The 57,671-nt window shown below is 44.6% G+C and carries 39 protein-coding genes and 1 pseudogene (1 of these 40 cut by a window edge); 33 read left to right on the top strand and 7 right to left on the bottom strand.

Annotation, left to right across the window (positions count from 1 at the left end):
- Both GL182_RS07315 and GL182_RS07310 read left to right on the top strand, forming a co-directional pair.
- On the top strand, positions 1 to 95 hold the final stretch of the coding sequence (locus tag GL182_RS07315) for a glycosylase (protein ID WP_205603599.1). 958 nt of this gene lie to the left of the window's left edge; only the last 95 of its 1,053 coding nucleotides appear in the window; the start codon falls outside the window, past its left edge; it ends in the stop codon at positions 93 to 95.
- A gap of 6 nt (positions 96 to 101) precedes the next feature.
- Complete coding sequence (locus tag GL182_RS07310) at positions 102 to 1,649, top strand: sulfatase family protein (RefSeq protein WP_163378980.1); 1,548 nt, start codon at positions 102 to 104, stop codon at positions 1,647 to 1,649.
- Between the two features lie 752 nt (positions 1,650 to 2,401).
- On the opposite strand, the gene GL182_RS07305 is transcribed toward GL182_RS07310, so the two are convergent.
- A complete protein-coding gene (locus GL182_RS07305; protein ID WP_163378979.1) occupies positions 2,402 to 3,481 on the bottom strand; it encodes a serine hydrolase domain-containing protein in 1,080 nt (359 codons plus the stop codon).
- A gap of 310 nt (positions 3,482 to 3,791) precedes the next feature.
- On the opposite strand from GL182_RS07305, the gene GL182_RS07300 reads away from it, so the two are divergent.
- Positions 3,792 to 4,049, top strand: a complete 258-nt coding sequence (locus GL182_RS07300) for a hypothetical protein (protein WP_163378978.1) — start codon at positions 3,792 to 3,794, stop codon at positions 4,047 to 4,049.
- Positions 4,050 to 4,081: 32 nt separating this feature from the next.
- On the opposite strand, the gene GL182_RS07295 is transcribed toward GL182_RS07300, so the two are convergent.
- On the bottom strand, positions 4,082 to 7,042 hold the full coding sequence (locus GL182_RS07295; RefSeq protein ID WP_163378977.1) for a DNA polymerase III subunit alpha: 2,961 nt from the start codon (positions 7,040 to 7,042) through the stop codon (positions 4,082 to 4,084).
- A 638-nt stretch (positions 7,043 to 7,680) separates the two neighbouring features.
- Here GL182_RS07295 and GL182_RS07290 point away from each other — a divergent pair.
- The 7 genes from GL182_RS07290 to GL182_RS07260 all read left to right on the top strand — a co-directional run bounded on the left by GL182_RS07290 (position 7,681) and on the right by GL182_RS07260 (position 16,567).
- The gene (locus tag GL182_RS07290; RefSeq protein ID WP_163378976.1) at positions 7,681 to 10,794 is read left to right on the top strand and encodes a SusC/RagA family TonB-linked outer membrane protein; all 3,114 of its coding nucleotides are present in this window, start codon (positions 7,681 to 7,683) and stop codon (positions 10,792 to 10,794) included.
- A 17-nt stretch (positions 10,795 to 10,811) separates the two neighbouring features.
- Positions 10,812 to 12,347, top strand: a complete 1,536-nt coding sequence (locus GL182_RS07285) for a RagB/SusD family nutrient uptake outer membrane protein (protein WP_163378975.1) — start codon at positions 10,812 to 10,814, stop codon at positions 12,345 to 12,347.
- A 94-nt stretch (positions 12,348 to 12,441) separates the two neighbouring features.
- Positions 12,442 to 12,864 carry a VOC family protein gene (locus tag GL182_RS07280; RefSeq protein ID WP_163378974.1) on the top strand — a complete coding sequence of 141 codons (423 nt, stop codon included), beginning with the start codon at positions 12,442 to 12,444 and terminating at the stop codon, positions 12,862 to 12,864.
- Between the two features lie 12 nt (positions 12,865 to 12,876).
- On the top strand, positions 12,877 to 14,130 hold the full coding sequence (locus GL182_RS07275) for an ectonucleotide pyrophosphatase/phosphodiesterase (RefSeq protein ID WP_163378973.1): 1,254 nt from the start codon (positions 12,877 to 12,879) through the stop codon (positions 14,128 to 14,130).
- A 90-nt stretch (positions 14,131 to 14,220) separates the two neighbouring features.
- Positions 14,221 to 14,607, top strand: coding sequence for an antitoxin Xre/MbcA/ParS toxin-binding domain-containing protein (locus GL182_RS07270; RefSeq protein ID WP_163378972.1), 387 nt, complete (start codon positions 14,221 to 14,223; stop codon positions 14,605 to 14,607).
- Positions 14,608 to 14,610: 3 nt separating this feature from the next.
- Entirely contained in the window at positions 14,611 to 15,054 is a 444-nt protein-coding gene (locus GL182_RS07265) for an RES family NAD+ phosphorylase (protein WP_163378971.1), read from the top strand.
- Positions 15,055 to 15,529: 475 nt separating this feature from the next.
- Complete coding sequence (locus GL182_RS07260; RefSeq protein ID WP_163378970.1) at positions 15,530 to 16,567, top strand: ThuA domain-containing protein; 1,038 nt, start codon at positions 15,530 to 15,532, stop codon at positions 16,565 to 16,567.
- 92 nt (positions 16,568 to 16,659) lie between these two features.
- Here GL182_RS07260 and GL182_RS07255 read toward each other — a convergent pair whose 3' ends face one another.
- Positions 16,660 to 17,805, bottom strand: a complete 1,146-nt coding sequence (locus tag GL182_RS07255) for an amidohydrolase family protein (RefSeq protein WP_240469720.1) — start codon at positions 17,803 to 17,805, stop codon at positions 16,660 to 16,662.
- 405 nt (positions 17,806 to 18,210) lie between these two features.
- Between GL182_RS07255 and GL182_RS07250 the strand changes: the two genes are divergently transcribed.
- The 9 genes from GL182_RS07250 to GL182_RS07210 all read left to right on the top strand — a co-directional run bounded on the left by GL182_RS07250 (position 18,211) and on the right by GL182_RS07210 (position 36,488).
- Positions 18,211 to 18,810, top strand: coding sequence for an RNA polymerase sigma factor (locus GL182_RS07250; protein WP_163378969.1), 600 nt, complete (start codon positions 18,211 to 18,213; stop codon positions 18,808 to 18,810).
- Between the two features lie 571 nt (positions 18,811 to 19,381).
- On the top strand, positions 19,382 to 20,491 hold the full coding sequence (locus GL182_RS07245; protein ID WP_163378968.1) for a FecR family protein: 1,110 nt from the start codon (positions 19,382 to 19,384) through the stop codon (positions 20,489 to 20,491).
- Between the two features lie 147 nt (positions 20,492 to 20,638).
- On the top strand, positions 20,639 to 23,962 hold the full coding sequence (locus GL182_RS07240; RefSeq protein ID WP_163378967.1) for a SusC/RagA family TonB-linked outer membrane protein: 3,324 nt from the start codon (positions 20,639 to 20,641) through the stop codon (positions 23,960 to 23,962).
- A gap of 32 nt (positions 23,963 to 23,994) precedes the next feature.
- Complete coding sequence (locus GL182_RS07235; RefSeq protein ID WP_163378966.1) at positions 23,995 to 25,797, top strand: RagB/SusD family nutrient uptake outer membrane protein; 1,803 nt, start codon at positions 23,995 to 23,997, stop codon at positions 25,795 to 25,797.
- A gap of 777 nt (positions 25,798 to 26,574) precedes the next feature.
- Positions 26,575 to 27,987, top strand: a complete 1,413-nt coding sequence (locus GL182_RS07230) for a sulfatase (protein WP_163378965.1) — start codon at positions 26,575 to 26,577, stop codon at positions 27,985 to 27,987.
- Between the two features lie 439 nt (positions 27,988 to 28,426).
- Positions 28,427 to 31,609, top strand: a complete 3,183-nt coding sequence (locus GL182_RS07225; RefSeq protein ID WP_163378964.1) for a SusC/RagA family TonB-linked outer membrane protein — start codon at positions 28,427 to 28,429, stop codon at positions 31,607 to 31,609.
- Positions 31,610 to 31,712: 103 nt separating this feature from the next.
- Positions 31,713 to 33,158, top strand: a complete 1,446-nt coding sequence (locus GL182_RS07220) for a RagB/SusD family nutrient uptake outer membrane protein (RefSeq protein WP_163378963.1) — start codon at positions 31,713 to 31,715, stop codon at positions 33,156 to 33,158.
- A 144-nt stretch (positions 33,159 to 33,302) separates the two neighbouring features.
- Positions 33,303 to 34,928, top strand: a complete 1,626-nt coding sequence (locus GL182_RS07215) for a sulfatase (RefSeq protein ID WP_163378962.1) — start codon at positions 33,303 to 33,305, stop codon at positions 34,926 to 34,928.
- A 15-nt stretch (positions 34,929 to 34,943) separates the two neighbouring features.
- Entirely contained in the window at positions 34,944 to 36,488 is a 1,545-nt protein-coding gene (locus GL182_RS07210) for a sulfatase (protein WP_240469718.1), read from the top strand.
- A 244-nt stretch (positions 36,489 to 36,732) separates the two neighbouring features.
- On the opposite strand, the gene GL182_RS07205 is transcribed toward GL182_RS07210, so the two are convergent.
- Positions 36,733 to 37,260, bottom strand: coding sequence for an aldo/keto reductase (locus GL182_RS07205; RefSeq protein WP_163378961.1), 528 nt, complete (start codon positions 37,258 to 37,260; stop codon positions 36,733 to 36,735).
- Between the two features lie 271 nt (positions 37,261 to 37,531).
- On the opposite strand from GL182_RS07205, the gene GL182_RS24445 reads away from it, so the two are divergent.
- Together GL182_RS24445 and GL182_RS07195 are read left to right on the top strand one after the other, a co-directional pair.
- Positions 37,532 to 37,831: a hypothetical protein gene (locus GL182_RS24445; RefSeq protein ID WP_205603598.1), complete on the top strand. Its 300-nt coding sequence runs from the start codon at positions 37,532 to 37,534 to the stop codon at positions 37,829 to 37,831.
- Positions 37,788 to 38,192: a hypothetical protein gene (locus tag GL182_RS07195; protein WP_163378960.1), complete on the top strand. Its 405-nt coding sequence runs from the start codon at positions 37,788 to 37,790 to the stop codon at positions 38,190 to 38,192. The genes GL182_RS24445 and GL182_RS07195 overlap by 44 nt, the downstream gene beginning before the upstream one ends.
- Here GL182_RS07195 and GL182_RS07190 read toward each other — a convergent pair.
- A complete protein-coding gene (locus GL182_RS07190; RefSeq protein WP_163378959.1) occupies positions 38,189 to 38,794 on the bottom strand; it encodes a DUF2459 domain-containing protein in 606 nt (201 codons plus the stop codon). The two genes, GL182_RS07195 and GL182_RS07190, sit on opposite strands and share 4 nt — an antisense overlap.
- Positions 38,795 to 39,125: 331 nt before the next feature.
- On the opposite strand from GL182_RS07190, the gene GL182_RS07185 reads away from it, so the two are divergent.
- The 12 genes from GL182_RS07185 (at position 39,126) to GL182_RS07130 (ending at position 56,473) form a co-directional block, all read left to right on the top strand.
- Entirely contained in the window at positions 39,126 to 39,434 is a 309-nt protein-coding gene (locus GL182_RS07185; RefSeq protein WP_163378958.1) for a sulfatase-like hydrolase/transferase, read from the top strand.
- A 642-nt stretch (positions 39,435 to 40,076) separates the two neighbouring features.
- The gene (locus GL182_RS07180; protein WP_163378957.1) at positions 40,077 to 41,429 is read left to right on the top strand and encodes a Gfo/Idh/MocA family protein; all 1,353 of its coding nucleotides are present in this window, start codon (positions 40,077 to 40,079) and stop codon (positions 41,427 to 41,429) included.
- A 209-nt stretch (positions 41,430 to 41,638) separates the two neighbouring features.
- Positions 41,639 to 42,343, top strand: coding sequence for a sulfatase-like hydrolase/transferase (locus tag GL182_RS07175; protein WP_163378956.1), 705 nt, complete (start codon positions 41,639 to 41,641; stop codon positions 42,341 to 42,343).
- A gap of 557 nt (positions 42,344 to 42,900) precedes the next feature.
- Positions 42,901 to 43,908, top strand: coding sequence for an amidohydrolase family protein (locus GL182_RS07170; RefSeq protein WP_163378955.1), 1,008 nt, complete (start codon positions 42,901 to 42,903; stop codon positions 43,906 to 43,908).
- Between the two features lie 831 nt (positions 43,909 to 44,739).
- Positions 44,740 to 45,372, top strand: coding sequence for an RNA polymerase sigma factor (locus GL182_RS07165; RefSeq protein ID WP_163378954.1), 633 nt, complete (start codon positions 44,740 to 44,742; stop codon positions 45,370 to 45,372).
- A 40-nt stretch (positions 45,373 to 45,412) separates the two neighbouring features.
- Positions 45,413 to 46,444 (top strand): FecR family protein, encoded by a 1,032-nt coding sequence (locus GL182_RS07160; RefSeq protein ID WP_163378953.1) that lies wholly within the window; start codon positions 45,413 to 45,415, stop codon positions 46,442 to 46,444.
- Between the two features lie 147 nt (positions 46,445 to 46,591).
- Positions 46,592 to 49,906 (top strand): SusC/RagA family TonB-linked outer membrane protein, encoded by a 3,315-nt coding sequence (locus GL182_RS07155; RefSeq protein ID WP_240469716.1) that lies wholly within the window; start codon positions 46,592 to 46,594, stop codon positions 49,904 to 49,906.
- Between the two features lie 18 nt (positions 49,907 to 49,924).
- Positions 49,925 to 51,634 (top strand): RagB/SusD family nutrient uptake outer membrane protein, encoded by a 1,710-nt coding sequence (locus tag GL182_RS07150; RefSeq protein WP_163378952.1) that lies wholly within the window; start codon positions 49,925 to 49,927, stop codon positions 51,632 to 51,634.
- Between the two features lie 103 nt (positions 51,635 to 51,737).
- Positions 51,738 to 53,372: a sulfatase gene (locus GL182_RS07145; RefSeq protein WP_163378951.1), complete on the top strand. Its 1,635-nt coding sequence runs from the start codon at positions 51,738 to 51,740 to the stop codon at positions 53,370 to 53,372.
- Positions 53,369 to 55,294, top strand: a complete 1,926-nt coding sequence (locus tag GL182_RS07140) for a sulfatase (RefSeq protein ID WP_163378950.1) — start codon at positions 53,369 to 53,371, stop codon at positions 55,292 to 55,294. Before GL182_RS07145 ends, GL182_RS07140 begins: the two co-directional genes overlap by 4 nt.
- Positions 55,295 to 55,478: 184 nt before the next feature.
- Positions 55,479 to 56,087 carry a Uma2 family endonuclease gene (locus tag GL182_RS07135; protein ID WP_163378949.1) on the top strand — a complete coding sequence of 203 codons (609 nt, stop codon included), beginning with the start codon at positions 55,479 to 55,481 and terminating at the stop codon, positions 56,085 to 56,087.
- Between the two features lie 152 nt (positions 56,088 to 56,239).
- Positions 56,240 to 56,473, top strand: coding sequence for an antitoxin (locus tag GL182_RS07130; RefSeq protein WP_163378948.1), 234 nt, complete (start codon positions 56,240 to 56,242; stop codon positions 56,471 to 56,473).
- 215 nt (positions 56,474 to 56,688) lie between these two features.
- On the opposite strand, the gene GL182_RS07125 is transcribed toward GL182_RS07130, so the two are convergent.
- Together GL182_RS07125 and GL182_RS24480 are read right to left on the bottom strand one after the other, a co-directional pair.
- A complete protein-coding gene (locus tag GL182_RS07125; protein ID WP_163378947.1) occupies positions 56,689 to 57,279 on the bottom strand; it encodes a hypothetical protein in 591 nt (196 codons plus the stop codon).
- Positions 57,280 to 57,320: 41 nt separating this feature from the next.
- Positions 57,321 to 57,458 (bottom strand): annotated as a pseudogene (locus GL182_RS24480) (T9SS type A sorting domain-containing protein); the annotation flags it as partial.
- Between the last annotated feature and the right edge of the window lie 213 nt (positions 57,459 to 57,671).

The following is a 57,671-nucleotide window of genomic DNA, read 5'->3' as shown; positions in this document are numbered from 1 at the left end:
TAATTCGTTGGGAGGGAGTTACCTATCATTTTTACAATGCAGTCGGAGACCAGGGCCGGGTGATTGCACTCGCCACCTCCGTTCCTTTAAATTGAGAACCCATGAAAAATTTGTTGAATGTAAGTCTGCTCATCTGCCTGTTGGTTTATCCGGATATGGTAAGCCAGGGACAGGGGTTGGATGCGAAGGGGAATCCCCCCAATATTGTCATCATCTTTGCCGACGATATGGGTTACGGGGACATCAAGGGCCTGAACCCCTTATCCAAAATTGAAACTCCCGCCCTGGATGAAATGGTTGCGGAAGGCATTACCTTTTCCAATGCCCATGCGAGTGCCTCGGTGTGTACGCCTTCTCGTTTCGGCTTACTTACTGGGGAATACGCCTTTCGAACGCCAGCTGCGGCCCGGGGAATCGGAGGGTTTGAACCCCCTGTAATGGATAAAAATCGCCTTTCAATGGCCGCTTTTCTTAGAAATGCCGGTTACCAAACCGGAATAGTAGGGAAGTGGCACCTGGGTTTGGAATGGGTCACCAAAGATGGCAAACCTGCGGTGTTGGATGCCGAGAGTGGGTATTCTAATGTGGATTACGGCCAGCCAATTGGAATAGGACCGAGTGATTTTGGTTTTGACTATTCCTTTATCCACCCGGCATCGCTGGATATTCCACCCTATGTATTTTTGGAAAACCATAGGGTGTTGGACCCGGGGGTGATCTTGACCACGGAGGTGTACCCTACCCGAAAGGAAAACACGGAATTTTCCTGGGATAAGAAACACAGCAACGAGCAGGCCGTGTACTGGGAAAAAGGCGTGTGGTGGAGACAGGGAGAAATGGCACCTACTTTCCGGGTGGAAGATTGCCTGGATGAAATCACCGGGCAGGGCCTGGCCTTTATCGAACGTCAATCGGCTGATACTCCTTTTTTTCTATACCTGCCGCTGACTGGCCCCCATACCCCCTGGCTACCTTCGGAGGAGCATACAGGTAAATCGGGAGCGGGGCTGTACGGAGATTTTGTCATGGATATCGATCAGGTGGTCGCGCGCATTAAGGAGCAGCTCCAGGCGCAGGGTTTGCTGGAAAATACCTTATTGGTTTTTGCCAGCGACAACGGGGCCTATTGGCCGGAAGAAGAGATTTTGCTATATGGTCACGATTCAAATAGGGGTGTGCGGGGCCAAAAAGGGGATGTGTGGGACGGAGGCCACCGGGTTCCTTTGATTGTTTCCTGGCCGGAAGGCATAAAGGAACAAGCAGCCTACCCGGGACTGGTCAGCCTGACCGATCTTTTCGCAACGCTTGCCGGCTTGCTGGATCAAACCATACCGGAAGGTGCGGCGATGGACAGCTACAGTTTTTTACCGGTATTGCAGGGAGATACGGATTTCGTGTTCCGTACGGAGATGGTGCACCATTCCTCCTCCGGCATGTTTGCCATCCGGACGCCGGAATGGAAATACATCGACGGGCTGGGTTCGGGAGGCTTTAGCGCTCCGAATCGCTTGCAGCCCGAGAAAGGTGGGCCCAAGGGGCAGCTGTACCGAATCCGGGAAGACCCCGAGGAAAGAGACAACCTTTTTTCGAATTATCCACGGGTGGTAGAGCAGCTTAAATCCCAACTAGAAGGGATAATTAATCGGTAACTTGTTTTTTTCATTAAAACATTGGGATTTCTGCCCCCGACTGGGTGTAGAACCTTCAGCCCCTATTATTCTTAACCTATTTTAAAGTTGGAATCCATCACATGCCATTTGCAATGGATCACTAAAGAATTTCTTGGTAAACAAGTGTCCAAAACTTTAAACAGTGTCTGGCTTGGGTTTGAAAAAGTACACATGAAAACCATGCCATTGAAATTTATCGAACTGAAATGATCGAAAATAGCATGCTTTACATTCATGAGAATCGGGTAAGGGCAGGAATCGTAGAGAAATCGGAAGCTAGTAGGTGTTCAAGTGCAAAGAATGATGCTGGATTGGTAGGTTTGAAAGCGGTAGATTGTTGGTGATTCCGTCCAATTTCCAATTACAAATTGGTATTGATAGAAGGGTGTAGTTGCCTACACCTAGAGGGGAATAAAATAAACCTAAAATTGAAATACCAATAGCCGGAAGAAATCAAATTCTAATAGGAATTCGCTAACTTTATAGAGCAAAAAGAAAATACCAATGGACACAGGTAAGATACGGGAAGAAATAAACCAATACCTGCAACATGCAGATCACCGGGTGTTAAAACTTATTTTAGTACCTATCAGCACCCTTCCAAAAAACCGAAAAGGAATAAATAGCAACCCTTCAATCTAAAAATGCATTTCTCAGAACTAAGCTGTTTCATATGTTTATAATTGTCTTTACGTAACTCGGCTCGTTTTAGAATGTCCTCAAGCATTTACCTAATCACTGAGTACTTCCCATATGGCGTCTAAAAACCGGAAAGGGATCAGGCTTTGATCCGGATTTTCGCCTAGCCGCACCAATACCAGCTTTTCAGAAGGAACCACACACAGGAATTGCCCATCTCTACCCATGCCACAAACCATATCCGAGGGGCCATTGGGAATAAAACTTCCCGGAAGGGGATTTTGAATCCCGGGAAGCATATAGCTTTCCTGGCCATTCAGCCACCAAAGGTAGCCGTAGCTTTCGTTCAAAGCTTGAGAGGGAGTCACCATGGCCTGAAGGTAGTGCTGGTCGCCGATGATTTCTTTGTTTTCCCATTTTCCTTTGGCCAGTATCATCAGGCCAAAACGGGCCATGGAGCGGGCATCGCTGAAAAAGACGCGGTTATGGCCTATTTCCTGCCAAAACCCGGTCATGGCTATTTTTGATCCTATCTTTTGTTGAAAGTAGGTGGCTATATCCGATCCGGTAGCTCCTTTAAGGACCTTGTCTAAAATAGTATAAGGCGCATTGTGATAGGCCCAGCGCTGTCCGGGATCAGCCAGGTAGTGCAGGTTTTGGGCAGAATAATCATCGGGGTTACTTACCCCTTCATCCAGCCCGGTAGTCATGCTCAGGTGGTGCCGTATTTGGATCCGGTTTTCTTGTTCCGGTGTCAGGCTGCTCCATCCGGGTCCCAGGATTTCCGAGGTGGGCTGGTCCAGGGAAAGGTGCCCTTCCTCCTGAGCGATGCCCACCAATGTTGCGGTAAGTGTTTTTCCCGCCGAAGCCCAGTACCAAAAAGCGCTTTGCTGAAACGGTAAGTTGGATGCCAGCCGGGTTCCGGCATAAAACTCCAGGGCAATTTTTCCCTCTTTCAATAGAATAAAGGCTCGTGTACCGTTTTCGGCCAGCAGCTTCTCCAGATTTTGAACCTTTTCTTCCTCCAGGTTTAAAGAAGTGGTTTCCCAATGCTCCGAATTGAGGGGAGGAAAGTAAAGGTCAATAGCGGGAATAGGTGTCGGTGATGGTGCCTCTTGGCAACTACAGAAAGCAATGGCAGAAAAAATGAACAAGAATAGATAATATTTCATATCAAACTCAAATTTTTCCCATAAAAGTAAGGACTTTTTGTGGAATTGATATCATGGAACAAAGACAGGGGATAGGCAGGTCAGCCGAAGAGGGGCGGATATAAAATTCCGGGGGAAGGTAAGGCAACATTGGTTTGGTAGTGGATGCAGGAGCAGGGTTAACGAAGCGGACTTGAAGAGTTATTTTGCCGGAACAAAATTATTCACTATTTAATCTTGAAAAAACCTGTTATAATACTTATTTTCAGCTTCAAATAGTAAACAAACCAAAATTGAAATCGATAAAATTTATCATAAAAATCCAGATTTTTTGAATTTTACCTTGGATGATTTACCTTATATCATTGTTGAAAAAAATTCCGATATTGTAGAGGCAGTTAGTTTAATCGGGTCTTTTTCCATAAGTGAAATGGAGAAAGGAATGTTAATTCAAAATGTTTTTTGCAGTAAGTTCATTAAAAGCCAGCGCGTCCAAATTGACCAGCTATGGGTTTTGGCGAGAGGCCGGGGATGGTATGGACGTTTCTTCTGCCAAAACGGCGGATCTGCATTTTTTTCCCAGGCTTGAAACCCCGGGCATTAGACCTGCCTTGCTCTTGGTCAATCATCGGCATTCCAATACGCCATTCGCTCGCAGCTGCTGACTTCCACACTATAGAAGCCGAATTCCTCCGTGACTTTTCCCTTGATCAGGTAGATGCCGCGGCCCTTGAAGGGTGTTTTTTTCACCACCGGAGGGAAATGCACCGTATCGATCCAGTGCCCTTCCCGGTCGATAAAGGTACCGAAGTTCATCACCTCCCCCTTCACCGTCCGGGTGTACTTGACCGTCACCAGGTAACCGACCAGCTGCACCCGTCTGCCCAGAAACTGCGCCATTTCCCTGGCTGCAATGCCACGGACCTGCTGTTCCTTTACCAATAGAAAAGGGGATTCCATCGGAAATTCCAGGATTTCGATCTGGTCAATGATCTCCTGCCTCACATCCGCCGCTTCCAGAACAGGAGGCTGCAGCTCCCGGAAGCCCGCCTGTGCAAACAGCCGCTGACTTCCTCCGGCCGGTTTTTTTTTGCGGTGCAGGATAAAATGCGCCTCCCAGAGTGTCTCCTGCTTGCTCTTGCCGGTGAAGCGAAAGCAGCCTATCCGTACCAGGATGAGCAATTGCTCCAGGCTGATGTCTACGCGGGAGACAAAGTCCACCAGGCTGGTATACATCCCTCCCTGTTGCCTTTCCTGCAGGATTTTGTCCACGCTTTCTTTTTGCAGGAACTTCATGTGGACAAAGCCCAGGTAGACGGTTTTGCCCCGGATGCAGGTCAGGTTTTCGCTTTCATTGATGTGCGGAGCTTGTACATCGGCGCCATTCATCCGGAGTTCGTGAATGTAAAACTCGGTAGGATAAAATCCTCCGAAATTATTGATGACCCCCACCATAAATTCCAGGGGGTAATGGGCCTTTAAATAAAGACTTTGGTAGCTCTCCACGGCAAAGGAAGCGGAATGGCCCTTGGCAAAGGAGTAACCGGCAAAGCTTTCAATCTGATGCCAGACCTCTCCTGTCACATTTGGCTCATGTCCTTTTTTTCTGCAGTTGGCAAAAAAGCTGTCCTTTACCCGCTGGAATTCGTCTTTGGAGCGGGACTTGCCGCTCATGCCCCTTCGCAGTACGTCGGCCTCGCTCAGGGAAAGGCTGGCAAAGTAATGGGCTACCTTGATCACGTCTTCCTGGTACACCATGATGCCATACGTTTCGGGCATGATGTCCCGGAGTACCGGGTGGGCCATTTCCCTTCTGGATGGATCTACATGCCGCAGGATGTACTCCCGCATCATGCCGGAGCGGGCCACACCCGGCCGGATAATGGAACTGGCAGCTACCAGTTCCAGGTACTCCTCCGCTTTCAGTTTTGCCAGAAGCATGCGCATGGCCGGAGATTCTACGTAGAAGGCACCAATGGTACGTCCCTCCCGCAGGTGCCGCTTGATTTTGGAATCTTTCTTGAAGGCGTCCACCTGGCGGATGTTCACTTCCTTGCCCTGATTTTGTTGGATGATTTCCAGGGTGCTTTTGATATGTCCCAGGCCCCTTTGGCTGAGGATATCAAACTTGTGCAGGCCTATGTCCTCCGCCACATGCATGTCGAATTGGGAAATGGCGAAGCCTTTAGGCGGCAACTCAGTGGCGGTATAGTAATGAATGGGTTTGTGGGAGATCAACACCCCTCCCGCATGGATGCTTAGGTGGGAGGGCATGTCCCGGATCACCTGGCTGTAGCCGTAGATCAGCTTGCCGTACTGGTCTGGCCGATAGTTGCTGCTTTCCAGCTTGTCACCATGGTAGATCAGGGACTCTATTTCAGACTTGGGCAGGCCAAAGACCTTGCCCAACTCCCGTAGCACAGAGTTGTACTGGAAGGTATTGAAGGTGGCCAGCAGGCAGACATGTTTGCTTTCGGGACGGTTGTATTTTTTGAAAATATAATCGGTGATTTCGTCCCGGTCTTTCCAGGAGAAGTCCAGGTCGAAGTCGGGGGGATTTTCCCGGTACAGGTTGATAAAGCGCTCAAAGTACAGGTCCAGCTCGATGGGGTCCACATCGGTGATGCAAAGGCTGTAGGCCACGATGCTGTTGGCCCCGCTGCCCCGTCCCACATAGAAGAAGTTCTTGTGCCGGGCAAAGTTAACGATGTCATAATTGATGAGGAAATAGGAGACAAATCCCTTTTGCTGGATCATCTCCAGTTCCTTGAGGATACGTTTTTCTTTGGTTTCATCCAGGCTCCCATAGCGCAACAGGGCACCTTTAAAGGTTTCCTGCCGCAGGTAGTCGAAGTCCTCCCAGTCGGATCCCAGAATGTCCCGCCTGTTTTTAACGGCCTGAAAGTAGAAGGAAAACTGGCACTGTTCGAGCAATTTCTGTGCATTGTAGATCAGGTAGCTGTGCCCTGCGCTGCGGTCCACCATATCTGCATAACTGTAAAAACGATCGGATGGATCTCCCTGCTCCGATACAGGTAATTTGCTCAGCAGGGTGTTGCGATCCATACAGCGGAGCAGGCGGTGGGCGTTGAACCCGGTTTTACCGGCAAAACTTACCGGCTGCAACAGGACCAGCCGGTCTTTATGCCTGGCCCAGGGGCTGTAGGGCAGTTTCTTCAGTTGGGAGGGGTGTAGGCCGATGTACTCGTTTTCCCGAAGGGGAAACTGGTTTTCGGAAAAGGGGTAAATGAAGAAGACATGGTCCATGGCCGGAGCCCGATCGGGGAAAGGCTGCTGGTGCACCAGGTGATGGGAGAGGTGGAGGTTCAGCGCATAGAAGCCATCCTGGTTTTGTGCCAGGCCGATGTACTGCTGATTGATGCCATTGCGGAAGTCAATGCCGATCACGGGGTGGATGCCATTTTTCTGGGCTTCCCGAATAAAGGGGAAGACCCCGGAAGTACTGTTGATGTCGGTTAAGGCCAGGGCATCGAGTTTGTGCTTTTTGGCTTCCGCCACCAGGGCTTCCACCGAAAGCGTACCGTACTTAAAACTGTAGTGACTGTGGCAGTTGAGGTACATTTTGTTTATTTAATTAACATTAATTGGTTAATAATATAAACATTAAAAAGTATTATTATGGATTGGAAAGCTATTTTTTTGGTAAGGGTAAAGTTGGGTGATCTGCTATCGGTAGATTTAAAACTGATCAATTGACAATAATAGGACAACAGAAATCCATGTTCGGAAAGACCTGATGTTTTAAAATTAATATACAGGATAGCCCTTTAATAGGTAATAAAAATATTTTTTTAAATGGATAAAGTATTATTTTTAGTATTTTATATTTAAAATAACAAAATAATATTACCATTTAAGTAGGTTGTTTTATAATACATAACAAATAAAATATTTAATTCTGTTTTATAGTTTAAGTTCATTATAAAAGGTTATATTAATGGTTATAATATTTGTTAAATTTTATTTACATTAATAGACCAGAATAAAGTAAATTCTGATCAAACCTATTCAGGTGGGATTTATTAAGGACCAACAGCTTCATTTTTCCCACTGCCACTTATAATGTTCCAGGCAAATGATGAGGACTTTCGATGGAAAGATCTGCTGCTAGTTTCTTTGGGTCTTTTTAGTATTCTTCAGCTTTGTGGAGCATTAGTTAGTATTTCAAAAATTAACATCAACTTAAACCCACAAAAATTATGCATGTATTTGTATTCAGGCGGTTAGATCCGCTTTTGAAAATGCTGTCCTTACTGCTGCTGCTTCAATTGGTTTTTATTGGGGGCACATGGGCTCATGAGACAATCTCTTCGGCAAAATTTGATCCAAGCATGGATATTGCGGTTTCAGGCACCGTTACTGACGCCAACGAGGTGCCCTTGCCGGGGGTAACCGTTACAGTCCTGGGTACCAATAGGGGTACTGTTACCAATCTGGATGGTAGGTATTCCATAACGGTCCCGGACAATGCTGAGTTGGTATTTTCCTTCATTGGTTTTACTTCGCAAACCATACAGGTAGGCAACCAGAGTACCATTAATGTGGTATTGGCAGAAGACCTGGCCTCCCTGGACGAAGTGGTAGTGGTCGGCTATGGTACCCAGAAGAAAGCCAACATGACCGGATCAGTAGCTACGGTGGGTGCAGATGAAATCATCAAGCGACCATTGACCAATGTGGCCGGGCTCCTGCAGGGAAAAGTAGCCGGTTTGCAGGTTTCTTCCCATTCCGGAAAACCAGGAAGCGAAAATAATTCCCTAAGAATTAGAGGTTTAGGTACATTCAGTTCTGCCGGTAGTGAGCCTTTGGTCCTCATCAATGGTATCGCCGGCGACATGACGAATTTAGATCCCAATGATGTAGAATCGGTCTCTGTGCTGAAAGATGCTGCATCAAGTGCCATATATGGCGCCAGAGCTGCCAATGGTGTCATTCTGATTACAACCAAAAGAGGTACTGAAGGTGCGCTCAGCATCGATATCCACAGTAATGTGCAGGTGCATCAGCCGACCAGGTTGCCCAGGTTGCTGAGCAATTCTGCCGATTACATGATGTATTGGAACCAGGGAAGACAAAGGGCCGGAGGTCAGGCACCCTATTTCAGTCAGGAGGAGATCGATGCTTTCAGAAACAATCCAAACGATCCCATCAATTATCCCAATTTTGATTGGATAGATCATTCTTTCAATACTGCCGTGGCCAATATGCAATCAGTACGGGTCAGTGGTGGTACTGAAAAAACCACCGTTGGGTTATCCTTAGGTTATTTTGACCAGCCAGGTTTGACCAGTCTCTATGAGTTCAAAAAATACAATGCACGGTTGACCGTGGATTCCAAAATTAACGATTGGTTAACGGTGGGCGGAGACATACAGCTGGTGAACAAAGATATCCAACGCAGCAATTGGGATAATGGAAACGTTGATTACCAGATCCTGGCCATCTATGGGGCGGGTCCCAATTATACACCTACCATGACCCTGCCCGATGGATCTACCGGTCACGTGGCAAGATACAGCTCCAATATTGGAGAATGGACGGTAAGAAATCCGGATGCTCAGGATGCCAGTGGCATCCAAACCGATATCAATTACAACGTTTTGCCCCAATTCTATGTGGAGATCAAACCTACCGAGCACCTGACCTGGTATACCAAAGGAGCTGTATCTTACGACAACCGGGCGCTGAAAAACCATGAAACGCCGGTGGATAATTATTTTTTCAAGGATGGCTCCTATGCCCACAATAACTCTACCTGGCAATTGGGAGTCAGGGAAACCTGGAATACCGGCATGTGGACCACTTTTTATTCCACATTGAATTACAGGCGCTTGTTTAATGATACCCATAATGTCAATATCCTGGCAGGGTACAACCAGGAGTATAGTTTAAATAGGCAGTTGAGAGGGTCAAGGGTTCATTTTCCAACCAATGAACTCAAAGAACTGGATGGAGGTGCTCCGCTGGACCAAACTACAGGTGGTTTTACAGAGGAATGGGCCATCATGTCATTTTTTGGCCGTGCCATGTATGATTACAATGAGAAATACCTACTGGAAGCCAATGTACGCTATGATGGTACTTCCAGGATTTCACCGGATAACCGCTGGGGAGTATTCCCTTCCGTATCTGCCGGCTGGAGAATTTCTCAGGAACCATTTCTGCAACAAAACCAATGGATAGATGAGTTTAAAATCAGGGGATCCTGGGGACAATTGGGTAATCAGAATGTGGGATTATATCCCTACCAGGAAGTTTTGACCACTACTTCTTATCCCTTCAATACTGCCCATCCGGGGGCTTATGTCAACCGGCTGGTAGATCCTAATCTGAGATGGGAAACCACCACTATGACTGATATTGGGTTTGATCTTTCGGTGAAGGAGGGACTGATCAATTTTACCTTTGATTGGTTTGATAAGGTTACGGACGATATTCTGTACAATGTACCCATTCCGGCCAGTGTGGGTCTTTCTCCTCCCACGGTTAATTACGGTAAAATGAGAAATACCGGCATGGAGCTGGAATTGGGATCCGTCAGACAGTTTGGTGATTTTGGCTATAATATCAGTGTCAATTTCTCCACTTTCAGAAATGAGGTACTGCGGATACTTTCTCCGGTTTATGGCAATTTTACCATTCAGGAAGGACTGCCCTTTAATTCTCATTTCATGGTGGAGTGGGATGGTATTTTTCAGAATGAAGAAGAAATTGCCAACAGCCCCCAGCACCAATTCAATCCCAAGCCAGGTGATTTGAAATTTGTGGACCAAAATGGAGATGGAGTAATCAATGCGGATGACCGGGTGGTCATGGACGGTGCTTACCCCAGGTTTCATTACGGAAGTACCATCAATCTTTCCTGGAGAAATTTTGATTTAAATGCATTTTTCCAGGGTTTGGAAGGCTACAAGCAGAGTACCCAGGGATTATCCTGGGGATTGGTGCCTTATATACAGGGTTCACCCCCTCCTTTGGATTTTATCGAAAACATGTGGACGGGTGAGGGCTCCACCAATGCACATCCAGCCATGTATATTTCCGGTTATGCTCCTGTGACAGGTACGCGTAATTCTTACTGGTTATTAGATGCTTCTTATTTAAGGTTGAAGAACCTGGCCATCGGTTACAATTTGCCAGACCGTTTAAATGAAAAATTAGGTTTGAAATTTACCCGGGTTTACATGTCAGGAGACAATTTGTTTACCATCACTGATTGGCCGGGTTCAGATCCTGAAAGAGCCAATACCAATTGGTTTCAGGCCTATCCTCAGATCACCAGTTACACATTAGGCCTTAAAGTTTCCCTTTAATCAAAATAACAATAACCATGAAGAAATATATAAACCATCTGATATACAATTATTTTCTGATAGGCCTGGTCGTTTTGTTTTCTGTTTCATGTACAGATTTTCTTGAAAGGAATCCTACCACCCAAATATCAGGCCCCACCTTCTGGAATTCCCAGAAGGATGCGGATTTGGCTTTGGCTGGTGTTTATTCCAGACTCAATACCAATACTTTTAACCATGAAGGGGTTTATTCCCTGGCCATTATGGCAGGGGATGCGAATGAAGGGGGGCAGAGTCTTGGAGCTGCTTCCACGGGTACCTTTGCTATGGGAATAATGGAAGCTGTTTCCGGAGGCTTGCTCGCAAACATTTACAACCATTGTTATCAGGGAATAGCTACCTGTAACTACTTTCTCGAAAATATAGACAGGGTAGATATGCCGGCAGAAAGAATTGTGCAGTACAAAGGAGAGGTGCTTTTTTTGCGGGCTTTCTTTTATTTTACCCTGGCAGACTTTTACGGAGGAGTGCCACTTTACACCTCTACGGTATCCGCTGATGATGCAAAGGTGGCCCAAAGTTCCCGGGATCAGGTGATCGATCAGGTTTTGGCTGATTTAGATGTAGCGATTGCCAGTCTTCCCAATACAGATTATAGTTCCAGTGGACACGCCGTAAGAGGCTCTGCACTTGCCCTGAAGAGTCGGGTACACCTATTTGAATCCGACTGGGCTGCTGCGGCACAGGCAGCTTCTCAGGTCATGACAGACGGGCAATTTAGCCTTTTTGCGGAAGATTGGGCAAACATGTTCCTGGCGGAAGGGCAGAGTGACAACCCTGAGATCATGTTTTCTACCAAATACCTCAATCCCGATAATTTCAGCAATCAGGATATCAGGATTCTCTGGCATGGCATATGGAATCCAAGACCAGAATTGAGAGATGCCTTTGAATGCATCGATGGTTTATCCATTGCTGAATCGCCCTTGTATGACCCCGATAACTGGAAGGAAAACAGGGATCCCCGGCTAGGTAAGACCATGCGGGATTTTAATGATGCGGCGGTCAAAGCGTCCGGTGAAGTGGTGGAGTTTGCCTACAATGGGGTTTCCATGACCGGACTGATGCCGGCCAAAGGAGGCAATGTAGAAACCCTGCCGATTGACTATTCCACCAAAAGCGAGCAGGATTGGGTATTGATCCGGTACGCAGAGGTTCTGCTAAATTTTGCGGAGGCCACGAATGAATTGAACGGCCCTACGCAGGCCGTTTATGATGCGGTAAACGCCGTTAGAACCCGCCCGGGTGTGGATATGCCATCCCTTCCTGAAGGCTTGAGCCAGGATGAAATGCGGGATAGGATCTGGAACGAAAGAAGGGTGGAATTTGCCTTTGAGGGCATGCGGTACAGGGATATCAAAAGGTGGAGATATGCTGAAGAATACATACCAACCCTGGTAGAGCCGGGGTCTGGTATACAGCGGCAATTTGATCCTGCCAAGCATTATTTGTTTCCCTTCCCTCAATCTGAAATTGACATCAACCCTAACCTGGAACAGAATCCGGGTTATTGATTTAAGCAATGAAAATAAAACATGAAGGCCTCAGGCTTTCATGTTTTATTTTTTAATTTTATGCCTTTCCGGATCATAAATCACCTAAACCAGTATGACTGCCATTCAACCCTTTCATCTTGCATTTCCTATCAGGGACATTGACGAAACCAAAACTTTTTACCAGGATTTGCTGGGATGTGAAATAGGCCGAAGCACTGATAAGTGGATAGATTTCAATTTTTTCGGACACCAGCTTTCTGCCCATGTGAAACCCGAAGAATTGGCTCAGGCAAAGGCCAATCAGGTAGACGGTAAAAATGTTCCTGTCAGACATTTTGGGGTGGTTTTAAAATGGAAAGACTGGCATGATTTGGCAGAGAAGCTAAAAAATCACCAGATCGAATTTATCATTGAACCCTATATCCGGTTCAAAGGGGAAGTAGGGGAGCAGGCCACCATGTTTTTCCTGGATCCTAGTGGCAATGCTTTGGAGTTCAAAGCCTTTCAGGATCCTAAACAGATTTTTGCCAAATGAATTTTACGAAGCATGAAACCATTATTTTCCAGTTGCTGGATTTTTCTATTGCTGCTATTTTCTACCAACTGGCTTTTTGCTCAGGAAAGGGAACCCTATCTGATATTAATTTCCCTTGACGGCTACAGGTACGATTACACCGATCGCTTTAAGCCGAAAAACCTGACCCAATTCATCGAGGAGGGGACTGCTGCGGATGCTATGATTCCTTCCTTTCCTACCAAGACTTTTCCAAACCATTATACCATTGCCACTGGTATGCTTCCGGAGCACCATGGCCTGGTAGACAACTCCTTTTATGAGCCCGAGAAAGATGAGGTATACCGGATGGGAGACAGAAGTATTGTGGAGGACGGCTATTGGTATGGTGGCACTCCCATTTGGGTTTTGGCGGAACAAAATGGTATAAAAGCAGCCAGCTACTTTTTTGTGGGATCGGAAGCTCCGATAAAGGGGGTCAGACCCAGTTACTATTATTCCTTTGATGGGAGTGTTCCCAATCTGAGTCGGATTTCCAAGGTTTTTGAATGGCTTCAGCTACCTGAAGCTGAGCGGCCAAGGCTCATCACCCTCTATTTTTCAGATATGGACGATGTTGGCCACCGCTACGGTCCCGATAATGATGAAAAGATTAAAGAGCGGCTGTACCGGCTTGACAGCGAATTGGGATCCTTGTTTGAAGGGTTGGAAAGTTTTGACCTGGACATCAATGTCATCATCGTATCCGACCATGGGATGACCAATGTGCCAAAGGAAAACCTGCTCAACCTGGATCATATCACCGAGGGCCTTGATGCCAGGGTGGTAAATAATGGTGCCCTGGCACATCTATACCTGGAAAATCCTGCAGAAATCGATGCTGTGTATCAACAAATAAATGCGCAGGAGGGGCCTTTCTCGGCGGTGAAGGTACAGGATTTGACTTATTATAAAGATCCGGAGAAATATAAAAGCCGGAAAGGAGATATCCTGATCATGCCTGAGTTGGGCTATTATCTGGCCACCATCAAAGGAATGGTGAGCTACCAAAACCGTTCTGCCATGTTTCAGACGGATGTTTTTGGAGAACATGGGTACATCCCGGAATTTCAGGACCTGCATGGTATTTTTTATGCCAATGGACCGGCTATAAAGGAAGGGTTTTCCCTTACTCCTTTTCAGAATATCCATGTTTACCCATTGCTATGCTCGATTTTAGGCTTGACTATTCCAGATGATATTGATGGGGATTTGGAGGTGCTGAAACCCATTTTAAGAGGGGAGTAAGATTGACTCGTTTAGCTTGTGTTGATCAAGAACAACAACAAAAATTCTTGGATCGAAAGAAAAAATACTTATTTTTAATAAAAATTTAATTTGAAGGAGGCACGAGACGATTTTCAGGTAGTGTACCAGGTGGATAAGGGTATTCACATTGACCTGTTTGATGAGTTGCTCAAAAAGTCAGGACTGCAAAAGCAGGTATTGTCCGCTTTATTGGGTCTGGACCCAAGGACTATAGATAATTACAGAAATAAAGGCAGGAGTTTTGGTACTTTAGAGGGAGAACTGCTTTTGAAATTAAATGAGCTGTTTGAATTTGGAGCGGAGGTTTTTGAAAGTAGTAAGGTTTTTAGAGATTGGTTGCATTCGCCCGCTTTTGCATTTGACAATAAACAGCCATTAGACTTCTTGAAATCAAATACCGGAGTTGACCTGGTAATGCAAGCATTATTGCGCATTGCTCATGGATACGTGGTCTGATAAATGGAACTTTTCAGGATTACAAAAGCTGCATTTTCACAAACAATTTTTGCCCCTGGATTTCCTGGAAGGTGGAACAGGGCAGGTGAAGAAGTCATATACACTTCATGGAGCCGCTCATTGGCCTGTTTAGAAAATATGGTACACCAAAACATAGGACAAACCAAAAGTACCTTTAGAACAATGGTCATCTATGTGCCCGACCAAATTTCGGCCAGACAGGTAAATTTGTCCGATCTGCCGAATGACTGGAACCAAAGCTCGTTTTATAATCCTTGCCAGCAAATTGGATCCCCCTGGTTTCAGAAAAATGAATCCCTACTGCTAAAGGTTCCTTCTGCGGTTATTCCTGATGAGTCCAATTATGTGATCAATACCCTTCATCCGGAATTTTATCAGGTAAAATTGATTGATGTACTGCCTTTTTATTTTGACAAGAGGCTTTGATCCTATTTGCTGGATGATTTAATTCCCCAAAATACGAAGTTTTTAAAGGAAAGAAGTGAACTGGCTGAACAATTCTTTTAGGAAGGTTTATAAATTGCGGCAATTTATTATGATCAACCGTGAAAATGACAATCGTTTTATTGTTCAGATTCAACGGAAAAAAGCCAGACATCTGTTTAAAATCCACGATATTCTCTATCTTTAGTTCAATGAAATTGGGGACAAATAGGTACTAAAAGTGTTGATGCCCTGAAAGCTGTTTTCGTCCTGTGGGTAACAAGGAAGTCGGCAGCCTAATGGATAGTGGCGAGAAAAGTAAATACATTAGTGCAAGTTTCAAATCTGACGAAAACCCAGATATTATAATATTTAAAATATAATAGCATGAAATCGAGCATGTCCCAAGCGACACACGGAGGAATGATTATCCAACATGCGAGATTCCATGTGGCCTATTAAAACAAATTATAAACACATGAAATTCCTTCCTTATTTTGTAATCTACTTGCTTTCACTAAATTTAAATGGTCATTTCGAAACTACAACCCGCTGGCTGGATAAGATGGACACGAGCGAGCGTTACCATGAACCGGAACGAAAAGCCCCTTTGAAAGCGCTAATCGTTGACGGTCAAAACAACCATTCGGTATGGCCGAAAGCTACCCTAATGCTGAAGCAGTACCTGGAAGAAACGGGGCTTTTTCAGGTAGCTATTTACAGAACCAGGTTTACCTGGGGCGCAGAAAGGGAAAAGGAGTACTTGCCATTAGCTGGAGTGGGCGCAACCACAGATCTGGAAAACCCTCAGCATGATCCGGATTTCTCCCCCTTGTTCAAGGATTATGATGTTGTGATTTCCAACTTTGGCTGGAAAGCTGCGGATTGGCCGGACGAGACCCAGAAAGCATTGGAAGAATATATGTCCTCCGGCGGAGGCTTTGTCTCCGTTCACGCTGCAAACAACTCCTTTCCTGACTGGCTGGAATACAATAAAATGATTGGCCTGGGAGGCTGGGGTGACCGTACTGAAAAAGATGGACCTTATGTGTATTATACTAATGAAGGCGAGCTGGTACGAGATCCTTCACCGGGGAAAGGCGGTGCCCATGGACCCAGCCATATTTTTCCCATCACCATTCGTAAAAAGGATCATCCCATCACCAGGGGAATGCCGGAAGTATGGCTAACTACGAAGGATGAATGCTATTCCCAATTGCGCGGACCGGCCGAAAACTTGACCATACTGGCTACAGGAAAGGATGTTTCAGGCAAAGCCCCTACTGACCGGCACGAACCCATGCTGATGGTGCTGGACTACGGCAAAGGGCGGGTATTTCACACCACCCTGGGGCATGATGATTTTTCAATCGAAAGCGTTGGTTTTATTACTTCATTTTTAAGAGGAGCGGAATGGGCGGCAACAGGAAAGGTTACTCAACCCATACCAGATGATTTTCCTACGGCAGAAAAATCAACTAGCCGGGATTTTAAGCTGAAAATTGATGGTCAATAAAACCGAATGGAAGCAGCAGCTATTGCATCAAGCCTTTCTTTAGTTGTTCCATTGGCATTCGCAAGGATTGAAAACTTTATTACCATCCGGAACTAGCGGCGGAGTCCCGGGTACCAGGTTTCGGCATTGGTCCGGTAAATTTTATCCACCACCGTCTTGGGCAATTTCAATCCTTTAAAGCTACCGGTGACTTTTGGTACCTGCATCTCTTCATCCCCGGTAAAAAATTGCCAATGACTTAACCAAACCTGATGGGCATGTTCCGAAATTTCTTCCGGTTTCGTCAATCCCTTCGCCTGTATGTCCGATGCTCCGGCCCGCAAATCCGTTCCATAGATGAGTCGGTCCTGGTACTCGATGATAAAGTCGCGCACTCCTTTCCAATTGGTTACGGCCTGGTGTTGCAGGTGGGAAATTCTTTCTGCCATATCCACCGCCATGTTGGGATAGGAATCCAGTCTTTTTGCCAGTTCGTTTACATCGTATTCCAGGCTTCCCAAATGCGCCCCGACAAATCTTAGATCCGGAATATTGGCGAGCAGTTGATCCCGGGCGCTAATCTGCTCCTCATACGAAGGTAAATCCGGGAAATGATACATGTGGTATCTGGGGTTTTCCCGAAAATATTCCCGGTCCCCCTGCACCGTCATTTCTTCCAGCGGCAACCAGGTATTTTTCGGTTCCCCGAGATGGCCTAGCAAGGTAATGTCTTTTTCCACCAACAACTGAAGGATGGAATCGAAGGCAGGATCGGTAATCATTACCAGTTCGTCTTTTTCATTTTTCAACTCCATGCCAATATTTTTCCACACCTTTACCGCTATAGCTCCCCTGGCAATGGATTTTTCCAAATAGTCCAGGGTTTTCCTTTCCCAATCGTTGTCCGTAAATCCCTCCAGGGAAAAGGTCGTGCCATAGGTAACGATATCCGGAAATTCGCCAATGAGTTTCAACGAAAAATTTTCCTGCGCTTCCGGTGTCAGGTTTGGAGAGGTATACACACTTACGTTCAGCAGCCTAAACTTATCCCGGGCTGCCTGACGTATAAAGACGGTGTCGAAATCCGTTCTCAGGTGCAAATGGGCATCGATTTTTTCTATTCGGTCAAAATCTTCCAGGGAATAGTAGCTTTCTTCCATGGTTTCAGGCGTTACATTATTGTTTTTCGGTGATTGACCGCAAAACACGAGGGTGAAAAGACAGAAAGAAAAAGCAAATGGTTTGCCTATTTTGGTCATTATTTTCATGGTTTTCGAAGGAGTGTGGTAAAGGTTTTTTTCGGGTCCAGCTCTTTTCCTGTTGGATTGGACGAGGAGGTTTACCTCTGGTTTGGTATAATTTTAGAGAATTTTTAGGTTAAAAAAAAGGGTAGCCCTTATTTATGAGGAGATTGCTGCGTTCGCCCTGCCGCAAGGTATGTTGTTTTCGGCACAAAATGAGGAAACAGGATCAGTTTGTCTAAAAATACCATTCTGTAAAAAAACCGGAAGGGAAAGGATTTTTTCGATGGCAACATGACCATTCCTTCGTTTGATTGTACGTCGGTTACCAAATAAAAGGGTTTTTCTTAACAAGATTTGCTAATTTTTAAATTTATACCGATCATTAGGAGTTGAATTAAACATTTACCCAAAATAACCATCGTGAAATACCAGGAAAACCCTATTTCCTTTAGTGACCGCAATGAGCTTTGGCTATCGTTACGAAATGGAGAACGAGAGGGTTTGGAAGGCTTGTACCGTTTATTTGCCTATGAACTTTTCAAGTATGGCCTGGCCTTGGTGAATGATGCCGATTTTGTGCAGGACTGTATTCAGGAAGTTTTTATTGATTTGTGGAAGTACCACCAAAATCTTCCGAAAGCAGATCATGTAAAAGTGTACCTTTTCAGGTCCCTCTCCAATAAAATATACCGGGAAAGCAAGAAGCGATCCAAATGGAAATGGGAAGAACTGGGGGAAGATGGCCCGCATCTATTATCCCTTGAATCCAAGGAGGGTGAACTCATTGGGGTGCAGCAGGAAAAAAGCCTTCAAATCAAATTGGCGGCCGGGCTAGAGAAATTGCCCCTCCGGCAAAAGCAGGCCATACAGTTGCTGTATTTTGAGCAGTTTTCCTATGAGGAAGTTTCAAAAATGATGGGCATCAACCTGCGGTCGGTATATACACTTGCCTGGAAAGCCATCAGTAGTCTGAAAAAGTATGTGGTTTCAATGCTGGTAGGGTTATTCTTTTTTATTTGAAATGCCTTAAAAAATCCCCCAGCCCCTTTTGGTAAAGGGGGATTTGCTGAAAAGGAGATTTTTTGCTGAAATTGGGTAATGTGGTCGGGCTGAGGGTAGGCAAGGCGTTTGAAATACTGTAAATCCGATCGTGAACTAATCCCCCTTGCTAAGGGGGCGAAGGGGGATTTTTTCGTTCATTCCGTTTTTATACGCTGGCAATCGGGCTGAGGAAGGAAGCTTTTTGACGCCCCAAATCCGATCGCACACAAATCTACCTTCACGGGGAAAGAGTCTTTCCCGACCAATGCCGGTAAGGGTTTCCTTAACTAAATACCAATAAAACAATATGTTATAAATTTACATGCCTGCAAAAATAATTTTTACTTTAGGAAAAGGCTGTCTTATTTAAGAGAGTTCCGCTGATGAGGGTTGGATGGATGCTTAGATGGATATTCTGTTTTAATCGTTTTACAGACGGTTAATACAGGCACTAAGGGCTTTTGATCCTTAGTTTATAGCTATTTTTAAAAAATATTTAAAATATTTTTCTTTTCGAAGGATAACTTTTTCATTCCCTTGTCTCCTTTGTATGAATACCAATTTTATGTGCAAGCGAGATTATACGACAGAAGATTTTGTATTGGACCCCGAATTCCAAAAATGGGTCTTGTCCCCTGACAGGGCTACCAAAACGTATTGGGAAGGGTATACCAGGGAAAATCCCAGGAAGCAAAAGGAAATGATGCAGGCCAGGAGACTGGTGCTGAATATGTCCAGACGGGCTAGGGAAGTAGAAGAAGGGCGCATAGAGGATACTTGGAATCACATTGACCAAGCCGTGGATAAACTGCAGTTGGAAATTCAGGACAAAAAAGTCATTCCACTCGATTCCTCAAGTACCCTAAGGCATTTCGAAAGCAGAAAGTCAACTGGTTACCACAGGTCAATGCAATTTTACCGGTTGGTGGGCATATTGGTTGTTGCTTTTACACTGTCGTTCCTGGTTAATGTATTTTTCCCCCAGCCTGTCCCGAAGATCGTGGAAATTCCTGTGGTTTACGAGGAGCACGTGGCCCCCCCGGGGGTAAAATCCAATTTGACCTTACAGGACGGTTCCAAGGTGATTCTAAACTCGGGAAGTTCGCTCCGGTATATCAAAAATTTCGAGCCCCATCAGCGCATTGTGGAATTGCGGGGTGAGGCATTTTTTGAAATAGCAAAAGAAACAGAACGGCCATTCACTGTCAGAACAGGCCCTGTTTCCACCACTGCCCTGGGTACCTCCTTTAATATCAAAGCATACGATAACAAATCCCTGGATATATCGCTTCTTACGGGTAGGGTGCTTGTTCAGCGGGACTCGGTTCTTTCCCAGCCGGTCAACTTGCAAAAAGGAGAGGGGTTGGAAATTGATTTAAATCATCAGGAGATGAAACGGGTAATTTTTGATCAGGACCGGGTCCTGGCATGGACCAAAAAAACCATTGTCTTTGACCAAAGCCCCATGTGGGAGATAAAACGGGTGTTGGAAAACTGGTACGGTGTTTCCATTCGGTTTTCCAATTCACCCCATCCGAATCTGGAAGTTTCGGGCCGGTTTCAGGACCAAACCCTGAAAAACGTATTGGAGGGGCTGAGCTATTCGGCCCGTTTTGAGTTTACCATCGACAAAGACCGGGTAACCCTGGTGTTTAACTAAGTACTGCCTATTAAGAAAAAATAAGAGTCAAAAAGAAAAGGGGACCTACTTGCATCAACAAGTAAGTCCCCGAGTGTAAGCGGAATGCGGGACGGCCATCCCTCATCCGAAAACTGTTTATTTATGCAAAACAAACGCTGTAAAGATATGAAAAAATACCTACTTAAGCATGTAATCTACATGAGCAAATTATTTACCATGGCTTTTACCCTACAATGCCTCAGCATGAGTTTGCTGCTTGCCTGGAATGGCAATGCCCAGGTGAAAAGTATTGAAGAGGTAAGCGTATACCTTTCTTTGAACGAAGTAAAGGTAGAAACAGCTTTTAAAGAGCTTGAAAAGATTACGGATTTCAATTTTGTTTTTGCCGGCCGTGAGATTCGGGACAGCCCTTTGATAACTTTGGAAAGCAGGGGCGAAAGCCTGTACGACCTGCTGGTTTCCATTGCTACCCAGTCCAGCTTACGTTTCAAGCAGGTAAACGAAACGATTCATGTCAAAAAATATGAGAAAGAGGGACTGATTAACTTGGTGGAATATGAAGACATCACGGTTTCCGGAAAGGTAACGGATGAAAATGGAGAACCATTGCCAGGAGCAACGGTTACGGTACTTGGTACAAGCTCCGGAACTGTTACTGATTTAGACGGAAATTATTCACTGACGGTCGACGAAGGAGCCATTTTGGTGTTTTCTTATATTGGATATGTTGCTAAAAACGTCACGATTAGCAATCAATCCAGTTTAAACATTAGTTTGGAACCTGATGCATCTGCTCTCGAGGAGGTCGTAGTAGTAGGATATGGAGAAGTTAAAAAAAGTGATTTGACCGGAGCGGTAGGTTCCATAGATTCGGAAGATATTATCAGGCAAAACCCGGTTCAGGCGGCAAGAGCACTTCAGGGGCAGGTAGCCGGTGTTAATGTGAATAAAATCAATTCCCGGCCAGGTTCTGATTACACCATTGATATACGGGGGCTGCAATCAATTGGCTTCAGCAACGAACCGCTGGTTGTCATTGATGGTGTCATGGGAGGGAGACTGAATACCTTAAATCCCAGTGACATCGCTTCCATGGATGTATTAAAAGATGCCTCCTCCTCTGCGATATACGGTGCCAGAGGTGCCAACGGAGTGATCATTATCACAACTAAGAAGGGGGTTCAAGGGAAAACAAAAGTTACGTATGAAGGATACGCAGGGGTGAAAGCCCCGGCTTTTTTGCCTGATCTTATGAATGCACAAGAATTTTACACCGCCTACAATGACGTGGTCCTGGCAGAAAACCCGAACGCCCAGGTGATTTGGACAACGGCACAACTGGAGAACGTGCAAAATGGGAGGTCGGTTAATTGGGTGGATCAGGTTACTGACCCTTCCCTTCAAACCAGTCATGTGGTTGCTCTTTCCGGAGGGAATGAGAATACCACTCATTATTTTTCGGCGGGTTATTTGAATGAAAAAGGCAATGTACTCCATACTGGTTTCGAAAGGTTTAACCTAAAAGGAAGTGCCGACAGCAAATTAAACGAGGTGGTTAAAGTAGGGTTTAACACCTACTATACCTACAGTATTCTGAATACTGGTTCTTTTGAGACACTAAGGAATGCCTATAGGGCGAGACCTACCGGTACCATCTATTACGACGATTTGAGTAACCCCACTGAAACCAATGATAAAAATGTGGATGGATACGCGTTCTGGATGGGAATCAAAGATACCCAGGTCAATAATCCCCTGACAGAGGTAGCCGCTAAAAATTTTCAGGATGAAACAAGGGTTTCCAGCTTTCTTGGAAATGCGTATGTTGAGTTGACACCTTTTGAAGGGTTTTCATTCAAGTCTTCCATGTCGGCTTCTGTTTTTAATAGCAGGAGAGGCGAATTCAGAGGAGCGGATTCAAAAAGCCGGTTGAATAGACTTCCCAGCGCCGGCAACGACTTTAACTTTAATGGATCCTATACCTGGGACAATATCTTGAATTATAAATTGAAAAGGGGATTACATGATTTGAATTTCACGGCGGTACAGAGTGCCCTTCAGGAAAGGTTTGAAACATCCAGGATACGGGTAGAAAACCTGGCATACAATTCTAGTTTTTATGCATTAAATACCGCTGCCCAAATTAACGGGGTGTTGAGTGATCTGGTAGAAAGATCCATTCTGTCCTATATGGGTAGGTTTAATTATATATTTAACGAGAAGTACCTGTTAACCCTCACTGGAAGGTATGATGGTTCCTCAGTTTTAGCAGAAGGTAACCAATGGGCCTTTTTTCCATCTGCAGCCATTGCCTACAGGATTGGAGACGAAGCCTTTATCCAAAACATGAATTTATTTTCGGATTTGAAAATCAGATTAAGTTATGGTCGCGTAGGTAATGACGTGGTTGCACCCTACAGTACACAGGCATATTTAAACAGGACCGCTTATGATTTTGATGGCAATCCAGCTTATGGCTACGCACCAAGAAATATCGGGAATTCTCAATTGAGGTGGGAAAACAGTGAGGAATTTAATTTGGGTGTAAACATGGGGTTCATGGAAAATAGGATCAATGCTGAGGTCGAATTGTACACAAAAAAGACCAATGATTTAATTCAGAATGTGGCAATTCCTACATCCCTTGGATTTGGTGCGATAACCTCTAATGTTGGTAAATTGCTGAACCGGGGAATTGAAGTGACCATCAATTCAGTCAATGTTCAAACCCAAAATTTCAGGTGGAATACTACCGTTAATTTCTCTTCCAATCACAATGAAATTTTAGAGTTGTATGGAGGCACTGTGCAGGAAGACATCGCCAACCGACTTTTTGTCGGGCATTCCCTAAGGTCAAACTATTACTACGAATTTGACGGTATTTGGCAGTTGGATGAAGCTGAGGAAGCCTTGTCCTATGGACAAGTACCTGGTTCTGTAAAAGTGGTAGATCAAAACAATGATGGGTTGATTTCCTCTTCCGAGGGAATAGATGACCGGGTGATATTGGGAAATCAATTGCCCAAATGGATGGCTGGATTTAATAATATGTTTACTTATAAAAACTGGGACCTCTCAATTTTTATATATACCCGCCAAGGGGTTCAGTTTAGAAATAGCTTGTTGCAGGGTACTATGGGGGACCTGGGTAGTAACCGGTACAATAGGTTGAATTTGAATTATTGGACAGAAAGCAATCCTACTGACGACTATTATGGTGTATGGCAAAACAATCCTTTCAGGGAGGCTATTCAATATAAGGACGCAAGTTTTTGGAGGATTTCAAATATCACCCTAGGATATACGTTTCCTCCTGGTTTACTCAACACCATCAAATTCAGTAATTTAAGATTGTATGGTCAGGCAAACAACGTATTTATTTTCACAAAGGAAAAAAATATGTGGATGGATCCGGAATTTAATTCAGGAACCTATCAAGATGATGTTCCCCATTCCATTTTCCAATTTGGGGTAAGTGCATCTTTTTAATTTTCCTTTCTGATACTTAAAACAGTAAAAAAATGAAAAAATATAACCTTTTCTATGCAATCCTGTTTTTTCTGCTGATGTTGGGCGGAACAGGATGCCAGGATTTCCTTAAAGAAGAATCAATCTCAAATATCACGACAGATTCTTATGTGACCACAGAAGCCGGCTATGAGGATTTAATCAAATCCTGCTACCCGCTTTTGCGGGATTTTATTCTTCAATATCCACTTGCCTTGCCAGGAACTGACCTTTTTCAAAATGGCCTTTGGACGGAAAAAGCCGTAGGTCAGGGACCGGCCCTGGATACCTACTTAAATATTACCTCGGAAACCTTCATCGCACCATGGGATATATTTTACCGGCAAATTGGCAGGACCAATGCAGCCATCAACCGGGCCAAGGACATTACGTATGCCAATCCGTCCCAAAAAGCTGCAAGGGTCGGCGAGGCCAAATTTCTACGGGCATTGACTTATTTTTATCTGGTGCAGACCTGGGGAGATGTCCCCATGCCGCTAGAGGAAACCATCACCGCCAATACGAATGTAGTAAGAGAATCAGCTGCTAATGTTTACAGCCAGATCTTAAAAGACCTGACTGAAGCAGAGGCCGATCTGCCTGTAGAGGCCAGTGAATATGGCAGGGCAACCAAAGGAGCAGCCCAGTTTCTTTTAGCAAAAGTTTATTTGACTCGTGGCTGGAATTTTAATAACTCTTTGGGTGGAAGTCCGGATGATTTTGACAAAGCCCTGGAGTATGCGGATAAAGTTATTGAAGCCTATCCTTTGGTGGACTCATACAACACGCTATTTCCCATTCGTTCTGAAAATCCACTGACTCAATATTCCGGTCCCCAGGATGCGAGAAACAGTGAAGTGGTATTTGCCATTCAATACAACAATGATGTTCTAACCAACGCAATGGAGGGTAATAATAGAGAACCTGGAAATTACTACCATTCCATTTTTCCAGGAAATGGGGAACTGGTAGGAAGTCGGGGTAGGACTAGTGATTATAACCGAAACCTGGGCCAGAATGAACCAACACCAGCTCTTTATAGAATGTTTGATCCTCAGGTAGATAGTCGCTATGCGCATAATTTTTTGCGTGTGATTTATGCCCTTCAGCCCGTTAATGATTATGCTTATAGTTTTGAAGATCCAAGCCTGACTGTAAGTTATGATATTGGTGACACGGTTGCGTATTGGACCCCATGGAATAGGCCAGCATATGGTGAGGATAAGGGAATTGACGAAGGGGGAACCAAGAAATATGCCGTCATGAATCACGAACAAATAATCAGCGGAGAGGCCATTTCGAGACTCACAGCATTCAGGCCCTCCATGTGGAAATTCTGGGAACCCAATATTCCTTATGGAGATGGACATGGAACATTTGATTTCGCGCTATTCAGGTCTGCTGAAGCATATTTATTAGCAGCCGAAGCCATTGTAAAAGGAGCTACCGGAGGAGCCTTGGGAGGTGCTGAGGTATATTATAATAGCGTTTTGGATCGGGCTGTAGGGGAAGGTGTAGAACCTCAAAAGGCCAAATTTCCTGAAATCCTCAGTTCTTTGGAAACCGAATCCTATCGCGCTACCGCCGCCACGATTTCCATTGACATGATTTTGGACGAAAGTGCCAGGGAGTTAATGGGTGAATTCAACCGTTGGTTTGATCTCAAACGGACGGGAACGTTGTTGGAACGAACAAAAAAATACAATTTCTGGACCAAGGCAAATGGAGCCTTATCCGAGATTCACCTGGTTCGGCCCATTCCACAACACGAAATAGACCGAACCCAACCCCCTCTCCAACAAAACCCTGGATATTAACTATGTGGTAAAGAAAACGGGAAGCTCTTGGTTTCCCGTTTTTTTTGACGAATTATACACCCGGAGCTATTCCAAAGCAAAGGCAAAAAATATCGATTTTGCGGTTTTGAATGAGCTTCTTCTGATAAAGTATAAAAATGCAGCAATGATGGGTCCTTAGAAGACTTTTTTGCAATTTAAAAAAGTACAAGTGCATGGCATTGTGCAAACGAACACCAAAAAGCCATACCATGCAGCTAAAATTCCAGTCCAAACCAATGTTTAGTTTCAGGATTAGAGCCTTTGTTTTTGTTTTATATGGAGCCTTACTCCATTAATTATTGCGTTATCGGTTGTATCCAGATTCCCCGGAACGTCTTGGTTGGCTCGGTCAAGATAAGTAATCTGCGAAACAGAAAGGAAGGCCATGGTACAATCTCCCAGTGTCAATTGCTACAGGGGGAATACCAAGCCCGATCCATCCTCTGCAAAATAAGATAGAAGGACTGTTTTTTGATATTAAAGAACCAAACTGTGGGCTAAAATCAGTAAATTTCCTTCGTTAAAGGTAAAAAATCAGTTGAGAAATGAGAAACATAACATTCGGGATGAGCGGAATACCGAACGTATCCAGCCGTAATTTCTTATTGGTCTGTAATTTATATTTCAAACCGTCACGGATGACAGCCATTTTATGATACTTTTTTGGAAAGGGGTAATGCGCTTCCGTAAACAGAAACGCTTGAAATGGTAAATTACAAGTATCCAAACGTTTAGCTATAAGCGAATCTGCTAATTATGAAAAGCTCTTGTTTTATTTTCCCACTTTTATTGCTACTGTGTACGGCAGCTAGTAGCACCTTTCCTACTCCAAAACAGGCAAATACTCCCAATTTTATCTTTATCCTCACCGATGACCAGGGTTGGAGTAGCACCTCCATTGGGATGGATGACCGGATTCCGGCGTCCAAAAGTGATTTTTTTGAAACTCCTTCCATTGATCGCCTGGCCCGGGAAGGAATGCGCTTTACCCGTGCCTATGCGCCTGCGGCCATCTGCTCGCCCACCCGAAGGAGCATCCTGTTTGGACAAACGCCTGCCAGGCTGGGGGACAAGACCTTCCCGGCTACGCATGATCCCCGATTGAATTCTCCACAGCTGACCATTCCGGCTTTGCTGAAAAACATTGATCCCCGGTATCGGGCGGCCCATTTTGGCAAGTGGGATTTGCGGGCGGAGATTTTTCCCGAAGATCTGGGCTTTGACGAAAGCGACGGCGATACCCGGAATGCACACGGCAATTTAATGACGGCAAAAGACGATAAGTGGGAGGCGGTGTTTCTTACCAATGATCCCAAGCGTAGCTCCTCCATCACTCGGAGAGGTATCAACTTTATGGAAAGGCAGGTGGACGCGGGAAACCCCTTTTACCTGCAGCTTTCACATTACGCCCCACATGTTGACATGCAAACCCGGGAAGCAACACTGGAGAAATACCAGAACAAACCAAAAGGAGTGAAGCACACCCATCCGGCCTGGGCAGGGATGTTGGAGGACATGGATGCCACCATCGGGCAGGTTTTGGACAAGGTTGCTTCCCTGGGCATCTCCGAAAATACCTATATCCTATTGATGGCGGATAACGGATCCGTGGAAATGCTGCCCCCGGTACCCTCCCGGAAAAAACTGCAACACCCGGATGCCTTCGAACTCCCCCTGCGGAATGCACCGCTTCGCGCAGGCAAATGGACCCTCTACGAAGGGGGAATACGGGTTCCATTTATCGTAAAGGGTCCTGGGATAATACCCGGTAGTACGAGTCAGGAGCCAGTAGGCGGTTGGGATATTTTGCCGACCCTCGCCACCCTCGCCGGATATACCGGTCGGCTACCGGATAACCTCGATGGAGGAAGTTTTGCGGGTGTGTTGCAATCGGAAGGAATCGGGGAGGTTCGGAGAAAAAATGATTTCCTGGTTTTTCATCGGTACAGCGATGGCTATCCCCACTCAGCCCTGATTCAGGAAGACTATAAAGTCATTCGGTTTTGGAAAACCGGCAAACTGGAATTGTATCACCTGCCCGATGATCTTGGCGAAACAAAGGATTTGTACGCATCCCAGCCCAAAAAGGCGGAGGAACTGGACAGCAAGCTTCGGGCCTACCTGCAGGAGGTAAACCCGGAATTGTTCAATAAATTAAGCACTTATTGATCGGTTGTTTGCGGGAGGTAATTCCTGGTTCAATCCTTGTTTGCAGGCCAAACGAATTCAGCCAAGCAGTTAATTTACAGCAAACTTGTCTTGCTTTTATTTCGTGGCTTTATATGTATTATTTGTATATACCTTTTCAAGACGGAGCCTGAAATTCTCCTGAAAATGTTCAGATTTCAGTGCCTGGAAATTCCCCGAATATTCCGCCATCCCCCTTCTTTTACTTTTTGAGCACAGAAATAGGGGGACACATAAATTGGATGTACAAAGTGCCCAATTCCCCAAAAAATAAAATTGCTAGAAGTATTGATTTCATGCGTTAAAAATTTAAACCTTTTGTCAAGCCTGGGCTAACATATTACACAGGATGGGTAAAATATTGGATAATAAAACTAAAATATCCTGGTAATTTTATTCACTAACATAAAACCCCACTGTAATGAAAATAAATACTTATTTCAGCAGGAAGAAAATTGATTTTTGCTTCTATCTGAAAAAGATAAGTCAAAAAAGGATACCTGCTAGAAAGGTGATTTACGGATATTGTTTGTCTCTGCTTTTTATTGGCCAACTTACCGCTTCCGGCTTATCCATTAACAATGGAGGAACGAATGTTCTTTCCAACAACATCAGTCCACATTTCATAAACTTACCAGGTTCTGGAGAGGCCCCGATGCCTTTACATGTAGACATTCAAATCTCAGGAACGGTAACCGATGAAAACGGAGCGCCTTTACCAGGGGCTTCGATTACCGTGCTTGGAACGAGCTCGGGGACTGTCACCGATATAGATGGTAACTATTCCATTACCGTCCCGGAGGAAGCAGACCTGGTGTTTTCCTACATTGGCTATGAATCAAAAACAGTAGCCGTAGGCACCCAAACCACCATAGATATCACCCTGTTACAGGATGCCTCTTCATTGGATGAAGTGGTGGTCGTAGGATATGGAACAGTCAAAAAAAGTGACCTTACGGGATCCGTCAGTTCCATTCAGGCGGATAAATTGAATACGGATTCCCAGGGATCGGTAGAGCAGATCATTCAGGGAAGGCTTCCGGGTGTTCAGGTGACACAGGCAAGCGCCAGACCTGGAGGAAATTTTTCTATTAGAATTAGAGGCTCTAATTCCATAACCGCAGGAAATGAACCGCTTTATGTAATTGACGGACTTCCAGGAGCCAACCCGGAAAATTCCTTAAATCCTTCTGATATAAAATCCATAGAAGTGTTAAAGGATGCCTCGGCTACCTCGATTTATGGAGCAAGAGGGTCAAACGGAGTTGTCCTGATAACCACCAAAAATGGAAAGCAAAATAGTCCTTTAACGATAAGTTATAATGCCACGACCAGCATTCAATCTGCTACGAAAACATTAGATATGATGAATGCCCAACAATACATGTCATTTTACAATGACGTGTACAGCGATAGGGGCCTTGAACCGATTTTTAGTCAAAATGACTTCACTTCCATAGGGGCAGGTACCAATTGGCAAAATGAGATTTTCCGTTCCGCACCCATTCAGGAGCATCGGCTTTCTTTTTCGGGAGGGTCTGAAGATACCCAATATTACCTATCCTTGAATGCATTTGATCAAGACGGCATCGTAATAAGTTCTGGTTTTAAAAGGTTTTCCGGCCGCATAAATTTAACTCATTCTGTGGGTGATAAGTTAAAAATAGGGGTCAATTTCAATAATAGCTATGTCAAAGAGGATCAAGTGCCACTTGGTCTTGGAGTAAACGCTACAGCCGGGGTGATTGCGGCGGCATTGCAATTACCACCAACAGAACCGATATTCAATAGCGATGGGGCCTATTCAACCAGCCTTCAGGATTTAAGCAATCCGGTGGCCCAGGCACGAACGATGGATCGATTTGAAAGAAGAACCCGACTGTTTGGTAATGGATTTTTGGAATATGAGGTCATCAGTGATCTGAAGGCAAAACTAAATTTTGGTTTGGATCAGGGCATTGCTAGAAGTGATAGTTTCGATGATGTTGTGACTCAAATTGGACTTTTGAGACAAGGTCAGGCAACGCAAAACTTGAGAGAAAACAATAGTTATGTTTATGAATTCACATTGGATTACAATAAGATATTTAATGGTCAGCACAAATTAAATTTGCTTGGTGGTTATTCCTATCAGGAATTCATGAATTTAGGGTTTAATGCAAGTGCCATGGATTTTCCAACCACATCCTTTGGGCCAAATAATTTAGGTTCCGGAGATCCATTGCTATATGAAGTCGGGTCATTTAAAGGGAAAAACAATATTGTCTCAGGTTTTGGCAGGATGAACTATTCTTATGATGAACGTTTTTTGATGACGGCATCATTTAGGGCGGATGGGTCTTCCAGATTTGGTGCGAACAACAAATTCGCCTACTTCCCATCAGGAGCCCTTGCGTGGAACCTATCCAACGAGGCTTTCTTCCCAGAGGACGGTTTTGTTTCCGATTTTAAATTAAGGACTAGTTTTGGGGTGAGCGGCAACCAGGAAATTGATAATGGAAGATCGCTTGTTCTTTTGGGGTCAGGACCAATCTCCGTTTTTAATGGGGATGAATTTCAATCTATTGCGCCTACCCAATTGGCAAATCCAGATCTAAAATGGGAAACAACGGAATCCTTTAACCTGGGAGTCGATTTTGGTATGCTTTCCGGAAGAATATCCGGTTCAGTGGAATACTTTCAGAACAATACCAGGGACCTATTATTGCTCTTACCCATTCCTACCACCACAGGTTTTGGCAATTCTTTGCAAAATGTAGGAGATACCAGAAATAGTGGTTTTGAACTTTCACTATCATCAAGGAACTTCGTTGGTAATTTTTCATGGATTACTGATATAAATATGGCCACAGTAAAGAATGAGGTTACTAATCTTGGTCAGCTGCCAAGAATTCTTCAAGGCGGTACCAGGTTCATGCAAGATTATACGATATTGGAAGTGGGCCAGCCTGTCAATGCTTATTATGGTCACGTGTTCGATGGGATCATCCAGACTGCAGAGGAGTTGGCCAATTCACCTTCTCAGACAAATGGTGCTGTCGGCAGTAGAAAATTCAGGGATTTAAACGGTGATAATGTAATAAATGATCAGGATAGAACCATAATAGGAGACCCGTTTCCTGATCTTACCTTAGGGCTAAACAACACCTTATCCTATAAAGGCTTCTCGCTGGATTTATTCTTAGAAGGTAAATTTGGTTTTCAATTGGCAAACTTCACCAAAATTGATTCTGAAAACCCAATCGACGATTTAAGAAACAGACAAACCTATGTATTGGACAGGTGGACCCCTGATAACCCAACGAATGAACAACCCTCTTTTGTTAACCCTTCCCGTACCTATGATTTCAATAGCAGGGTAGTAGAAGAAGCTTCTTTTGTAAGATTAAGAAGTGCCAGGATATCCTACGGATTTCCAAACTTAAATATTAAGGGTATTTCATCATTGCTTTTGTTCGCCTCAGGTCAAAACCTGGTCACTTGGACCAATTATAGTGGTTACAATCCAGATATCAACTCTTTGGGAACTTCGAATTTAAGGATTGATTATAGTGCTTACCCACTTGCCAGAACATATGCAATCGGAATTAATGTAAATTTTTGAAAATATGAAATCGACACGATTAAAATCATCATTAAACACACAGGGCAATGATTATTTTAATCGTCAAAGATTCCATCTGACCAATAAAAAAAAATATAAACAGATGAAAAAGATAAAATCACTTATTTGGTTGGCAATGATTTGTTCAGTGCTCATTTCATGCGAAGACCTATTGGAAGAAGAAACCTTTACCGTCTTGAGTCCCAATGATTTTTTCAACACAGGCGATGATCTTGATGTAGTTCTTAATTCGGTGTACGGTGAAATAAGGTATAGCGATATAAAGCGAGATGGGGTAACGCTACAGGAAGTAAACACCGATATTGCCTTGGAACGTGGCGGCGGGATATTTACCTTCAACGAACCCATTGAAGAATTCACCTGGACAAGTTCGCACCAATGGATTAGGAGTATGTGGGAACGTCGTTACCGTACGATTTTCAGGACAAATGTTGTACTGGATAATGCAAATGCTATTGAAATGAATGAGGATAGAAAAAGGGAAACAATTGCAGAAGCCAGGTTTTTAAGGGCATTCAACTATTTTCTCTTGTATGATTTATTCGGGCCTGTCCCCCTAATTACCGATAGCCAAACTACTGTAACGGATCGTCCGGCAAGGGCTTCTGAAGAAGAAATAACGTCATTCATTGCAGATGAATTCATAGCTGCGGCGGATGCATTGCCTGTGGAACCTAGGAATGCTGAATACGGGCGTGCCACTAAAGGGGCTGCACTTGGAGCCTTGACCAAGTTTTATATGATGACCAAAAATTGGCCTGAAGCTGCATCTGCCGCCAGAGAGGTGATGGACCTTGGGGTATATGATTTGTTTATCCAAGGTGATAGAACAGAGTTGTTCAGTCCCGAAAACCAAAGAGACAACGAATTCATCTTTGTGGCCGTTATGTCAGATAATCCGGATGATAATACCGGAGATGGCTGGCTAAGTCATGTCGTTCCCAGAGGCTATCAATGGCAATATCCTCCACGTGCCATATTTGCTGCAGAGTATAAAATATGGTCTGCTTTTCTAGAACTTTTTGAGCCTGAGGATGAAAGGTTAAACGCATTTTTATTTGAGTTTGTCAATGAACAAGGTGAGACAATTGTTTTAGGCAATGATAATGCACGGAGTATGAAATTCCCTGAATATCCGAGTCAGGGGATTAGCCGTTCGTCAGATGATTTTCCATTTATCAGGTATGCAGATATCCTACTTTCCAGATCGGAGGCTTTGAACGAAATCAATGGCCCAAACCAAGAATCTGTAGATTTGTTGAATAGGATAAGGGAAGCCGCTGGCGTTTCCACTTTCACAGTAGGCGATTTTCCAGCCAAGGAAGATTTCAGGAATTTTATATTAGACGAAAGAGGCAGGGAATTCCATACAGAGGCATTACGAAGGCAAGATCTGATACGTCACGGCAAATTTATTGAAATGGCAAGAGATCGGGGTAAAGCCGCTATGGACCATCAGGTAAGGTACCCTATTCCACAAACTGAAATTGAACGAAATTCAAATTTAACTCAAAATGAAGGATATTAGATCATCATGGTTCAAATTACCTGAGGCTTTTATTTTCTGTTTTTTTGGAAATTTATTCGAGAAAAGGATCCATTTGAAGGTTGGAAAACCCTTGCATATAGGGATATAAATGCGGGAATCGATAATAAACCTAATTTAAAGTTAATGAAAAGGAATAGTATAATTGTTGGTGTTCTTTTAGGCACCCTACTGGCGACGGCCTGCAACACAGAAGAGAAGGATAAAACCTCCCCTCCCAATATCGTTTTTATCATGAGTGATGACCACGCCTATCAGGCCATCAGTGCCTATGGTCATGGATTAAATGAAACGCCCCAAATTGACCGGCTGGCTAAGGAAGGGGCGATTTTTACCCGGGCCTCGGTTACCAATTCCATTTGTGCCCCCAGCCGTGCGGTAGTTTTGACGGGAAAACACAGTTTTCTCAATGGGAAAGTGGACAATGTCCAACCCTTTGACTGGGACCAGAATAATTTCGCCAAGATGCTTCAAAAGGCGGGTTACAATACGGCCATGATAGGAAAGATCCACCTGGATGGTTTGCCCCAGGGATTTGACCACTCTATGGTACTGCCCGGGCAGGGTCATTATTATAACCCCGATTTTCTGGTTAATGGAGAAAGGAAGCGTTTTGAAGGGTATGTTACCGAACTCACCACCCAATTTGCCTTGGATTGGCTAAAAGAAGGTCGGGACCAGGACAAGCCCTTTCTGATGATTTATAACCAAAAGGCCCCTCACCGAAATTGGAAGCCTGCACCAAAATACCTGACCTTGTACGACGATAAAACCTTCACGCCACCGGCTACTTATTTTGACGATGAGACCAACTACGAGGGTAGGGGAACAGCCGCCAAGACCCAGGAAATGGAAATTGACGGTCATGCCAGGTGGGGCCATGACTTTAAATTTGAGGTAGACCCGGATGGCAACGAAACGGGTTTTTCCAATGAACTGGAAAGGTTCACAGAGGAGCAGAGGACCCAATGGAGGGAGGCCTACAATCCAAAAAACCAGGCTTTTTTGGATGCTTATCCCCAGGCTGAAGGGGTTGCCTTTCAGGATAAGGAAAAGGAAAGAGAAATCGGAGTTTGGAAATTCAACAGGTACATCAAGGATTACCTGAGAACCATCAAATCCGTGGACGATGGGGTGGGCGAGGTATTGGACTACCTGGAAGAAAATGGGCTGGCAGAGAACACCATTGTGATCTACACTTCTGACCAGGGATTTTACCTGGGAGAGCATGGCTGGTTTGACAAAAGGTTTATGTACGAGCAATCTTTTCGAACACCCTTATTGGTCCGATACCCCAAGGAAATTAAGCCGGGGACTGAAATCGATAAACTGGTCCAAAACCTGGATTTTGCGCCTACCCTGCTGGACTATGCAGGGGTAGAAGATGCCCCGGAAATGCAAGGTGAGTCTTTCAGGAGCCTGGTGAGCGGCCAATCCGACGAATGGCGGGATGCAGTTTATTATACCTATTATGAGTACCCCTCTGTCCACATGGTCAAGAGGCATTACGGCGTGGCCACGGAAAGGTATAAACTGATGCATTTCTATTATGACATCGATGAATGGGAAATGTATGACCTTGAAAAGGATCCCAATGAAATGAACAATGTCTATGATGATCCTTCCTATGCGGAAGTGAGGGAAGAATTGCACCAAAAATTGGAGGATCTACGGAAGGAGTATGGGGATTCTGATGAAATGAATCAAAAATACCTGGATGCTTATTTGGAATATATAAACAACAGGCAATAAGCTGATTAAAAGAAAATGAAAATTCAGGAATTACCAGCATGCATCTTGGCGGTAAATTGCAGAAAAAGTAGGTTTTATACGTTTTTCCTTACGGTAGGTATGTGTTTTATAGGCTTGAACCTTCATGCACAAAAGCCTAATATCCTGTTAATTGTTTCGGATGATCTCAATACCCGGATTGGACCCTATATGGATATCGATAATCACACCCCGAATCTTGATAGGCTTGCCAGGGAAGGGGTAAGGTTTTCCCGGGCCTATAGCCAATTTCCGCTTTGTGGCCCTTCCAGGGCCTCCTTCATGAGCGGTTTGTACCCCCAGACCAATGGGGTATTGGGAAACAATGACCAACCGGGTAGCTATAAAAAAGAAACTGCAGCCTTGGCCAACCATCCTTCTATGGCAGGGTTTTTCAGGGAGCGGGGTTATTATACAGCCAGGGTTTCCAAGATTTTTCATATGGGTGTTCCTGGTGGTATAGAAAGGGGTGACCCGGGAGGGGATGAGCCTGATTCCTGGGATTATGCGTACAATGTGCTTGGTCCGGAAACCCTAAGCCAGGGCCATTTGGAGCTACTTTCACCTAAGAACCTTCATTATGGATCAAATTTTGCCCAAATGGTCATTGCCGATAGTCTGGAGGGTACGCAGACGGATTACCTGGCAGCGAGCCAGGCCATTGCCATTTTGGAAAACCGGGTTGGAAAAGTAGCTCCTCATGCGACCAACAAGGTCAAAGTGAAAAATGAGGCCCCGTTTTTTCTGGCGGTTGGATTTGTCAGGCCTCATGTGCCCCTGATTGCCCCTGAAAGCAGTTTTTCTCCTTATCCGGTCCATGAGACCGTTTTGTCTTCATTTACTATTGGTGAAAATGTTCCTGAGCCGGCTTTGAGAAGACAAAATGAGAAAGTCTGGGGAATGGATGCGATACAGCAAAGAAAGACCATAAGGGCTTATATGGCCAGTGTCCGTTTCATGGACCAGCAGGTGGGCCGGTTACTGGATGCCCTTGACCGGATGGACTTGAGGAAAGAGACCATTGTCATTTTCATGTCGGACCATGGGTATAATTTGGGAGAGCATGATTGTTGGTCAAAATCCAGCCTTTGGGAGGGAAGTGTGGCGGCACCGTTGATCATTTCGGTACCGGGAAATAAGTACGAAGAGAAGTACGGAACCACGAATAATTCCATTACGGAATTGATTGATCTATATCCAACTTTAGCAGAATTGGCTGGGTTTGCCAACGAAAAGCCATCCATCCTTCAGGGAGAGAGTTTGGCCGGGTTTTTAAAGGCAGGTGAATATGAAAAAAACAAGAATTACGCCTATACCATCACCAACGGTGGGGCTGCTGCTTCCATCAGGACCAATCAATGGCGGTACACCCGATGGGGAGATGATGCAACAGGAAATAATGAAGAGCTTTATGATCACTATAATGATCCGGAGGAACATGTCAATCTGTTGGGAGACCCTTCAAAAAAGAGCGCATTGGAGGAGTTAAGGATCCAATTTGAAGTGGTTAAGGAAAAAGCACGAACGGGTATTCTTTTTTAGTGATTTCAGGAGTTACCTTTTCCAGGAATTAAAGGCGTTATATCAATATAAAAACACACTTTCGGATCAGGCACTATTCAAGCTTGAATCCTCGCCGGGATTCATCCTCCCGGAACCCATTAAACGGTTAACCCGGCTGCAATTCTAACTTTTTACTGGCTACCGATAGGTTGTCGTTTACATGTTGTTCATCCCAAAGATTGGAAATTACTGCGGATATGTTTTGGTTCTGTAAGGCCCACATTTAGGCTTTTACCGGGGCTTTCATCTCTCCGGGCACAATCCTTTGAACTTTTTGAATGCGCCACTCGGGTATGGGCTGCAGTGCTTTATGCTGGGTAGCTACAGCCATAGCTGCTTTCATGGCGATGATGCCCATGCCGCTTATTTTGGTGGTCATGAATACCTTTTCGCGTTTAGCACTATTGTCGATGATTTTACCATAACTTTCTTCACATTCGCCATTACCGTAAGAAGGCGCCATATCCAGATAATTCAATCCACGTTCCATGGCAATTTCGGTCATCCGCAGGTTACCTAGCCGGACAGGGTCGCCACCATTGACCACTTCGGAGATCATCAAACCGGTATTTCCCAACCGGCGATAGGCCATGCCTGCTTGTATGTTGCGCCATTCAGGTAGGATATCCGGTTGCAGTTTAGGGGCCGGTGGGTTAGTAGCACTTGCCTTTCCCAGTAAAAGAATCCCCAAACTTAAGGCGGCACCGACTGAAATAAATTTTCTGCGATTGATGTTGAAGTTATCCATCATAATTATCCTATAGTTTATGTTCCCCTTTTGTTGACTAACATTCTATAAAGTAAAAATTGTGGCTGCTTTTAGCTTAAAAAACTATTTTTTAGTAAGTTACAGTACAAAAATTGCTTTCTAAAGATACAAAAAGTCTGAAGAATTTGAAAAATTTTGAGGGGGATAGTAGTTCAAAGCTTTGTTTTTTTTACAAAAATATAATGTCAACCAAATTCCTAAAGGTGTTTAATATCATTGTTAATTTTTTAGTTATTTTCAGTATATTTATTCCATGGAAGGCAAAAAACCCGATACTGTCAAAGAGCCGGATTTGGAATACACCAACCATTCCTATGCCGACTACCTGACCTGGCAGATGGAGGAAGTGGTGGAACTGATCAAAGAGAAGATTTTTAAAAAAGCTGTGGCCATACCGAAAGGGATTCGGGAAAGTCAAACCCAGTACAGATTGATGAACCAAGATTATTACCGGCGCAACCTGCTCCCCGCCATGCTGGGATGGTTTAGTATGAATGCACAAACAAGTATTGAAGACACCGAATGGTTACCTGGCTCGGGCAGCAGGTTTTGATGCCAGATTTGCCTTTAACCTGAAGCTTAACCAGCTGGCTCAAAATGGGGTAACCGATGCCATTTTCAGTACCATAAATACCTGGGAAGCGGCAAGAATGTCCGGGGCTTTTATCCAAGAGCAAAAATTAAAGATGGAAAACACCGATAATGAATTCCACCTTGAAGCCAGCGATAAAGGAAAGTGGAATTTATATCAATTTCAAGTGGAAAGATTTGTCTGCGAGCAAAAAATCAGCCAGCCGGGTGAGCCTCTAGATTCAGTATTCGAATTTGAAAATCCCTATGACGATCAACCACTGATGTTTATAATCACCTTCAATCCTGGAAAAGATGAAAGCCAGGCGAACATGTTCTTCTAATCACCTTCCACCACCAGATCACCAAAATCCTGGACTTTGTTCAATATGCTTCCGGTAGTTTGGTGCCAGATTGGGCCGATTGAAAAGCCTGCCCTCTTAAGCGCCCTTGCTACCCAAACATTTGAATTGTTTGGAAAATAGTAGGATGAGCTTCCTTTGTAAAAATTACTTGCACGATATATGCCTTCTGCGACTGGAATTATTTTCCCATTTTCATCCAGTTCAAGTTCCGCCACAAGATAGCCCCTGAGCCTTTGAAGTTGTTCCTCATTGAGTGTTATCCTTACCACATCCGTATCGAAATAATGGTTTTCTACCCGCCCATGGATGGGATTAATATGCAGTACTGAAGAAGTAGGCCAAAATACAGCCTTAAATGCAAACCAGAGATTGAACCCTTCGTGGGTAAAAAAATCTCTATCGCCCCATCCAATTTCCAGATAAGAAGTTGCTGCAAAGTTATGGTCCTCCCTCCACAGGCTATCAGGGAAAACGTATCCCGGCACCACTATCCCGGTATGCCAGCTAATACTGCTTACATAGATGACATGCTGGTCGTCTGGCCCCTCTTGCTGATGGTCCGAACCTGCCAGGAGGAACATATAAATCCAAAATAGTTTTACCATGCTACTTATAACTAAATGAGCTTTAAAACTTCGGTTGGGATTATTGCCTTCCCAATAATTTACACCCAGCCAAAAATGTTCCAAGTTGGATTTTTAACGACAATAGGATTATGGGGGCTATCCTGCATGATTTATATACGATTGAAGCGGCGACCTGGACAGAAGACCTAAAAAAAATTCCATTGGAAGACTTTTTACCTTACTTGACGGAAAAGAGTATCCATTATCTTCAAGTGTATAAAACCGCACAAAGTAGTAAACCTTTTTTCTTTATTTCTCCCCTTAAATTACTCATATTCCTCTTTCCGTGCATCCCAGTTTTATTGGTAAAACCAAAGCTGGACTTTATGGCGATTATGTACACAAATTGAATCATTATATTGGACAACTTTTGGATGAACTGGAAAGGTTGGGGCTTAAGGAAAACACCATCATGCTATTTGCCAGCGATAACGGGTCCCAGTTTGTGGGAACCCATCCCGAGGAGGAGCTGCAAAAGACCACCAATAGTAGGGCTGATGACAATGATAAAATTGATGATACTTACCACAGGCCTAATTTTACTTTTCGCGGAACCAAGTGGACAGCCTATTTAGGTGGTGTTCGGTATGCTTAATAATCACTGCTCCGATCAAGACTCTTGGGTAAAGGGCAGGCCTGCCGGTTGCTTTAGGTGAGTTTCGTTTGTTGTACATGTTCACCAGCTCATCCCAGTGGATCTGTTTACTGAGTACTAAATATAGATTTTTATCCAAGACCTCGGCCGGTCTATCTGCAGTTTTAATTTCCCCCGAGGATTGGAACTGTGGGAATCCATTTAAAAAGTCAAAATTATATCCTTTCCGGCCTTACAGAAAGAACACCAGTCATTTATTGACTGGAATATCTCGATATCCGGCCAAAATAACCAGATGTGGACATCAAATAGAAATAAAATTATATGAAGATCATTGTTACAAAGCCGACCGGGAGCAAATTGATAAGCTGATCGAAGTGGCATCAAAAAAGGAAAGAGGAAAAAATATGAGGATCAACCCAGGAGTATATGGTTGAGGTTTCTTCTGTTAACTCAACCTATACAAATCACAGTCATTTTACGCCCAAAAGTCAAAAAAATTAGGTGATTTGACTGAAGTTAAACCAAATAGGCTACGATTAAATAGCTTTTGCTTTATTGCCGGTGCTAAAATTCGCTCAAAAATCACTAATTTGGATTTTTAAATTAGATAGTCAAGTTATACCCAAATCAAAGAATATAATGAAATCAACAAGAAGAACGTTTCTAAAATCAGCTTCAACAGCCAGTTTAGGAGCATTATTTATTCCTAATTTTATCGAACGTCCGCCAAGTACAAAATTGCGTTTTGCAATGATTGGTGTAGGAGCCAGAGGTCGTGCGAGTTGGAGCCAGGTTGCCGTAGAGGATATTGTGGCCATGTGTGACGTTGACGACAGAATGACTGAAAATGCCTACAAAACGGTGCCTAAAGCTAAAAAATACAAAGATTTCAGGCGGATGTTTGACGAAATGGCCAACGAAATTGATGCCGTTATGATAGCTACGCCTGACCACACCCATTTCCCAGCGGCAATGGCTGCCATGCAACTTGGGAAACATGTATTGGTCGAAAAACCACTGGTGCATAATATTTGGCAATGCCGTACCATGAAAAAAGCAGCAAAACATTATGGTATTGTTTCGCAAATGGCAAATCAAGGGCATACAACCCACGGAATCAGATTAGTAAAAGAATGGTATGATGCAGGTGTTCTTGGAGAGGTAAAAGAAGTAATTAGATGGGGAGGCCCAACAACTTTTAGTCCGGATGGATATTTTTCGAAGCCGGAGGGGTTCCCATTTCCAGTACATGAAGTACCCAAAGAATTGGATTGGGATTTATGGAAAGGTCCCGCAGCTGATCGTCCTTTTAATAATGAATATGCACCTAAGTCATGGAGAACTTTTTACGATTTTGGTAGCGGAGCAATGGCCGACTGGTGTTGTCATACCTTAGACGCTCCTTTTTGGGCATTGGATCTGGGCATGCCACATACCGTAGATGCAGTGATACCAAACCCTGAAGTTCCTGATCATAGTATGATTGCACAGGAATCAACGATAACCTGGCAATTTGGAGCTCGCGGTACGAAACCACCTGTTACCATGAAATGGATTGAAGGCATGGGCAAACCCGAATTGAAGGAGGAGTATGGGCTTGAAGAAATGCCGGAAAATGGGATGATCATGATTGGTTCGAAAAAGACACTTTACCATGGAGGTCGTCCAAATAATCCCCGGTTACTTGTTCCTGAAGAAGAATGGATCGATTTCCAAAAGAATAAACCAGCAGAAACCATTCCAAGAGTGGAAGAAGAAAAACCCGTACAAGAGTGGGTGGCTGCCATTAAAAACGACACCTTACCGGGCTCAAACTTCGATTATGGTGCAGACTTAACCGAAATGGGATTGGTTGGTGTACTTGCTCAACGGTTTGGCGGAACCATTAAATACGACGAAAAAAACATGAAGGCCATTGGTCGTCCAGAGCTAGATGCATATATTAAAGAACCTGTTCGCGAAGGATGGTCTTACGGAGAAGAACTTTGGTAGAATACCAGATACTCTTTCAGATGATTCTTTTGAAAAGAACAAACTAATTCATATAAAATATACGAATCGGAAAAACAACAAGTTAGGGAGTAGTTTCTGGAACGGAAAATTAGGGTAGGGGATACAAAGCCAGATCCATCCGCTAAAGAGTAGGGTGAAGGACTGTTTTTTGATCAAAATGAACCAAATTATAGGCAAATCTACTTATCATGAAAAATGCTTGTTTTGTTTTTCCCCTTTTGTTGTTGCTGTGCACGGCAGCTAGTAGCAGCTTTTCGACTTCAAAACAGATAAATCCTCCCAATTTCATATTTATCCTCACCGATGACCAGGGGTGGAGTAGCACTTCCATCGGCATGGACGACCGTATTCCGGCATCCAAAAGCGATTTTTTTGAAACGCCTTCCATGGATCGCCTGGCCCGGGAGGGGATGCGCTTTACTCGTGCCTATGCGCCTGCGGCCATTTGCTCGCCTACCCGAAGGAGCATCCTATTTGGACAAACGCCCGCGAGGCTGGGGGACGAGACCTTCCCGGCTACGCATGATCCCCGGTCGAATGCTCCCCAGTTGACCATTCCATCGATGCTGAAAGGCATTGATGCCCGGTACCGGGCCGCACACTTTGGTAAATGGGATTTGCGGGCGGAAATTTTCCCCGAAGATTTGGGCTTTGACGAAAGCGACGGCGATATCCGGAATGCACACGGCAATTTAATGACCGGAAAGGACGATAAATGGGAGGCGGTATTTCTTACCAATGATCCCAAGCGTAGCGCCTCCATCACACGAAGGGGTATCAACTTTATGGAAAGGCAGGTGCGTGCGGGAAACCCCTTTTACCTGCAGCTATCGCACTATGCCGTACACGTAGTCATGCCCGGTTTATTGCCGGATTTCGCTGTGCTTGTTTAGCGATACCCATGGAGGCAGCAGATGCCCGGTTCGATGCATGCGCTGGCAGCAACCGCTACCGACGGCGGGCGGTCTGAGCGTCTTGATCGCATCCGTAAAGGCATTTTTCACCCAACTGGTCCGCTTTCTATGTGCGAAAATCACTTCGTTTGTTCTATTGGAGCCAAAAAATCCGATTCCGTGAATGAATCGGATTGGGATTACACCCGGCATCCCTGGTCGACTACCTAACCCGGAACACAAGAGAGTGGCCGGAACTGATTGAAGGTAAGGTCTTTAAAAAAAAGCAGCGCAGCATCCGAAACGTTTCCAACAAAAAGCACCTGTCAAATTATCTTTGACGTAAACGGGAATTGAAATTGGGACAGCGTCCGGTTTAGGGGCGGAATAATGGATGAATCCCGATAAACCCGTTGAAACAGTACGTGTGTATCTACTCAAGCCAAATGCTTTGCTAAGAAAAAATTAATACCGGTTCATTCTTCTATTTATTTGGCTTTTAAACAAGACTGTAGTAACTTTTACTCATGTAATCCCAAACCCATATAGCCTTGAGAATGAAACCTTTTGCCACCACTAACGACTCATTAGCCGTTTATTTCGGCGGGCAACGAAGCCCGTCAAAACGAAGCAACCCGATCAATGGCATCAGCCGCCGTGACTGTTTGGGTATCTTAGGCGGATCACTTGCGGGCCTTGCGCTGACCTCGATGTCGGGATTGGATAAGACCCGGAATAATCCATCGGTCGTCGATACCCATCTACACTGTTTTGCTGGCGCTGACAGTCAGGAATTCCCGTATCATCCCAATGGACCTTACCGACCCGTTTCCGCTGCCACCCCGGAACATCTGCTGAGCTGTATGGAAGGCGCAGGGGTATCGTACGCGATTGTCGTCCATCCGGAACCCTACCAGGACGACCATCGCTACCTGGACCATTGCCTGGAAGTTGGTGGGGGTCGACTGAAGGGTACCTGCCTGTTTTTTGCTGACCGGCCGAAATCGCTGGCTGCCATGCCATCATTTTTAAAGGATCGCGAAGGGAAAATTATTGCCTCCCGGGTTCATGCTTACGCTCCAGATCGGTTGCCCCCGTTTGGGAAACCGGAACTCCGTAAATGGTGGCGTAGTGTAGCCGATGCCGGGGTTGCTGTGCAACTGCATTTCGAACCCCGCTATGCTCCAGGCTTCGAGCCTTACATTCGGGAATTCGCTGACACCACTGTGATCATCGACCATCTTGGGCGTCCGTTTCAGGGATCACCGGAGGAGCATGCCAGGGTAATACGCTGGGCTGACTTTCCCAACACGGTGATGAAGCTTTCGTCGATTCCTACAGAAGAGCGCTATCCGCATCAGGATATACGGCCGATCATCCGCCAATTGACCAGCGCCTGGGGCGCCAAGCGGATGATTTATGGCGGAGGGTTTAATGGAGATGCAACACCAGATTCCTACCACGGCTACCGTCAAGACCTGCTGGGGTATCTTTCGCACCTCTCGGCACAGGAGCAGGCAGCAATACTCGGCGGTAATGCGGCACAACTTTTCCACTTGAGCTAAACAATTACTGTGGAATTGGTAATGCTTTGTCTTACCCCCTCAATAACTGCACGTAGTTAGTGATCTATTGAAATCTATGCCGATCGGCTGGATGGTGACTACGTATTAATTGGAAAAGCAGACAAACAGGAAGTGAAGCACCAGGCATTCCCATAGGCCCGTTTGAGCTTCGGGTACCATTGATCAGTACAGGTTTGAATGGGCGGACTACTTTCAGGGCTTGATGATGGGTGTTTTGGATTTGCTGATCTACAGCCTTATCGACGGAAAATACCATTCTTTGCGCTTGCTGACCTCTCACGATATGGCGGAGTCAATCGGTTTAAACTGGATTTGGAGGAGTTTTTTGGGGATATCGAGTAGTGTTTTAACCTTTCCCTCTTCCACCCGGTAGAAATGTATTCGTTTGCGGGCTAAAAGAATTCAGGCAAGCAGTTAATTTACAGTAAACCTGTTTTGCTTTTATTTCGTGCCATTTTATGTATTATTTGTATATACCTTATCAAAACGAAGCCTGAAATCGTCCTGAAAAAGATAAGGTCCCTATGCCATTTCAATTCCTGAAAATTTCCCGAATATCCGGCCATCCTGGCTTTTATATTTTTGACCAAAGCCATAGGGGGGAACACAAAAAGGCGAGTTGATTTCAATTTAATCTCCCCCGTATCAAAATCTATGCGTCCAACTTCGATAGCAATCGGTAGGAAATTCTATTAATTGTTAAAATAACCTTTATAATTCTCAAATTTTTTTTAAATTTTTACAATATTATGGGGTCATTTTAAATGGAAGGGTACTCCTTACCATAGCAAGCCGAATTTATTAAACCCAATGAAACCCCAAAAGAAGGAAAATTTATCCCCAACCAACCTGGTTTTGTCTTTGAAGCAAAATGATTCTCTGCTGCAATTTGAGAACAAAACAGATGAAGAGGTATGGTCCGCTTTTGACAAGGGAAATGAATTGGCTTTTAATTATATCTACAGAATTCATGTAAAAAGCATGTTCCGGTACGGCTCCCAGATCACCTGTGATACCGGTTTGATCCAGGATTGTGTGCAAAATATTTTTATTCAGTTACGAGACAAAAGGGGCAGCTTGAGTACCGTTCAAAATATAAAGGGGTATTTGTTCAAATCCCTGCAGCGGGAAATTATCCGAAAACTGAAAAAGGATTCAAAATTAGGAAAGGATGGTTTGGATCAAAACGATAACTACTTCCCGATAACCTTATCCCATGAGTCGGTATTGATACATCGGGAAAGGGATGAGGAATGCAGGCAAAAAATCAAAAAGGCCTTAACTGAGCTTACAACCAGGCAAAGGCAGGCCATTTTATTACTGTATGAAGAGGGGTTGAGTTACAGGGAAATTGCTGATACCATGGAGTTCAGCGAAGTAAAATCGGCAAGAAAAATCATTTACCGCGGTTTGGCGACCTTAAAAGACATTTTGCAAAAATAATAACGAATCAAGCCGATTGTTTAGACTGGTTAAATTAAAAATGAAGTATAAGGACTACGATATCATTGATTTTCTTTTAGAAGAATTTTTTATCCAATGGGTGAAAAATCCGGATAAAAACACCCGGCATTTTTGGGAAAAGTGGCTGCAACAACATCCTGAAAAGAGAGATATGGTTTTAGAAGCAGCATCCATCATAAGATCTGTTAAATATGCCAATTCTCCTGAACTTTCAGATGAAATGTATGTGGAAAGCTTTGAGAACATTATCAAAGCTGGACATCCAATACCTGAGAGGAAACTCAAAAATAAATCCTGGTTTTCGTTCTATCCCCTTAAAAATATTGCAGCCATCCTGATTTTTGGGTTTTGTGGCTGGATGGTCCATTCCCATATGATTGTGGGAGTGCAACCGGAAGTTCCCGTCGAAAAGGAAGAAATCACTGTGAGGAGAACGGTCCCTCTGGGAAAAAGATCTATCATTACTCTGGCAGACAGCAGCAGGGTATTCCTCAATTCCGGCAGTGAAATGGAGTATCCGAAATCATTTAATCAGGGAGATCGCTGGGTCAGATTGAAAGGGGAAGCTTTTTTTGAAGTCAAAAAGAATGGGTCTTCCTTCAGTGTTTTTGCCAAAAATACCGAAATTAAAGTCCTAGGTACCTCTTTCAATGTAAAAGAGGCGGACAAAGACCTGTCCGTAGCCTTGGTAAGCGGCAAAGTGCAGGTAAATGACCAGAAGGGCAATCAGGTTCGGTTAAACCCTGCAGAAATGCTGGCCATCAAAGAAGATGGGAAATTTTCCAAAACAAGCTTTGATTCATTGGAAGTGACCGGATGGAAAGACAGAATTTTGGTTTTCAGGTCAGCTTCATTTCGGGAGGTGAAGCGAAAAATTGAAAATTGGTACGGCGTAGAAGTAAGCTCAAATGGGAAAGTGTCCAGGGAATGGAAGTATTCCGGTATTTACAAAGAGGAAACCCTTGAAAATGTATTAAGGGGGATATTTATCACTTCTGGCATGCAATACCATATAGAAAACAGAAAAGTAACATTGTACAACCCAAAATAACAAAAACATGAAAAAATTGGATACTGGATAAAACAAGGGCAGGACCCTTTCTGGGGAGAGAGGTGTCCTGCCTGAACTTGCCTTCATATGTTTTCAGGAAATAAAGGCAAGCGTTCAAGTTATCAATCACTTAAACTATTCAATATTATGAAAAAAAATATACGGAGACAACTTATTATGCTGTCCAGGCGAATGTTACATGGTTTCTTGATTCAGTTGCTTTTTTGTACGGTGCTGCTGGCCAATACAGGAAATGCGCAACGAAAAAATATTGAGCAGGTAAAGGTATCCATTCATCTGGAAGATGCCCCTTTAACCAGCTTCTTTGCTGCCATTGAATCCAAAACGGATTTTAAATTTACCTACAACCATGATATGCTGGATCTGGAAAAGCGTATCAATATTGATGAACGCAGGATTTCCCTGTATAAGCTTCTCAGTGCTATTGGAGGGCAGGCTTCGCTAAGTTTCACCCAGGTAAATGAAAATATTCATGTCGGAATACTTGAGAAAGGAAATACTTCAGTTACCATTGATTTTGGAGATCTTGCGGTTGATATTTCCGGAAAGGTAACCGATGAAAACGGAGAGCCTTTACCAGGAGCTTCGATAACAGTGCTTGGTACCAGCACGGGTACCGTTACGGATATAGATGGTAACTACTCCTTTACCGTTCCGGATGAAGCAACCTTGGTGTTTTCATACATTGGATATGAATCAAAAACTGTGGCAGTCGGCTCCCAAACCACCATTAACATCAGTCTGTCTGAGGATGCTTCATCCCTGGAGGAAGTGGTGGTGATCGGGTATGGTACCCAAAAGAAAAGAGATGTAACCGGTTCTGTAGTAAGAGCAGATATTGAAGCATTCCGGGAATCCCCCAATGTCAATATTGCCCAATCGCTCCAGGGTTCAGTTCCCGGCCTAAATGTGGGACAAGTCAACAGGGCAGGGCAGAATCCATCCATTTCCGTCAGGGGAAGAACTACCCTGAGTGGAAACCAGGACGTGTTGATCGTGGTGGATGGCATTATTTTTACCGGAAGCCTAAGTGACCTGAATCCCAATGACATTGAGTCGATCGATGTGCTGAAAGATGCCAGCAGCATGGCCATATTTGGGGCACAGGCGGCCAACGGGGTGATCATGATCACTACCAAAAGTGGCAAAGTAGAACAAAAACCCATTTTTAATTATACAGGAACCTACACCAGCCAAACCCCCACCAACAGACCGGAATTAATGGACAGGGAGGGCTTTCTTCAAAAAGTCCGGGATCAGGACTGGCAACAGTCCTACCTTCCGCCAGATTATACCCAACCTAACCCCGATTACAATGTGGCGGCCCTATTTGAACCCGCTGTATTTGAGGGATTTCAAAACGGGACAGATTTTGACTGGTGGGATGCCGCAACCCAGAGAGGCTTTATAAACAATCATAATTTGAGTGTCAGGGGAGCCACCGAAGCTACCTCCTATTTCCTTTCCGGTGGTTATACCAAGCAGGAAGGCTTTATCATGAACGATCAGTTCGAACGGATCACCGCAAGAATTAACCTGGATCACCAAATTTTAGAAGGTTTTCGTTTTGGGGTACAGACATTTGGTTCCTTTGCAGATAATTCCGGCGAAATCCCGGCAATGGGAAATATCACCTCTTTTCCTCCCCTGGTTGTTCCCTTTGATGAAGAGGGTAATGTCATCCTCAATCCAGATGGTGCCATACGCGCAAATCCCTTCCTGAGTCCCTTATCCAATGATTTTGACAAAAGGAATAACCTATTTGCAAATGTTTACGCAGATATTGAAATACCCTATATAGAAGGATTGAACTTCCGTGTAAATTTCGGAAATAATTATACCTGGAGGAGACATTATAGGAGCAATGAATATGGTGCCGGAGCAGCCGGTTTAGCCTTTAAGCGTAACTACCATGCCTATGACTGGACTTTGGATAATATATTAACTTACCGAAGAACCTTCAACAACGATCACACCATCAACCTGACCATGGTGGCTGGACGAAGGGAGCTTAAAAATGAAAGTACTCAGGCAAATGGTACCAACTACGCTAATTTAGGCCTGGGATACAATGACCTCAGCCTGGGACAGCTGCAGTTGATCCAGTCCAGCGCCTGGGATGAAAGTTACCTGTACCAAACCGGTCGGATCAATTATGATTTCAGTGAAAAGTACCTGATCACAGCCACCGTGCGGAGGGATGGTTTTTCCGGGTTTTCTGAAAACAACAAATTCGGGATATTCCCCTCTTTGGGTGTGGGTTGGGTGCTCAGTGAAGAAGGTTTTATGGACCAATCCGTATTCAGCTACCTGAAGTTCAGGGGCTCCTACGGAACCAACGGTAACCTCACCAGTAGGTACGCTTCTCTGGCAAGGGTCTCTTTGTATCCGGCATATGTTTTTGGTGAAGGGGGATCCACCATTTTTGGCCAGCGCGTTACCACCCTTTCCAATGCAGATTTGTCCTGGGAGACCACTACAGGATATAATTTTGGGTTTGACTTTTCTTTGTTCGATAGCCGCCTAACTGGTACCTTGGATTATTATCAAAATACCACCAATGATTTGCTCTACAGCATCAATATCCCAGAAATAACGGGCTTTAACAATATCTCTACGAACGTTGGTGAGATCGCTAATCGGGGTGTGGAATTCGTTTTGAAAGGTGATGTAATGAATTCAGGCGTATTTAACTGGAATTCCAATTTTAATATTTCCTCCAATAGAAACCGAATCGTTTCTTTATTAGGCCTGGATGCTGACGGGGATGGGGTAGAAGACGATTTGATCGGCAGTGGCTTGTTTATTGGAGAATCCATCAATTCCATTTATGACTATGAATCAGCTGGAATCATTCAATTGGGTGAAGAACCCCCTCCGGGATTTTTTGTAGGAACCCATGAGATAATAGATCAAAATAACGATGGAGTAGTGGATGCCAATGACCGGGTGATCATTGGCAGAAACGAACCGGCCTTTAGATTCGGATTGATGAATGAATTCAGCTATAAAAATTTCACCTTCCGCTTTTTTATTAATTCCATTCAAGGAGGCAAGAATGGTTATTTGGGGGCAAATAATCCAAGTTTACAGCAATCTGATAATGCACGAAGGTCTAACCTATTTGTGGAAGCTGATTACTGGACCCCGTCCAATCCTGATGCCAAGTACAGGGCACAGGATCAGGTGGCGGGTATCGATTACCGGTTTTACGATAGTCGAAGTTTCGTAAGGCTTCAGGACGTTACCCTGGCATACAGGTTTAATCAAAACCTTATTCAGCAGTTTGGAATCCAGGGGCTGAAACTATTTGTAAGTGGGAAAAACCTGGCTACCTGGACAGATTGGGTAGGCTGGGATCCTGAAACAGGAAGCGGCTTGGATCCCTCTGGCTTGCCTGTGATGAAGGGCTTTTCAGCAGGGTTGGATGTCAGTTTTTAATCATTAAAATAAAGAATCATGAAAGTATTCAATTATATCATACTCTATGCGATCATTCTGGTAATTGGGATTTCAAGTTGTGATGAATCTGCCATTTTGGAAGAAGTCCCATTGGATTTTGCCAGCCCTGAAAATTCTTACATTACCTTTTCGGATTTCAATGCTGCTGTATATGCGCTTTATGACCAATCCAGGGTGATTTTATCCGATGGAGAGCACCGGCCTTTGGATTATATCTATGGAACAGACCTGGGGTATAATGCAGCCAACCAACTCAATGTGCGATTCGGTTCTTATTTGGCCACTTTATTGCCTACCAGCGGAATGGTGGAATTCCATTGGCGACAATACTACCGGGTGATATCAGGTGCCAACATCATCTTAAACCGAATGGAAAATTCAGTCATGACCGATCAGGAAAAAACACTGATTGAGGCACAGGCGAAATTGTTCAGGGGCTTTGCCTACCGGAATCTGGCCCACCTTTTTGGTGGAGTGCCCCTCGAGCTGGAAGAAGTAAGTACTCCCAAAACAGATTATGTCAGGGCAAGCCGCGAGGAAGTTTACCTGCAGGCCGCCGAAGATTTGGAATTTGCAGCCGCTAACTTGCCTGGGATCACCGCAGTAAGGGATGGAGAGGTCAATAACCTGGCAGCTTACCATATTTTAGCAGAGGTTTATGTGTCTTTGGAAAGGTGGACCGATGCGATTACAGCAGCCAGTATGGTCATTGATGATCCCAATACGGCATTGATGACCGAACGATTTGGCTCCCTTGCCAGTGAGCCTGGAGATGTGTACTGGGACCTTTTCAGGAGATACAACCAAAACAGAGGCGTAGGAAATACCGAAGGAATTTGGGTGTGGCAATACGAAGTGGACATTCCTGGAGGAGCCATTTCTTCCTCTTCAAAAATAGGCCCCCAACTGGAAAGAGACCATGCCCCCAGACCCTGGAGTTTTATTGTCAGAGATCCCTCAGGAGTTGCCCCTTTCCTGTCCCAGGGCGTATCGGATTATACCGGAGGCCGGGGAATTGGCAGGTTCAGGGGGACAAACCATTTCAATTATGGGATATGGCATTACGACTGGGACGACATGCGGAATTCGGAGCATAATTTTATCCGGGATGTGGCCTTTAACAACCCGGAATCCGAATGGTACGGTCAAAACATATCCGATCACATGCCCTTGTTCAGGCGATCTTTGGATGATACCATCAGGCATTTCTATCCTTACCAATCCAAAGTCACCACGCCTGGACAACATCCGCCAGAGCTCTATGTAGATGCCACCTTAAAACTGCTGAACTCTTCTACAGCTGGAACCACCTACAGTGACCAATACCATATACGCCTGGCCGAAACCTATCTGCTTAGAGCTGAAGCCTTCATAGGCAACAATCAACCCTCAGAGGCAGCCAGCGACATCAATGTGGTCAGGGACAGAGCCAATGCCAGACCGGTAAGTCCCGGAGAGGTGGACATCGATTTTATTTTGGATGAACGCATGCGTGAACTCGGAGTGGAAGAAAAAAGGCGCCTTACCCTTAGCCGGCTGGGCCTACTCTACGAACGAACAAGCCGGTACTGCGAAGGCAGGCCCGATGTGACCAATTTCGGCGTGGACGTACAGCCGTATCACAACCTGTTCCCAATCCCATTTTCTGAGATCGAAAGGAATACCGGTGCCCAACTGGCGCAAAATCCCGGCTATGCAGCCGAGTAATGGGTGACATCCTTCTATTTTGACAGCTATAGGGAAAAACAAAATGTTTGATTATATTAAAACCAATTAACAATCCACAAATTTAAAACCAAGCATCTAATCCATGAAAAATGTGCTCAAAATAATTGCCCTATTTGCTGCTCCATTGATTTTTGCCTGTTCGTCCACAGAGGAAGAAAGGGAGATACGCTCCCCCAATATCCTATTTGTGATCAGCGATGACCAGTCCTTTGCCCATACCAGCTTTGCGGGCAGTAAATTTGTCCAGACTCCTGCCTTTGACAGGGTAGCAAGGGAAGGGGTTTATTTTACCAATTGTATCGCCGGTTCACCCGGATGTGCCCCTTCACGGAGCAGCATCATTACCGGCCGCCACCATTGGCAAAACGAGCAATCCGGACAGCATGCAGCCCCCTGGCTAAAGAAGCATGTGCCTTTTGTGGATTTGCTGGATAAAAATGGCTATATCACGGGTCGAACCGGAAAGGGAGTCTCCCCTTTCCGGTATGCCCGGGATGAAAATGACTCCCTATGGAGGGAAACCGATGCTGCCGGAATTGCTCATAGCAATATCCGCTATGAACCAGGAACCGAAGGAGATGCCCGACCTGCCAATCAGATAAATACCCTGAATTATTTTGAAAACTTTAAGTATTTCATGGAAAATGTAAGGGAAGCCGATGATCCTTTTTTCTTTTGGTACGGTGCCACGGAACCCCACCGTGCCTTTGAGCAGGATTCCTGGAAACGCACCGATAAAAAACTTTCCGATGTGGAAGTTCCCGGCTTTCTGCCCGACCACCCCATTGTAAGGGGCGATCTTTTGGACTATGCCGTCGAAATCGAATGGTTTGACCAGCACCTGCAATACATGTTGGAATACCTGGAAGAAACAGGCGAATTGGAAAATACCATCATCATCGTCACTTCCGATAACGGTATGGCTTTCCCGAGAGCGAAGGCCAATGGCTACGATTATGGTATCCATGTCCCCTTTGCTGTCAGGTATCCACAGGCATTTCCAGGCGGGCGAGTGGTGAATGATCCCATTAATTTTATCGATTTAGCCCCTACCATTCTGGATCTGACCGAAACCAGTGATGAAGGCATGTTGCCCATCACCGGAAAAAGTCTCCGGCATTTATTGGAGTCCGAGGAGCATGGTGACATAGATCCCTCCAGGAAATATGCTTTTTCAGGTCGTGAACGTCATTCTGCATCTCGTTACCAAAATTGGGGCTACCCACAACGGGTCATCCGCAGCCAGGACCACTTGCTGATATGGAATATGAAACCCGATCGCTGGCCGGCAGGAGCTCCCCAACGTATTGATCCGGAAAACGAAAACGAGTTGCTGCCCCTTTATGGGATTGACGAAGAGGGCGAGCACCATTCCGATTGGGCCTTTACCGATGTGGATGCGGCTCCTACCAAATCCTATCTGGTAGAAAACCGGGATGAGGAGGATGTGCGGCCGTTTTTTGAAGCAGCCTTCGAAAAAAATCCGGAAGTGCAACTTTATAATATCCAATCAGATCCCGGTTGCATGAATAACCTGGCCGACGATCCGGAATATGCTGAAATCAAAGAGGAATTGAGGCAGGCCCTCCTGGCCGAGTTACGGGAAACAGAAGATCCCCGGGTAGTAGGCCCCGATCCGGAAGTGTTTGATTCTTACCTGCGCTACAGTCCCATGCGGGAATTTCCAAAACCCATCGAAGGAAGTACGTTAAAATGATTGGTTTAGATCGTTTTGGAAGGGTATCGCTGGTCCTGCTTATTCTTTTGCTCAGCAAGGGAGTCCTGGCCCGGCAAATGACCCCAGACCGACCCAACGTACTCTGGATCACCTGTGAGGACATCAGCCCTTACTTGGGAAGCTATGGCTTTGCACAGGCACATACACCAAACCTGGATAGACTGGCCAAAAGGTCTATCCAATATAGTCATGCCTTTGCCAATGCCCCTGTTTGTGCGGTAGCCCGGGCCACCATCCTGTCGGGAATGTATGCTTCTACCACCGGCACGCACCAAATGCGCACTAGGGTGCAGTTGCCGGAACAGATTCCAGCCTACCCTAAAATTTTAAGGGAGGCAGGCTATTATTGTACCAACAACAGCAAGAAAGATTACAATTCCAATTTCATCAATGACCCCGATCTTTGGGACGAATCCAGTAACGATGCGCATTATAAAAACAGGGAAGAGGCGCAGCCATTTTTTGCTGTTTTCAATCTTACGGTTACCCACGAAAGTCAGCTTAACGAGGAAAGGATCCAATCCTATGTAGAAAATGGAATGATCCCGGAAAAGCCCCGGATTGATCCGGCGGATATCGAATTGCCCCCTTACCACCCCGATCTACCCGAAATCAGGGAAGATTGGGCGAGGTTTCACGACCTGATCACTTTGATGGATGCTCAGGTAGGGGAATTGTTGGAGGAACTGGAAGCGGCAGGCCTTGCAGAAAATACGGTTGTTTTTTTCTATTCGGATCATGGCGGGCAATTGTCCCGCTCCAAGCGGTACATTTACAATGTAGGCACCCAGGTGCCCATGATGGTACACCTTCCTGAAAAATGGGAACACTTGTCGCCGCTGCCTTCCGGAAGTGTGGATGAATCCCTGGTAAGTTTTGTGGATTTGGCACCAACCCTGCTTTCCATTACCGGTTGTGACATTCCTACCATCATGCAAGGAAGGTCCTTTCTGGGGAAGGAATCCACTGAATCCCCTGATTTTGTCCATTTTTTCAGGGATAGAATGGCCGAACGCTATGATTTCTCCAGGGCAGTGACCGACGGAAAGGACTATTATATCCGAAACTTTATGCCCCATAGACCCAGGGGCAGGGATTCCCGGTATGGCTACCAGGTGCAAGCCAATTGGCGGGCCTATGAAGCGGCTTATGAAGCAGGGAATACCAATGAAGTTCAGTCCCAATTTTATGAACCCAAACCCCATGAACAATTCTTTGATACAGAGGCAGACCCCTGGCAGGTAGATAACCTTGTCGAACAGCCGGCATCCAAAGCCAGGGTGAAAAGCCTGTCTAAAGAACTAGATCGCTGGATGGTGGAGACCAGGGATGTGGGACTGATTCCGGAGCCCATGTTTCATGAACTGGTAGGAACAGGTAAGAAACATGCCACCCTTTATGAATATGCGCAAAGTAAGGATTATCAGATCCGGAAAATACTGAAAGCAGCGAAGGCTGCTACGGCTGATAAAGCTGGACATTTACTGAAGTATTTGAAAAGGAATGACCCCATCATCCGTTATTGGGGAGCTTATGGGGTTTTTCTTCATCCGGATCAAAGCGACAGGATTCAGAATAGTTTAAGGGCCATGATCCGGGAGGATGAATCTGCAGCCAATAGAATCATGGCTGCCCAGGCGCTTGGAGTGTGTGGAGACCCTGAGGCAGCCTTTGAAGCCATCATGAAGGAAGCAAACGCTACCGATAACGGCTACGTTTTACTCCAGGCCCTCAATGCTTTTCAATACAGTTATACTGATGATCGCCTTAAACTGGAAGACTGGCAGCATTTTAAAGAAAAGGAATTTGCCGAAGGTGATCCCGGCGCCGAATTGGGCTATCCCCAGCGCATCATCGATGATGCGATCGCACTTTTTCCAAAACGGAGAAAGGTGTATTGAAAGGAAATGATAGGGGCTGAATAGAACTATTTTACACCTAATGAAATACAGAGTATACTTTTCCTCCTGATGTAACAAGTACCCGAAACCCGGCCTTTTGCCCTTTTTTGAAAATCAGGAGCTAAATTTCCTTAAGGACGATGTCAATCTTTCTTCAAAGGCTTAAAATCGGTATATTTATATCATGGATACCAAAAAACCCGATATAGTCGAAGAACCGGATTTGGCATACGGCAACTATTCCTATGCCGACTACCTGACCTGGCAGATGGATGAAGCGGTCGAATTGATCAAGGGGAAAATTTTTAAAAAAGCGGCCGCTGCTCCGAAAAGGATTCATCAAAAAGTTTCCGGGGAGCTATTTCTAAGGTTAGGTAATTTTATGAGAGGAAAAAAATGCCAGGTTTATTCCGCCCCATTCGATGTGCGGTTTACAAGGTCTTCCAAAGAAGATAAAAAAATTTACGATGTTGTTCAGCCCGATATCTGTGTGATTTGCGATTTGGAAAAATTGGATGATCGGGGCTGCATTGGAGCTCCTGATCTGATTGTGGAAATCCTTTCTCCGGGCAATAGCAAAACCGAACTGAGACATAAATTTGAGCTTTATGAGGCAAATGGGGTGCAGGAATATTGGATTATCCATGCCGAAACCCGGGATTTACTCATCTATAGCCTGATTGATGGAAATTATGTACCCTCACGTCTGCTTACCTCTGGGGATGTGGTGGAGTCAAAAGTGATCGAAGGGTTTATACTTGATTTGGAGGAGTTTTTTGAAGATATCGAGTAGGGATCTGAAAATTACCTGTGTCCTACCGAAAAAAATATTTTTTGCCGGCTGAGAATTTTCAGGAAAGTCGTTGATTTACAAACAACTGGGTTCGTTTCATTTCGTATATCTGTGTATACTAATGCGTATATACAAAACCTTCGGAATTGATTATGGAAAAGACAGCTAAAGTATTTAAGAGTGGAAATAGTCAGGCCCTCAGATTGCCAAAGGAATTCAATACGGATGAAAAGCAATTCTACATCCGCAGGATAGGATCCTCGCTATTTTTCAGCCCTAAAGCCAGTTCATGGGAAATGGTAACGCAGAGTCTTACCTCATTTTCGGATGATTATTTCGAAGAAGGACGAAACCAACCTCCCATCCAGCAAAGAGAAACGTTTTGAAATACCTTTTGGATACGAATATTTGTATTTACCTTATCAAGAACCGGCCTGAAATCGGTCTGAAGAAGTTCAGGTCCTTTCCCATTTCAATGTTTAGGGTTTCTACAATCACAATTGCCGAACCGTATTATGGGGTGGCATATAGTTTGTCCGCCAAGACCTTTTCAGGATAGAAAAGAGAGCGCAGAATATATTTTTTTGGCTAGTGACATCTTTTAAAAACTATGTCCTAAACTGATTCCAAACCAATATGGGAAAATATTGAATATGTTTTCTGAGGAATTCGAACTACTAATGTCAATAATGGGAGTGTATCCAACCCTGAATAAAAACCCTCCTTCTGGTTTTTGATACCTATACCCAATCCTGGGTACCAAAGCTTGATTTAAATATACCTGTTCTCTTATGTTATTTGGATAATTCTCATCAAAGATGAAGCGTCTGTTTAGCGCAGCAGTATAGCCGATACCTACTTCCAAATGGTGCCTAGACCTTCCCCAAAAGGCCGTAACCTCCACCGGGAAAATAGGTATCACATAGCCAGAGTGAATGGGTTGGATTTCTCTTTGAAATTGCAAAGAGAAACCCAAACTGGCCACTAGCTTTAGCTTATCCTTTTGATGAAAAATCCTTCCATAATGTAGGCCATACAAACCGGAGTTCCCAAGTAGTTCGGCATGTACGGAGTTTTTCGCCGTGAAAATATCGGCCTCGGTCTCCGGCTCAGATTGAGCACTCAACTTATTCTGGGCAATCATCAAAAAGCCCATTAAAGCGAAGAGCATACATTTTTTTGATAGTGACATTTCGGTTATAGTTTTATTGGCTGGGTCATAACATAATCCAGCTATTTAACGATTATCTGTTTGGACAAAACTTCTTTTCCATTATAGATATGAAGAAAATAAGTGCCAGGTTGCAAATTATTTGTATCCAGGTTCACTTTTCCCGATCTTGATTCTGCTGTACGCACCAATTTTTCCTGATTATCATATAATTATGCCCATTAAGGTTTGGGTTCCCACTTGGGTGGAAATTATTAGGGCAAACAGTTGTCGGACCTGAAATATTTACAGTTTGTCCAATTAAATCTTCAACAAAGATAGATGCCAAAACTAAGAATAGAATAAACCTTGGCCGATTTAAATATTGCGGGGGGGGGGGGTAAAAGTACTCATAATTATTTTTCTTAAAAATT

Source organism: Cyclobacterium sp. SYSU L10401 (genome assembly GCF_010993705.1).
Classification (GTDB): Bacteria; Bacteroidota; Bacteroidia; order Cytophagales; family Cyclobacteriaceae; genus Cyclobacterium.
Note: the sequence above shows the minus strand (reverse complement) of the source record. Positions and strands in the feature narration are given on the sequence as shown.

Coding starts and splice junctions, on each gene's coding strand:
- GL182_RS07280 (WP_163378974.1), top strand. CDS start 12,442: ATGACTGCCATTCAACCCTTTCATCTTGCATTTCCTATCAGGGACATT.
- GL182_RS07230 (WP_163378965.1), top strand. CDS start 26,575: ATGAAAAGCTCTTGTTTTATTTTCCCACTTTTATTGCTACTGTGTACG.
- GL182_RS07225 (WP_163378964.1), top strand. CDS start 28,427: ATGAAAATAAATACTTATTTCAGCAGGAAGAAAATTGATTTTTGCTTC.
- GL182_RS07190 (WP_163378959.1), bottom strand. CDS start 38,794: ATGTTCCTCCTGGCAGGTTCGGACCATCAGCAAGAGGGGCCAGACGAC.
- GL182_RS07155 (WP_240469716.1), top strand. CDS start 46,592: ATGAAAAAAAATATACGGAGACAACTTATTATGCTGTCCAGGCGAATG.
- GL182_RS24445 (WP_205603598.1), top strand. CDS start 37,532: ATGGAAGGCAAAAAACCCGATACTGTCAAAGAGCCGGATTTGGAATAC.
- GL182_RS07165 (WP_163378954.1), top strand. CDS start 44,740: ATGAAACCCCAAAAGAAGGAAAATTTATCCCCAACCAACCTGGTTTTG.
- GL182_RS07215 (WP_163378962.1), top strand. CDS start 33,303: ATGAAAAGGAATAGTATAATTGTTGGTGTTCTTTTAGGCACCCTACTG.
- GL182_RS07285 (WP_163378975.1), top strand. CDS start 10,812: ATGAAGAAATATATAAACCATCTGATATACAATTATTTTCTGATAGGC.
- GL182_RS07210 (WP_240469718.1), top strand. CDS start 34,944: ATGAAAATTCAGGAATTACCAGCATGCATCTTGGCGGTAAATTGCAGA.
- GL182_RS07150 (WP_163378952.1), top strand. CDS start 49,925: ATGAAAGTATTCAATTATATCATACTCTATGCGATCATTCTGGTAATT.
- GL182_RS07180 (WP_163378957.1), top strand. CDS start 40,077: ATGAAATCAACAAGAAGAACGTTTCTAAAATCAGCTTCAACAGCCAGT.
- GL182_RS07220 (WP_163378963.1), top strand. CDS start 31,713: ATGAAAAAGATAAAATCACTTATTTGGTTGGCAATGATTTGTTCAGTG.
- GL182_RS07140 (WP_163378950.1), top strand. CDS start 53,369: ATGATTGGTTTAGATCGTTTTGGAAGGGTATCGCTGGTCCTGCTTATT.
- GL182_RS07255 (WP_240469720.1), bottom strand. CDS start 17,805: ATGACCAAAATAGGCAAACCATTTGCTTTTTCTTTCTGTCTTTTCACC.
- GL182_RS07265 (WP_163378971.1), top strand. CDS start 14,611: ATGGAACTTTTCAGGATTACAAAAGCTGCATTTTCACAAACAATTTTT.
- GL182_RS07130 (WP_163378948.1), top strand. CDS start 56,240: ATGGAAAAGACAGCTAAAGTATTTAAGAGTGGAAATAGTCAGGCCCTC.
- GL182_RS07295 (WP_163378977.1), bottom strand. CDS start 7,042: ATGTACCTCAACTGCCACAGTCACTACAGTTTTAAGTACGGTACGCTT.
- GL182_RS07235 (WP_163378966.1), top strand. CDS start 23,995: ATGAAAAAATATAACCTTTTCTATGCAATCCTGTTTTTTCTGCTGATG.
- GL182_RS07145 (WP_163378951.1), top strand. CDS start 51,738: ATGAAAAATGTGCTCAAAATAATTGCCCTATTTGCTGCTCCATTGATT.
- GL182_RS07245 (WP_163378968.1), top strand. CDS start 19,382: ATGAATACCAATTTTATGTGCAAGCGAGATTATACGACAGAAGATTTT.
- GL182_RS07135 (WP_163378949.1), top strand. CDS start 55,479: ATGGATACCAAAAAACCCGATATAGTCGAAGAACCGGATTTGGCATAC.
- GL182_RS07310 (WP_163378980.1), top strand. CDS start 102: ATGAAAAATTTGTTGAATGTAAGTCTGCTCATCTGCCTGTTGGTTTAT.
- GL182_RS07125 (WP_163378947.1), bottom strand. CDS start 57,279: ATGTCACTATCAAAAAAATGTATGCTCTTCGCTTTAATGGGCTTTTTG.
- GL182_RS07160 (WP_163378953.1), top strand. CDS start 45,413: ATGAAGTATAAGGACTACGATATCATTGATTTTCTTTTAGAAGAATTT.
- GL182_RS07205 (WP_163378961.1), bottom strand. CDS start 37,260: ATGATGGATAACTTCAACATCAATCGCAGAAAATTTATTTCAGTCGGT.
- GL182_RS07170 (WP_163378955.1), top strand. CDS start 42,901: ATGAAACCTTTTGCCACCACTAACGACTCATTAGCCGTTTATTTCGGC.
- GL182_RS07175 (WP_163378956.1), top strand. CDS start 41,639: ATGAAAAATGCTTGTTTTGTTTTTCCCCTTTTGTTGTTGCTGTGCACG.
- GL182_RS07305 (WP_163378979.1), bottom strand. CDS start 3,481: ATGAAATATTATCTATTCTTGTTCATTTTTTCTGCCATTGCTTTCTGT.
- GL182_RS07260 (WP_163378970.1), top strand. CDS start 15,530: ATGAAATTCCTTCCTTATTTTGTAATCTACTTGCTTTCACTAAATTTA.
- GL182_RS07275 (WP_163378973.1), top strand. CDS start 12,877: ATGAAACCATTATTTTCCAGTTGCTGGATTTTTCTATTGCTGCTATTT.
- GL182_RS07290 (WP_163378976.1), top strand. CDS start 7,681: ATGCATGTATTTGTATTCAGGCGGTTAGATCCGCTTTTGAAAATGCTG.
- GL182_RS07240 (WP_163378967.1), top strand. CDS start 20,639: ATGAAAAAATACCTACTTAAGCATGTAATCTACATGAGCAAATTATTT.